Origin of the sequence: Pseudarthrobacter sp. NPDC092439 (assembly GCF_044754945.1) — a bacterium.
Lineage (GTDB): Bacteria > Actinomycetota > Actinomycetes > Actinomycetales > Micrococcaceae > Arthrobacter.
In genome coordinates this window covers 1-55,986 of sequence record NZ_JBIVQB010000002.1, presented here as the reverse complement: position 1 = coordinate 55,986, position 55,986 = coordinate 1, and the positions used below count along the sequence as shown (strand labels likewise).

General features: G+C 63.9%; 58 protein-coding genes and 2 pseudogenes. 33 read left to right on the top strand and 27 right to left on the bottom strand.

The annotated features are described in order from the left end of the window. Window positions 1-93 precede the first annotated feature (93 nt). The 12 genes from rplN to map all read left to right on the top strand — a co-directional run bounded on the left by rplN (window position 94) and on the right by map (window position 7,243). Complete coding sequence (gene rplN, locus ACIQCM_RS04975; RefSeq protein WP_009358299.1) at window positions 94-462, top strand: 50S ribosomal protein L14; 369 nt, start codon at window positions 94-96, stop codon at window positions 460-462. Window positions 463-465: 3 nt separating this feature from the next. Then, complete coding sequence (rplX, locus tag ACIQCM_RS04970; protein WP_400604401.1) at window positions 466-828, top strand: 50S ribosomal protein L24; 363 nt, start codon at window positions 466-468, stop codon at window positions 826-828. Continuing rightward, the gene (gene rplE / locus ACIQCM_RS04965) at window positions 828-1,409 is read left to right on the top strand and encodes a 50S ribosomal protein L5 (RefSeq protein WP_066277862.1); all 582 of its coding nucleotides are present in this window, start codon (window positions 828-830) and stop codon (window positions 1,407-1,409) included. Before rplX ends, rplE begins: the two co-directional genes overlap by 1 nt. A 79-nt stretch (window positions 1,410-1,488) precedes the next feature. Further along, on the top strand, window positions 1,489-1,887 hold the full coding sequence (rpsH, locus tag ACIQCM_RS04960) for a 30S ribosomal protein S8 (protein ID WP_079596674.1): 399 nt from the start codon (window positions 1,489-1,491) through the stop codon (window positions 1,885-1,887). Window positions 1,888-1,905: 18 nt separating this feature from the next. Further along, window positions 1,906-2,442: a 50S ribosomal protein L6 gene (rplF, locus tag ACIQCM_RS04955; protein WP_400604399.1), complete on the top strand. Its 537-nt coding sequence runs from the start codon at window positions 1,906-1,908 to the stop codon at window positions 2,440-2,442. Between the two features lie 2 nt (window positions 2,443-2,444). Then, window positions 2,445-2,828 (top strand): 50S ribosomal protein L18, encoded by a 384-nt coding sequence (rplR, locus tag ACIQCM_RS04950; protein ID WP_079596676.1) that lies wholly within the window; start codon window positions 2,445-2,447, stop codon window positions 2,826-2,828. Continuing rightward, the gene (rpsE, locus tag ACIQCM_RS04945; RefSeq protein WP_377214672.1) at window positions 2,825-3,547 is read left to right on the top strand and encodes a 30S ribosomal protein S5; all 723 of its coding nucleotides are present in this window, start codon (window positions 2,825-2,827) and stop codon (window positions 3,545-3,547) included. Before rplR ends, rpsE begins: the two co-directional genes overlap by 4 nt. A gap of 2 nt (window positions 3,548-3,549) precedes the next feature. Beyond that, complete coding sequence (rpmD, locus tag ACIQCM_RS04940; protein WP_377214673.1) at window positions 3,550-3,756, top strand: 50S ribosomal protein L30; 207 nt, start codon at window positions 3,550-3,552, stop codon at window positions 3,754-3,756. Then, window positions 3,757-4,242, top strand: coding sequence for a 50S ribosomal protein L15 (gene rplO, locus ACIQCM_RS04935; RefSeq protein ID WP_400604398.1), 486 nt, complete (start codon window positions 3,757-3,759; stop codon window positions 4,240-4,242). It abuts the gene before it with no gap. 217 nt (window positions 4,243-4,459) lie between these two features. Beyond that, window positions 4,460-5,770: a preprotein translocase subunit SecY gene (secY, locus tag ACIQCM_RS04930; RefSeq protein WP_400604396.1), complete on the top strand. Its 1,311-nt coding sequence runs from the start codon at window positions 4,460-4,462 to the stop codon at window positions 5,768-5,770. Between the two features lie 5 nt (window positions 5,771-5,775). After that, complete coding sequence (locus ACIQCM_RS04925) at window positions 5,776-6,345, top strand: adenylate kinase (RefSeq protein ID WP_400605428.1); 570 nt, start codon at window positions 5,776-5,778, stop codon at window positions 6,343-6,345. 70 nt (window positions 6,346-6,415) lie between these two features. Next, window positions 6,416-7,243: a type I methionyl aminopeptidase gene (gene map, locus ACIQCM_RS04920; protein ID WP_400604394.1), complete on the top strand. Its 828-nt coding sequence runs from the start codon at window positions 6,416-6,418 to the stop codon at window positions 7,241-7,243. Window positions 7,244-7,399: 156 nt separating this feature from the next. On the opposite strand, the pseudogene ACIQCM_RS04915 reads toward map, so the two are convergent. Beyond that, window positions 7,400-8,602: pseudogene (locus ACIQCM_RS04915) on the bottom strand (ABC transporter substrate-binding protein); the annotation flags it as partial. A 314-nt stretch (window positions 8,603-8,916) separates the two neighbouring features. Here ACIQCM_RS04915 and ACIQCM_RS04910 point away from each other — a divergent pair. The 8 genes from ACIQCM_RS04910 to ACIQCM_RS04875 all read left to right on the top strand — a co-directional run bounded on the left by ACIQCM_RS04910 (window position 8,917) and on the right by ACIQCM_RS04875 (window position 14,165). Continuing rightward, a complete protein-coding gene (locus ACIQCM_RS04910; protein ID WP_400604392.1) occupies window positions 8,917-9,858 on the top strand; it encodes a P1 family peptidase in 942 nt (313 codons plus the stop codon). Between the two features lie 172 nt (window positions 9,859-10,030). Then, entirely contained in the window at window positions 10,031-10,252 is a 222-nt protein-coding gene (gene infA, locus ACIQCM_RS04905; RefSeq protein WP_009358723.1) for a translation initiation factor IF-1, read from the top strand. Between the two features lie 70 nt (window positions 10,253-10,322). Further along, window positions 10,323-10,436: a 50S ribosomal protein L36 gene (rpmJ, locus tag ACIQCM_RS04900; RefSeq protein WP_009358722.1), complete on the top strand. Its 114-nt coding sequence runs from the start codon at window positions 10,323-10,325 to the stop codon at window positions 10,434-10,436. 184 nt (window positions 10,437-10,620) lie between these two features. Then, window positions 10,621-10,995: a 30S ribosomal protein S13 gene (gene rpsM / locus ACIQCM_RS04895; protein WP_003803743.1), complete on the top strand. Its 375-nt coding sequence runs from the start codon at window positions 10,621-10,623 to the stop codon at window positions 10,993-10,995. A gap of 57 nt (window positions 10,996-11,052) precedes the next feature. Further along, the gene (gene rpsK, locus ACIQCM_RS04890; protein WP_009358720.1) at window positions 11,053-11,454 is read left to right on the top strand and encodes a 30S ribosomal protein S11; all 402 of its coding nucleotides are present in this window, start codon (window positions 11,053-11,055) and stop codon (window positions 11,452-11,454) included. 131 nt (window positions 11,455-11,585) lie between these two features. Further along, window positions 11,586-12,596 carry a DNA-directed RNA polymerase subunit alpha gene (locus ACIQCM_RS04885; protein ID WP_377214681.1) on the top strand — a complete coding sequence of 337 codons (1,011 nt, stop codon included), beginning with the start codon at window positions 11,586-11,588 and terminating at the stop codon, window positions 12,594-12,596. 70 nt (window positions 12,597-12,666) lie between these two features. Further along, a complete protein-coding gene (rplQ, locus tag ACIQCM_RS04880) occupies window positions 12,667-13,242 on the top strand; it encodes a 50S ribosomal protein L17 (RefSeq protein WP_400604390.1) in 576 nt (191 codons plus the stop codon). A gap of 32 nt (window positions 13,243-13,274) precedes the next feature. After that, window positions 13,275-14,165 carry a tRNA pseudouridine synthase A gene (locus ACIQCM_RS04875; RefSeq protein WP_400604388.1) on the top strand — a complete coding sequence of 297 codons (891 nt, stop codon included), beginning with the start codon at window positions 13,275-13,277 and terminating at the stop codon, window positions 14,163-14,165. A 63-nt stretch (window positions 14,166-14,228) separates the two neighbouring features. Here the strand turns inward: ACIQCM_RS04875 and ACIQCM_RS04870 are convergent, their stop codons facing one another. Next, window positions 14,229-15,893 carry a sensor histidine kinase gene (locus ACIQCM_RS04870; protein ID WP_400604386.1) on the bottom strand — a complete coding sequence of 555 codons (1,665 nt, stop codon included), beginning with the start codon at window positions 15,891-15,893 and terminating at the stop codon, window positions 14,229-14,231. A 258-nt stretch (window positions 15,894-16,151) separates the two neighbouring features. Between ACIQCM_RS04870 and ACIQCM_RS04865 the strand changes: the two genes are divergently transcribed. Beyond that, window positions 16,152-16,922, top strand: a complete 771-nt coding sequence (locus ACIQCM_RS04865) for a response regulator transcription factor (RefSeq protein WP_400604384.1) — start codon at window positions 16,152-16,154, stop codon at window positions 16,920-16,922. A gap of 5 nt (window positions 16,923-16,927) precedes the next feature. On the opposite strand, the gene ACIQCM_RS04860 is transcribed toward ACIQCM_RS04865, so the two are convergent. From ACIQCM_RS04860 to ACIQCM_RS04770, 19 genes and pseudogenes are all read right to left on the bottom strand, one after another. Then, window positions 16,928-17,413, bottom strand: a complete 486-nt coding sequence (locus ACIQCM_RS04860; protein WP_400604383.1) for an Hpt domain-containing protein — start codon at window positions 17,411-17,413, stop codon at window positions 16,928-16,930. Between the two features lie 86 nt (window positions 17,414-17,499). Next, window positions 17,500-18,384 (bottom strand): type II secretion system F family protein, encoded by an 885-nt coding sequence (locus ACIQCM_RS04855; RefSeq protein ID WP_400604381.1) that lies wholly within the window; start codon window positions 18,382-18,384, stop codon window positions 17,500-17,502. A 7-nt stretch (window positions 18,385-18,391) separates the two neighbouring features. Beyond that, window positions 18,392-19,324: a type II secretion system F family protein gene (locus ACIQCM_RS04850; protein WP_400604379.1), complete on the bottom strand. Its 933-nt coding sequence runs from the start codon at window positions 19,322-19,324 to the stop codon at window positions 18,392-18,394. Window positions 19,325-19,334: 10 nt separating this feature from the next. Further along, window positions 19,335-20,849, bottom strand: a complete 1,515-nt coding sequence (locus ACIQCM_RS04845; RefSeq protein ID WP_400604378.1) for a CpaF family protein — start codon at window positions 20,847-20,849, stop codon at window positions 19,335-19,337. Then, entirely contained in the window at window positions 20,849-22,045 is a 1,197-nt protein-coding gene (locus tag ACIQCM_RS04840; protein WP_400604376.1) for a CpaE family protein, read from the bottom strand. The genes ACIQCM_RS04845 and ACIQCM_RS04840 overlap by 1 nt, the downstream gene beginning before the upstream one ends. Further along, window positions 22,042-22,797 (bottom strand): Flp pilus assembly protein CpaB, encoded by a 756-nt coding sequence (gene cpaB, locus ACIQCM_RS04835; RefSeq protein WP_400604375.1) that lies wholly within the window; start codon window positions 22,795-22,797, stop codon window positions 22,042-22,044. The genes ACIQCM_RS04840 and cpaB overlap by 4 nt, the downstream gene beginning before the upstream one ends. Window positions 22,798-22,833: 36 nt before the next feature. Continuing rightward, entirely contained in the window at window positions 22,834-23,868 is a 1,035-nt protein-coding gene (locus tag ACIQCM_RS04830) for a pilus assembly protein TadG-related protein (protein ID WP_400604373.1), read from the bottom strand. Further along, entirely contained in the window at window positions 23,856-24,254 is a 399-nt protein-coding gene (locus tag ACIQCM_RS04825) for a TadE/TadG family type IV pilus assembly protein (protein ID WP_400604371.1), read from the bottom strand. The genes ACIQCM_RS04830 and ACIQCM_RS04825 overlap by 13 nt, the downstream gene beginning before the upstream one ends. A 60-nt stretch (window positions 24,255-24,314) precedes the next feature. Beyond that, window positions 24,315-24,524, bottom strand: a complete 210-nt coding sequence (locus ACIQCM_RS04820) for a Flp family type IVb pilin (protein ID WP_400604369.1) — start codon at window positions 24,522-24,524, stop codon at window positions 24,315-24,317. A gap of 272 nt (window positions 24,525-24,796) precedes the next feature. Continuing rightward, window positions 24,797-25,675: a type II secretion system F family protein gene (locus ACIQCM_RS04815; protein ID WP_400604367.1), complete on the bottom strand. Its 879-nt coding sequence runs from the start codon at window positions 25,673-25,675 to the stop codon at window positions 24,797-24,799. A gap of 10 nt (window positions 25,676-25,685) precedes the next feature. After that, complete coding sequence (locus ACIQCM_RS04810; RefSeq protein WP_400604365.1) at window positions 25,686-26,483, bottom strand: type II secretion system F family protein; 798 nt, start codon at window positions 26,481-26,483, stop codon at window positions 25,686-25,688. A gap of 146 nt (window positions 26,484-26,629) precedes the next feature. Then, entirely contained in the window at window positions 26,630-28,069 is a 1,440-nt protein-coding gene (locus ACIQCM_RS04805) for a CpaF family protein (RefSeq protein WP_400604363.1), read from the bottom strand. Next, window positions 28,066-29,265, bottom strand: coding sequence for a CpaE family protein (locus tag ACIQCM_RS04800; RefSeq protein ID WP_400604362.1), 1,200 nt, complete (start codon window positions 29,263-29,265; stop codon window positions 28,066-28,068). The genes ACIQCM_RS04805 and ACIQCM_RS04800 overlap by 4 nt, the downstream gene beginning before the upstream one ends. After that, the gene (locus ACIQCM_RS04795) at window positions 29,265-30,047 is read right to left on the bottom strand and encodes a Flp pilus assembly protein CpaB (RefSeq protein ID WP_400604360.1); all 783 of its coding nucleotides are present in this window, start codon (window positions 30,045-30,047) and stop codon (window positions 29,265-29,267) included. Before ACIQCM_RS04795 ends, ACIQCM_RS04800 begins: the two co-directional genes overlap by 1 nt. Before the next feature lie 49 nt (window positions 30,048-30,096). Continuing rightward, the gene (locus ACIQCM_RS04790; protein ID WP_400633664.1) at window positions 30,097-30,912 is read right to left on the bottom strand and encodes a hypothetical protein; all 816 of its coding nucleotides are present in this window, start codon (window positions 30,910-30,912) and stop codon (window positions 30,097-30,099) included. 54 nt (window positions 30,913-30,966) lie between these two features. Then, window positions 30,967-31,149, bottom strand: a pseudogene (locus ACIQCM_RS04785) (pilus assembly protein TadG-related protein); the annotation flags it as partial. Next, window positions 31,137-31,544: a TadE/TadG family type IV pilus assembly protein gene (locus ACIQCM_RS04780; protein ID WP_400604356.1), complete on the bottom strand. Its 408-nt coding sequence runs from the start codon at window positions 31,542-31,544 to the stop codon at window positions 31,137-31,139. The pseudogene ACIQCM_RS04785 and the gene ACIQCM_RS04780, both read right to left, overlap by 13 nt. Window positions 31,545-31,653: 109 nt before the next feature. Then, the gene (locus ACIQCM_RS04775; protein WP_400604354.1) at window positions 31,654-31,845 is read right to left on the bottom strand and encodes a Flp family type IVb pilin; all 192 of its coding nucleotides are present in this window, start codon (window positions 31,843-31,845) and stop codon (window positions 31,654-31,656) included. Window positions 31,846-32,078: 233 nt separating this feature from the next. Then, window positions 32,079-32,774, bottom strand: coding sequence for a prepilin peptidase (locus ACIQCM_RS04770; RefSeq protein WP_400633656.1), 696 nt, complete (start codon window positions 32,772-32,774; stop codon window positions 32,079-32,081). Between the two features lie 265 nt (window positions 32,775-33,039). Here ACIQCM_RS04770 and rplM point away from each other — a divergent pair, with 265 nt between their 5' ends. From rplM to glmM, 3 genes are all read left to right on the top strand, one after another. After that, window positions 33,040-33,483: a 50S ribosomal protein L13 gene (gene rplM, locus ACIQCM_RS04765; protein ID WP_377214923.1), complete on the top strand. Its 444-nt coding sequence runs from the start codon at window positions 33,040-33,042 to the stop codon at window positions 33,481-33,483. Between the two features lie 39 nt (window positions 33,484-33,522). Continuing rightward, window positions 33,523-34,029, top strand: a complete 507-nt coding sequence (gene rpsI / locus ACIQCM_RS04760; protein WP_400604351.1) for a 30S ribosomal protein S9 — start codon at window positions 33,523-33,525, stop codon at window positions 34,027-34,029. Window positions 34,030-34,506: 477 nt separating this feature from the next. Beyond that, complete coding sequence (gene glmM / locus ACIQCM_RS04755) at window positions 34,507-35,868, top strand: phosphoglucosamine mutase (RefSeq protein ID WP_400604349.1); 1,362 nt, start codon at window positions 34,507-34,509, stop codon at window positions 35,866-35,868. Window positions 35,869-35,951: 83 nt separating this feature from the next. On the opposite strand, the gene mscL is transcribed toward glmM, so the two are convergent. From mscL to ACIQCM_RS04730, 5 genes are all read right to left on the bottom strand, one after another. Further along, window positions 35,952-36,356, bottom strand: coding sequence for a large conductance mechanosensitive channel protein MscL (gene mscL / locus ACIQCM_RS04750; protein ID WP_400604347.1), 405 nt, complete (start codon window positions 36,354-36,356; stop codon window positions 35,952-35,954). Window positions 36,357-36,365: 9 nt separating this feature from the next. Continuing rightward, a complete protein-coding gene (locus tag ACIQCM_RS04745; protein WP_400604345.1) occupies window positions 36,366-37,496 on the bottom strand; it encodes a glycosyltransferase family 87 protein in 1,131 nt (376 codons plus the stop codon). Between the two features lie 214 nt (window positions 37,497-37,710). Next, the gene (locus tag ACIQCM_RS04740; RefSeq protein ID WP_400604344.1) at window positions 37,711-38,544 is read right to left on the bottom strand and encodes a D-alanyl-D-alanine carboxypeptidase family protein; all 834 of its coding nucleotides are present in this window, start codon (window positions 38,542-38,544) and stop codon (window positions 37,711-37,713) included. A 5-nt stretch (window positions 38,545-38,549) separates the two neighbouring features. Continuing rightward, the gene (gene coaA, locus ACIQCM_RS04735; protein WP_400604342.1) at window positions 38,550-39,539 is read right to left on the bottom strand and encodes a type I pantothenate kinase; all 990 of its coding nucleotides are present in this window, start codon (window positions 39,537-39,539) and stop codon (window positions 38,550-38,552) included. A gap of 77 nt (window positions 39,540-39,616) precedes the next feature. After that, entirely contained in the window at window positions 39,617-40,450 is an 834-nt protein-coding gene (locus tag ACIQCM_RS04730; RefSeq protein ID WP_400604340.1) for a glycosyltransferase family 87 protein, read from the bottom strand. A 95-nt stretch (window positions 40,451-40,545) separates the two neighbouring features. On the opposite strand from ACIQCM_RS04730, the gene glmS reads away from it, so the two are divergent. From glmS to ACIQCM_RS04685, 9 genes are all read left to right on the top strand, one after another. Beyond that, entirely contained in the window at window positions 40,546-42,438 is a 1,893-nt protein-coding gene (gene glmS, locus ACIQCM_RS04725; RefSeq protein ID WP_400604338.1) for a glutamine--fructose-6-phosphate transaminase (isomerizing), read from the top strand. Window positions 42,439-42,523: 85 nt separating this feature from the next. After that, complete coding sequence (locus tag ACIQCM_RS04720) at window positions 42,524-43,954, top strand: hypothetical protein (RefSeq protein ID WP_400604336.1); 1,431 nt, start codon at window positions 42,524-42,526, stop codon at window positions 43,952-43,954. Window positions 43,955-44,004: 50 nt separating this feature from the next. Continuing rightward, on the top strand, window positions 44,005-44,352 hold the full coding sequence (locus ACIQCM_RS04715) for a holo-ACP synthase (protein ID WP_377214712.1): 348 nt from the start codon (window positions 44,005-44,007) through the stop codon (window positions 44,350-44,352). Window positions 44,353-44,374: 22 nt separating this feature from the next. Continuing rightward, window positions 44,375-45,946: an NAD(P)H-hydrate epimerase gene (locus ACIQCM_RS04710; protein ID WP_400604334.1), complete on the top strand. Its 1,572-nt coding sequence runs from the start codon at window positions 44,375-44,377 to the stop codon at window positions 45,944-45,946. Beyond that, entirely contained in the window at window positions 45,946-48,201 is a 2,256-nt protein-coding gene (gene glgX, locus ACIQCM_RS04705) for a glycogen debranching protein GlgX (protein ID WP_400604332.1), read from the top strand. Before ACIQCM_RS04710 ends, glgX begins: the two co-directional genes overlap by 1 nt. Beyond that, window positions 48,198-50,522 (top strand): malto-oligosyltrehalose synthase, encoded by a 2,325-nt coding sequence (treY, locus tag ACIQCM_RS04700; protein ID WP_400604330.1) that lies wholly within the window; start codon window positions 48,198-48,200, stop codon window positions 50,520-50,522. The genes glgX and treY overlap by 4 nt, the downstream gene beginning before the upstream one ends. After that, complete coding sequence (gene treZ, locus ACIQCM_RS04695) at window positions 50,519-52,300, top strand: malto-oligosyltrehalose trehalohydrolase (protein ID WP_400604328.1); 1,782 nt, start codon at window positions 50,519-50,521, stop codon at window positions 52,298-52,300. The genes treY and treZ overlap by 4 nt, the downstream gene beginning before the upstream one ends. A gap of 5 nt (window positions 52,301-52,305) precedes the next feature. Further along, window positions 52,306-53,346, top strand: a complete 1,041-nt coding sequence (gene mgrA / locus ACIQCM_RS04690; protein ID WP_400604326.1) for an L-glyceraldehyde 3-phosphate reductase — start codon at window positions 52,306-52,308, stop codon at window positions 53,344-53,346. 161 nt (window positions 53,347-53,507) lie between these two features. Then, on the top strand, window positions 53,508-54,593 hold the full coding sequence (locus ACIQCM_RS04685) for an inositol-3-phosphate synthase (RefSeq protein ID WP_400604324.1): 1,086 nt from the start codon (window positions 53,508-53,510) through the stop codon (window positions 54,591-54,593). A gap of 221 nt (window positions 54,594-54,814) precedes the next feature. Here ACIQCM_RS04685 and ACIQCM_RS04680 read toward each other — a convergent pair whose 3' ends face one another. Further along, window positions 54,815-55,768 (bottom strand): DUF559 domain-containing protein, encoded by a 954-nt coding sequence (locus ACIQCM_RS04680; RefSeq protein ID WP_400604322.1) that lies wholly within the window; start codon window positions 55,766-55,768, stop codon window positions 54,815-54,817. Window positions 55,769-55,986 lie beyond the last annotated feature (218 nt).

The following is a 55,986-nucleotide window of genomic DNA, read 5'->3' as shown; positions in this document are numbered from 1 at the left end:
GCAGGTCAAGAGACACCCCGATCAACCGTTCCGCAAGGCTCATTCCGTAGCAAGACCACGGCCTGAGAACCGGCGCGACGCAAGGAGTAAATAGTGATTCAGCAGGAGTCGCGGCTCAAGGTCGCCGACAACACGGGTGCTAAGGAAATCCTTACCATTCGCGTTCTCGGTGGATCCGGTCGTCGCTACGCAGGCATCGGTGACGTCATTGTCGCCACCGTCAAGGATGCAATCCCTGGCGGCAACGTAAAGAAGGGCGATGTTGTCAAGGCAGTCATCGTCCGTACCAAGAAGGAACGCCGCCGTGCGGATGGTTCCTACATCAAGTTTGACGAGAACGCAGCTGTGATCCTGAAGGGTGACGGTGACCCCCGCGGTACCCGTATCTTCGGACCGGTTGGTCGTGAACTCCGTGACAAGAAGTTCATGAAGATCGTTTCTCTGGCTCCGGAGGTGCTCTAGTCCATGGCTTCTAAGATCAAGAAGGGTGACCTCGTTCAGGTCATCACTGGCGCCAAGGCTGAGCGTGGCGGCGACCGCGGCAAGCAGGGCAAGGTCCTGCGCGTGTTCCCCGACACCAACCGCGTGCTGGTTGAAGGCATCAATCGCGTCACCAAGCACACCAAGGCCGGTCAGTCGCAGCGCGGCACCAACACCGGTGGCATCGAGGTCGTGGAGGCCCCGATCCACATCTCCAACGTGGCTCTGGTAGACCCGTCCACCAAGAAGCCCACCCGCGTTGGCTTCCGCATCGACACCGTTGAGCGCAACGGCAAGAAGCGCGAAGTCCGCATCCGCGTGGCCAAGAGCTCAGGGAAGGACATCTAATGACTGAGACTCTCGAGACTCCGGCAACGAAGATCGTTCCTCGTCTGAAGACCAAGTACGCCGAATCCATCAAGAGCACGCTCATTGAGGAATTCAAGTACGAAAACGTCAACCAGGTTCCGCGCCTCGTCAAGGTTGTTGTGAACATGGGTGTTGGAGATGCCGCCAAGGACTCCAAGCTGATCGACGGCGCTGTCCGCGACCTCACCCAGATCACCGGCCAGAAGCCGCAGGTAACCAAGGCCCGCAAGTCCATCGCCCAGTTCAAGCTGCGCGAAGGCATGCCCATCGGTGCACACGCAACCCTGCGTGGCGACCGCATGTGGGAATTCCTGGACCGCCTGGTCACCCTCGCCCTGCCCCGTATCCGGGACTTCCGCGGCCTGAGTGGCAAGCAGTTCGATGGCAACGGCAACTACACCTTCGGTCTGACCGAGCAGGTTATGTTCCACGAAATCGACCAGGACAAGATCGACCGCGTCCGCGGTATGGACATCACGGTTGTTACCACTGCCAAGACCGATGACGAAGGCCGCGCGCTGCTGAAGGCGCTTGGCTTCCCGTTCAAGGCCGAAGACTAATCCAACTACGTAAAAGGTCCGGCGGCGCTGCCTAAAGGCACTCCGCGGAAACCGTTACGAGGAAGGGCAAGAGCCCACCATGACAATGACAGATCCTGTCGCAGACATGCTTACGCGTCTGCGCAATGCAAACTCGGCATACCACGACACCGTGTCCATGCCGTACAGCAAGCTCAAGGCACGCGTTGCTGACATCCTGAAGGCAGAAGGCTTCATCGCCGGCTGGAAGGAAGAAGACGCTGAGGTTGGCAAGAAGCTGACCATCGAGCTCAAGTTCGGTCCGAACCGCGAGCGTTCCATCGCTGGCGTTCGCCGCATCTCCAAGCCGGGCCTGCGTGTTTACGCAAAGTCCACCAACCTGCCGCACGTGCTCGGTGGCCTGGGTGTCGCAATCCTGTCCACCTCTTCCGGCCTCCTGACTGACAAGCAGGCCGGCAAGAAGGGCGTGGGCGGCGAAGTCCTCGCGTACGTCTGGTAACGGGAAAGGAAGAGAATAATGTCACGTATTGGACGTCTCCCCATCACCGTTCCTGCCGGCGTTGAGGTCAAGGTTGACGGCTCTGTCGTCAGCGTCAAGGGTGCCAAGGGCGAGCTGAACCACACTGTGGCCAGCCCGATCGAAGTCACTCTGGAAGCAGACACCCTGACTGTCGCCCGCCCGAACGACGAGCGCGCCTCCCGTTCACTCCACGGCCTGACCCGCACCCTGATCTCCAACATGATCGAGGGCGTTACCAAGGGCTACGAGAAGAAGCTTGAAATCGTCGGTACCGGTTACCGCGTTCAGGCCAAGGGATCTGACCTTGAGTTCGCTCTGGGTTACAGCCACCCGGTCAGCGTCACCGCTCCGGACGGCATCACCTTTGCAGTTGAGGGTCCGACCAAGCTCTCTGTTTCAGGTATCAACAAGCAGCAGGTCGGCGAGGTTGCTGCCAACATTCGCAAGCTGCGGAAGCCGGACCCCTACAAGGGCAAGGGCATCCGTTACGCCGGCGAGGTCATCCGCCGCAAGGTCGGAAAGGCTGGTAAGTAACCATGGCCATCTCAATTAACAAGAAGCGTACGAACAAGAGCAAGTCTGCTTCGCGCAGCCGCCGCCAGCTTCGTATCCGTAAGCGCATCTCCGGTACGGCTGTACGTCCTCGTCTGGTCGTCAACCGCTCCGCACGCCACGTGTTCGTCCAGGTTGTTGATGACACCAAGGGCCTGACCGTAGCGAGCGCCTCCACCCTGGAAGCCGACCTTCGTGCATTCGACGGTGACAAGACTGCCAAGGCCAAGCGCGTTGGCGAGCTGGTTGCCGAGCGTGCCAAGGCTGCAGGTATCGAAGCTGTTGTCTTCGACCGTGGTGGCAACAAGTACCACGGCCGGATCGCCGCCGTCGCTGACGGTGCACGTGAAGGTGGGCTGTCGCTGTGACGGAAGCAAACAAGGAAAAGGACACTGTGTCTGCAGATCAGAAGGCGACTGAAGCCGTAGCTGCCGCTGAGACCACTGCCCCCGCAGCTGCTGACGACCGCCGTGGCGGCGCTCGTCGCGGCGAGCGTGGCGACCGTGGCCAGGGCCGCGGCGACCGTGGTGGCCGTGGCGGCCGCGACGGCGGCCGTGAAGCCGAGAAGAGCCAGTTCGTAGAGCGCGTTGTTACCATCAACCGCGTTTCCAAGGTGGTCAAGGGTGGTCGTCGCTTCAGCTTCACCGCCCTGGTCGTTGTTGGTGACGGTAACGGCATGGTAGGCGTGGGCTACGGCAAGGCCAAGGAAGTTCCCGCTGCAATCGCGAAGGGTGTTGAAGAGGCCAAGAAGTCCTTCTTCCGCGTTCCCCGCGTTGGCAACACCATCCCGCACCGCGTTCAGGGTGAGGCTGCTGCCGGCGTCGTAATGCTGCGTCCGGCTTCCGCCGGTACCGGTGTTATCGCCGGCGGTCCGGTCCGTGCAGTACTGGAGTGCGTGGGCATCCACGACATCCTCTCCAAGTCGCTCGGTTCCTCCAACGCCATCAACATCGTTCACGCGACCGTTGATGCCCTGAAGCGCCTCGAAGAGCCGGCAGCAGTGGCAGCACGCCGCGGCCTGCCGCTGGACGAGATTGCTCCCCAGGCGCTGGTGAAGGCTCTCCTGAACCCGAAGGCAGGTGCCTAGTTATGGCTAAGAACCTGGTCCCCTCCGACGTTCAGTTGGAGATCACTCAGATCAAGTCCGCCATTGGCGGCAAGCAGAACCAGCGCGAAACCCTGCGGTCCCTCGGCCTGAAGCGGATCGGACACACCGTTGTCCGCACCGCCGACGCCGTGACCGTTGGCATGCTCAACACGGTTCCGCACCTGGTAAAGGTAGAGGAGGCGAAGTAAATGGCAGAGAAGACTGCTGATAAGGCGCAGGCTGCTGAGAAGCAGAATGCCCTGAAGGTTCACCACCTGCGTCCCGCCCAGGGTGCCAAGACCGCCAAGACCCGTGTTGGTCGTGGTGAGGCTTCCAAGGGTAAGACCGCCGGTCGCGGTACCAAGGGTACGAAGGCCCGCTACCAGGTAAAGGCTGGCTTTGCCGGCGGCCAGCTGCCGCTGCACATGCGCCTGCCCAAGCTGCGCGGCTTCAAGAACCCGTTCCGGGTTGAGTTCCAGGTTGTAAACCTGGACAAGCTCAACGAGCTGTTCCCCGAAGGTGGCGCTGTCACCGTGGAGAACCTGGTCGAAAAGGGTGCCGTTCGCAAGAACCAGCCCGTCAAGGTGCTGGGCACCGGCGACATCACCGTCAAGGTTGACGTCACCGCCCACGCATTCTCGGCCAGCGCCGCTGAAAAGATCGCTGCTGCAGGCGGAAGCACCACCACCCTCTAGGGTGACGGGGCAACAGCCTGTATGTTGCACTCCCGGTAACCGGGCCTTCGGGTCCGGATACCGGGAGTTTTCCATTTCCGCCGGACGTATTTTCGCAGCCATCCGGCGCATCCTGGCCACCGCCGATTGTTCGCATCGCGCATGCAACGGTTAGACTCGGTTGTTGGGATTTATAGATCCCCATCACACCACTCTTCTTCACACCACAGGAGGACGCTTGCTTAGCGCATTTGGCCGGGCCTTTCGCACGCCTGATCTGCGACGCAAGTTGTTGTTCACGCTGGGAATCATCACCATCTTCCGCTTGGGCGCCTTCATTCCCTCGCCTGGTGTGGACTACCAGAATGTCCAGCAATGCTTGCAGAACGGTCAAACGGCAGGCGGGCTGTACCAGCTCGTAAACCTGTTCAGCGGCGGGGCCCTGCTCCAGGTGTCGATCTTCGCCCTGGGCATCATGCCGTACATCACGGCCAGCATCATCGTGCAGCTGCTCCGGGTGGTCATTCCCCGGTTCCAGGAACTGTACGAAGAGGGCGCTGCAGGACAGTCCAAGCTCACCCAGTACACGCGCTACCTCACCATTGCCCTGGGCCTGCTGAACGCAACCACGCTGGTGTCCCTGGCGCGGTCGGGGCAGCTCCTGCCGGGCTGTGCGCTGCCGATCATCCCCAATGACAGCGTGGTCACCACCATCCTGATCATCATCACGCTGACCGCAGGGACCGGCCTGATCATGTGGATGGGCGAGCTCGTCACGGAGAAGGGCGTGGGCAACGGTATGTCCCTGCTCATCTTCACCTCCATTGCAGCCACCTTCCCCACCTCCCTGGGCGCCATCTGGACCTCACAGGGTCCGGGGACGTTCTTCATCGTCCTGGGCATCGGCCTGCTGACGGTGGCACTGGTGGTCTTCGTTGAGCAGTCGCAGCGCCGTGTGCCTGTCCAGTACGCCAAGCGTATGATCGGGCGCCGCACGGTGGGCGGAACCAGCACCTACATCCCGATCAAGGTCAACATGGCCGGCGTTATCCCGGTCATCTTCGCCTCTTCCATGCTGTACCTGCCGGGTCTCATCTCCCAGTTCAACCAGCCGCAGGCAGGCGAGCAGCTCCAGCCGTGGGTGGAATGGATCAACAACAACCTGGTCCGCGGTGACCAACCGATCTACATGGTTCTGTACTTCGCCATGATCGTGTTCTTTACCTACTTCTACGTCGCGATCACCTTCAACCCTGAAGAGGTCTCGGACAACATGAAGAAGTACGGCGGTTTCATTCCGGGTATCCGCGCCGGGAAACCGACTGCTGACTACCTGCAGTACGTGCTCTCCCGGATCACGCTCCCCGGCGCCCTCTACCTGGGCTTCGTGGCGCTGATTCCGCTGGTGGCACTGGTGCTGATCAACGCCAACCAGAACTTCCCGTTCGGTGGCACCTCGATCCTGATCATGGTGGGCGTTGGTCTGGAAACCGTCAAGCAGATTGATGCGCAGCTACAACAACGTCACTACGAAGGGCTTTTGCGATGACGAGAATGCTGATTATTGGACCTCCCGGCTCCGGAAAGGGAACGCAGGCGGAACGGATTTCGAAGCGCCTCGGCGTTGTGCCGATTTCCACCGGCGATATCTTCCGGGCCAACGTCAAGGGTGAAACCCCGCTTGGCATCGAGGCCAAGAAATACATGGACGCCGGCGACTTCGTACCGGACAGCGTGACCAACAAAATGGTCCGCGACCGCCTGGGCGAGTCCGACGTCGAAAACGGCTTCCTTCTGGACGGCTACCCCCGGACCACCGCGCAGGTGGACTACCTGGACCAGATCCTCGCCGAGGGGCAGGAGAAACTGGACGTCGTCCTGCAGCTCACTGCCGACGACGAGGAACTGGTGAGCCGGCTCCTGGGCCGCGCCAAGGAAACGGGCCGGAGCGACGACAATGAGGCCGTCATCCGCCACCGCCTTGACCTGTACCACGAGCAGACCGAGGCCGTTGTGGCCAAGTACGCCGAACGCGGCATCCTGACCCAGGTCGACGGCATCGGCGCCATCGACGAAGTGACGGACCGCGTCATGCAGGCCATCAAGGCAGCGCAGGCTGCCTGATCCAGGCCACAGGACATTGAGGCTCCTCCCCGGACACGGGAGGAGCCTCAGCCATTTGAAAGGACACACCATGGCGTTTGGCCAGCCCCGCATCGAGTACAAGACCAACGAGCAAATGCGCACCATGCACGAAGCCGGACTGGTGCTGAGCCGCGCCCTGGACGCTGCTGTGGAGGCCGCGGTGCCGGGCGTCACCACCAAGCACCTGGACGACGTCTTCGCCGCCGTCCTCAACGAGGCGGGCGCGAAGTCCAACTTCCTCGGTTACCACGGATTCCCCGCCACGATCTGCACTTCCGTCAACGAGGAAGTGGTGCACGGCATCCCGGGCAGCCGGGTCCTGGCGGACGGCGACATCATCTCCATCGACGGCGGCGCGGTCATCAACGGCTGGCACTCCGACTCGGCGCGGACCGTTATCGTCGGCACGGCCAGGCCCGAGGACCAGCGGCTTTCGGACGTCACGCATGCCGCAATGTGGCGTGGGATCGCCGCGCTGGCCACCGGTACCCACGTTGGTGACATCGGCGCCGCCATCGACGACTACGTCTCCTCGGTCCCGGGCAAACCGCTGGGCATCCTCGAGGACTACGTGGGTCACGGCATCGGCTCCGAAATGCACATGGCACCGGACGTCCTGAATTACCGCACCAGCCACCGCGGCCCCAAGATCAAGCCCGGCCTCTGCCTGGCAATTGAGCCCATGCTGGTGCTCGGCGGCATCGAAACGGCCGTCCTGGAGGACGACTGGACCGTGGTCACCACGGACGGCAAGCGTTCCTGCCAGTGGGAGCACTCCGTTGCAGTCCACGAAAAGGGCATCTGGGTGCTTTCAGCGCCCGACGGCGGTGCGGAGCACCTGGTGCCCCTCGGCGTCACCCCGGTACCGATCCCGTAAGCTCCGCGCCGCTTGTCGATGCCCGCTACGGTTTCGGACTTCCGCCCCTCGATCCCGGGGTGCGGAAGTCCGAAACCGTAGCGGACGTCCGGATCTGAATAATCCCTGGCGGCCACCCACTACGGTGGCGGCCAGGGATTTTGCGTATCAGGAGGACTAGGCCTTCAGCTTGGGCTTGACGTCCTTGGTGTACAGGCCTTCGAGCGTAGTCTTCAGTTCGGTCATGGTCGCTTTGACATCGGCCTTCTGGGTCAGGATCTTGGCCGCTGCCTTGGCCATCTCCTGGTCTGCGCCGGGGAGGAAGGCGCGGGCGTTGTCCTGGACCCGGGTGACGGCCAGCTGGTCCATGGCGGTCTTGATCTGCGGCGTCTTGGCCAGGACCGCGGTCATATCGGCTGACGTGCGGTGGGCATGTAACCGGTAGCCGCAGAGAACTCAGCGGTGTTCTCCGGCTCCGTCACGAACTGCAGGAACATGGCAGCCGCCAACTGCTCCTCGCGGGTCACGCCACTGGGTATCCCCAGGCCGGCACCGCCCGTGGGGCAGACCTCCGTCTTGGCCTTGGAGCCGCCCGGCAGGAATCCCACGCCCACGTTGAAGGACGCGGATTTGAGGATGCCGATCAGCGATCCAGTGGAGGACACGGTGGCGGAAGCGAGGCCGGCCGCGAAGTCATCCGCGGAGTCCTTGGACGAGACCCCGGCCCAGCTGTCCTTGTAGACCGAGTCCTGGACTTCCTGGAGGGCGGCAACGGATTCCGCCGAATCGCAGGTGATGTCCCAGTCCTTACCACGCGCCTCCTTCGCCCCAGAGATTGTTCTGCAGCGTCCAGCCGGCGTAGCCCGCGAGGGCCGGGTGCATGAACGCGTATTGCGCACCGGAGGCGGCCTTGAGTTTGGGCGCCCACTCGGCGAATTCCTGCCAGGTCGCCGGCGCCCTGTCCGGCAGGCCTGCGGCCTTGAAGTGGTCCCTGTTGTAGTAGAAGAGCGGGGTGGAACGGCCGTAGGGCAGCGCCCACTGCTTGCCGTCGTACTTGTAGTCGTTGACCAGTGACGTACGGAAATCGTCCAAAGGGACGTTCAGTTGGCTGATGAGCGAGTCCAGCGGAATGATGCTGTCGTTCAGGTAGTAGCGGAACCACCAGACGTCTGAGAGGACCACCAGTGCGGGCAGGCCTGATTTCGCCGCCTGTGCCGTCTGGAACTTCTGGGCGATTTCCTCGTAGTTGGCTCCTGCGGTCACGAGGTTGACCTTCATGTCCGGGTATTTCTCCTGGAACTTCGAGATCATGGCCTTTTCTACGTCCTGCGACTTACCGGGGTGGTTGGACCAGAAGTCGATAGCCGCTGCCGGCTTGACTCGGGCCCGGCGCGGCGGCGGCCGGCGACGGCGGTGCGGCGGTGCTGGTCCCCGACAGGTGAACAGTCATGGATCTCTCACAAGATGGGCGTGGTTTCAGGCAAGCGGGAGGGGGAGTCGGTTCTCACCTCATCACATCCGTTGGCCCCCCAAGCGGGGATTCCGGCCTCTTTTCCGACTATTGGCTGAGCCTTCCCCCGGCGTTCACGGCCTGTTCTGCCTTCCTTCCCGACCGGGCAGCGCCAGGTGCCGTTTCCGGGCCTCAAGAGGACACGTAGCGCTACTCATTTGAAGCGCGGGTGGACAATAGGCCCATGCGAGCTTCAGGTTCCATCACCGACGTACCGGGAATCCGGGTGGGCAACGAGCAGAAAACCGGGGACGGCTGGCTGACTGGCGTGACCGTGATCCTGCCTCCGCCCGGCACCGTGGGTTCCGTGGACGTCCGGGGCGGCGGGCCGGCCACCCACGAGACCGACGCCCTGGATCCCACCACCACGGTCCGCCAGGTGGACGCCGTCGTTCTCACCGGCGGCAGCGCCTATGGCCTCGCCACCGCGGCCGGAGCGCAGCGCTGGTGCGAGGAGCACGGCCGAGGCTTCGCCGTTCCCGGGGGAGTGGTCCCGATCGTCCCGGCGGCCGCGATCTTCGACCTGGGCCGGGGCGGGGACTTCTCAGCGCGCCCGACGCCGGAGATGGGCTATGCGGCCATCGTTGCCGCAGCGGCGCAGGAGGAAGGGCGCGAGGTTGCCCGCGGCAACGTCGGCGCAGGGACCGGGGCCCTCATCGGCCGGGGCAAGTTCAAAGGGGGCCTCGGCATGGCCTCGGCCACGTTGGAGGACGGGATCATCGTCGGGGCACTTGCAGTCGTGAATGCCCTTGGCCTGCCGTTCAGAACGACCACCTTGCAGCCTGACCCTGGCCACGGCGCCCCGCTCAACACCACCCTTGTTGTCGTCGCTACCAATGCCGTGCTGGACGTCGCCGAGTGCAAGAGAACGGCTTCTGCATCCCATGCCGGGCTCGCGAGGGCATTGAATCCGTCCCATACACTCGCCGACGGGGACACCGTCTTCTGCCTCGCCACTGGCGGGGTGGCACTGGGCGGCAGCGACGAAGCTGTCCGGCGTATTGGCATGATCACCCTGCAAAGTGCGGCAGCCGACGTCGTGCGTTCGGCGGTGCTGGACGGGGTGGCGCGGGCAGAAGCCGTAGGCACCCCCGCGGGAGAATATGGTGTGTACCGCACTGTTTAGGTTATGATTGCCAATTTCTCATTTTCGGCCGGACAGGGTAGTGTTGTCTGTTGGTTGTCTGGACCGCCGCGCCCTTTTGGGCTTCGGAGCCGGCAACCGATCCAACAAAAACGTTCGTGGCCATGCCCGGTGCAATCCGGCGGGGCTGCGGCAACAACAGTTAGCGGAGGGTATGGCCAAGAAGGACGGGGTCATTGAGATCGAAGGCGTTGTGACTGAGGCGCTGCCTAACGCGATGTTTCGCGTTGAGCTCACCAACAAGCACATCGTCCTGGCACACATCTCTGGAAAGATGCGTCAGCACTACATTCGAATCCTTCCGGAGGACCGCGTAGTGGTGGAGCTGAGCCCGTACGACCTCACCCGTGGTCGTATCGTCTACCGCTACAAGTAAATTGCTGGGCGGCACCAGCGCAAGCCGGCCGCTGCTCCAGCTGACCAACTGTTACACGCAAAGGAATGCCATGAAGGTCAAGCCGAGCGTCAAGCAGATCTGCGAAAAGTGCAAAGTGATCCGCCGTAATGGCCGGGTCATGGTGATCTGCGAGAACCCGCGCCACAAGCAGCGCCAGGGCTAATTTCCTTCCCTGAAGGAAATCCTGGGTTGCTAACCCACGCAAGTAAATAAAGGCAGCACAAGCTGATCTGGAACACCAAGCTCTAACGAGTCCGGACAGCTAACCCCCGGTCGGAGGCTGGGGCCGTACGGAACGTGCGGGTGTACTGCCTACGACCTCCGGTTTATCAAGGAGTACTGCCACTATGGCTCGTCTCGCTGGCGTAGACATTCCCCGCGAAAAGCGGCTGGAAATTGCGCTTACTTACATCTACGGCGTGGGCAAGACCCGTGCACACGAAACCCTGGCTGCCACTGGCATCAGCGCTGACGTCCGCGTTAAGGACCTCACCGATGCACAGCTGGTTGAGCTGCGTGACTACATTGAAGGCAACTACAAGGTTGAGGGTGACCTTCGCCGCGAAGTAGCAGCCGACATCCGCCGCAAGGTTGAAATCGGAAGCTACGAAGGCCTGCGCCACCGCAAGGGCCTGCCCGTACGCGGTCAGCGTACGAAGACCAACGCACGTACCCGCAAGGGCCCGAAGCGTACCGTCGCCGGCAAGAAGAAGGCCCGTTAAAATCCCGTCCGGGATTTTTGACGGAGCTTTCCCCAATAACTTTCTGTAGGAGAAAAAATGCCCCCGAAGACTCGTGGCGCGGTTCGCAAGCCGCGTAAGAAGGACAAGAAGAATATCGCGCTGGGCCAGGCGCACATCAAGAGCACGTTCAACAACACCATCGTTTCCATCACGGACCCGACCGGTGCTGTTATCTCCTGGGCTTCCTCAGGTGAGGTTGGCTTCAAGGGCTCGCGTAAGTCCACCCCCTTCGCGGCCCAGATGGCTGCCGAAGCTGCTGCAAAGCGTGCCCAGGAGCACGGCATGCGCAAGGTTGACGTATTCGTCAAGGGACCGGGCTCCGGCCGCGAGACCGCTATCCGTTCGCTGCAGGCCGCTGGCCTCGAGGTTGGCTCCATCCAGGACGTCACCCCCGCAGCCCACAACGGCTGCCGTCCGCCCAAGCGCCGCCGCGTCTAAGGTTTCCAGCGCTGCTTGAGCTTGCCCGGACCAGCGATGGACCGGGCAAGCCCAGCGCGTTAAGTCTTCAGACCGAATTTCCACCACCTGTGTTGCGTCATATAGCGGATGCTCGCCGAAAGGAAACCTAAGTGCTCATTGCACAGCGCCCCACCCTCTCCGAAGAGGTCGTCTCCGAAAACCGCTCGCGTTTCATCATTGAACCGCTGGAACCGGGCTTCGGCTACACCCTTGGAAACTCCCTCCGCCGTACCCTGCTCTCGTCCATCCCCGGTGCCGCTGTAACCAGCATCCGGATCGATGGCGTGCTGCACGAGTTCACCACTGTTCCGGGTGTCAAGGAAGATGTCACTGAGATCATCCTGAACATCAAGAGCCTGTCGGTTTCCTCCGAGCACGATGAGCCGGTTGTTGCCTACCTGCGCAAGCAGGGCCCCGGAGTCGTCACCGCCGCGGACATCGCTCCGCCGGCCGGCGTCGAATTCCACAACCCGGATCTGCACATTGCCACGCTGAACTCGAAGGGCAAGTTCGAACTCGAACTGACCATCGAGCGCGGCCGCGGCTACGTTTCGGCAGCTCAGAACAAGTCCGGCGATGCAGAGATCGGCCGTATCCCGGTCGACTCCATCTACTCGCCGGTGCTGAAGGTTACTTTCCGCGTGGAAGCAACCCGTGTTGAGCAGCGCACCGACTTCGACAAGCTGATTGTCGACGTCGAGACCAAGCCGGCCATTGCCCCGCGCGATGCCGTAGCTTCCGCAGGCACCACCCTGGTGGAACTGTTCGGTCTGGCCCGTGAGCTGAACACCGCAGCTGAAGGTATCGAGATCGGCCCCTCGCCCACCGACGCTGCCCTGGCAGCCGACATGGCACTGCCGATCGAGGATCTGGACCTCACCGTCCGGTCCTACAACTGCCTCAAGCGTGAGGGCATCCACACCGTGGGTGAACTCGTTGCCCGCTCCGAGGCTGACCTGATGGACATCCGTAACTTCGGTGCGAAGTCCATTGACGAGGTCAAGGCAAAGCTGGTTGAACTGGGCCTGTCCCTCAAGGACTCGCCTCCCGGTTTTGACCTCGCAGCACGCGCCGCAGCAATCGAAGAGGACGACGCCGCCTTCGGCGACGACGAACTCTAAACCAGATCCTGGCCGGCGGGCAGCACCACGGTGTGCAGCCCACACGGCTTCCATATGAGGAGAAACAATTATGCCTACCCCCACTAAGGGTCCGCGCCTCGGAGGCGGCCCGGCTCACGAGCGCCTCATGCTCGCGAACCTGGCAGCAGCACTGTTCGAGCACAAGCGGATCACCACCACTGTGACCAAGGCCAAGCGCCTGAAGCCGTACGCAGAGCGCCTGGTAACCTTCGCCAAGCGTGGCGACCTGGCTTCCCGCCGCCGCGTTCTCGGCCTGATCAGCAACAAGGGCGTTGTCCACGAGCTGTTCACCGACATCGCACAGGCAGTGGAGAACCGCGACGGCGGTTACACCCGCATCACCAAGATCGGCAACCGCAAGGGCGACAACGCTCCCATGGCTGTCATCGAACTGGTTCTCGAGCCGGTTTCCGCCAAGCAGGCCGTCGTTGCTGAGGCGACCCAGGCTGCTGCCAAGGCTGCTCCGGCCGCCGAGGAAGCTCCCGAGGCTGAAGCCGTAGAGACCGAAGCCGCTGAAGCTCCGGCCGCCGAAGAAGCTGCTGCTGAAGAAACTGCAACCGAAGAGGCTCCGGCCGCTGAGGAAGCACCCGAGGCACCCGCTGCCGAGGAAAAGGACGCGAAGTAATTCGCTGATATTCTTCGCATAGACTTGGGTCTATGAACGACCAAAAACCCGCGGCCCCCGTTTTGGGGGGCGGCGGGTTTTTGCGTATCCGCCTTGATCTTTCGTACGACGGCGGCCCCTTCAACGGGTGGGCCCTGCAGCCCGGGCTGCGGACCGTGCAAGGCGTCCTCGAGGAGGCGTTGGAGCTTCTGGTGCGCCGCCCTGTGCGGGTCACCGTCGCCGGCCGAACGGATGCCGGCGTGCACGCCCGCGGCCAGGTGGTCCATCTGGACCTCAGCGAAGACGAGTGGCTGGGACTGCCGCGCGGGCACGAACTGGATCCCGCCGTCGCGCTTCTCCGCCGGATCCGCGGGGCCTTGAGCCGTATCCTGGGGGACCTCACCGGTGCCGTGGAGGTGCACAGCGCGGCGCCGGCCCCGGCGGGCTTTGATGCGCGCTTCTCCGCGCTGTGGCGGCGCTACAGCTACCGGATCGCGGACGGACCTGCGCTGTGGGATCCGCTGGAGCGCTACTTCACGCTGTGGCATAAGAATCCGCTGGACGTGTCACTGCTCAACGAGGGCGGGGCCAAGCTGCTGGGCCTGCAGAACTTCCTGTCCTTCTGCAAGCCCCGGGAGGGTGCCACCACAGTCCGGGAGCTGCAGCGATTCGAGTTCCGCCGCGGCGAGGACGGCGTGATCGTGGCTACGGTCCAGGCGGATGCCTTCTGCCACAACATGGTGCGGGCGCTGATCGGCTCCGCACTCTACGTGGGTGAGGGGGTGGAGGAGCCAGGCTGGCTCTATGAACGGCTTCTGGCGCAAAAAAGGGATGCGAAGTCCGTCCTGGCGGCCCCGCACCCGCTCGTGCTGGAGGAAGTGGCGTACCCGTCGGACGGCGAACTCCTTGCCCGCGCCGAGCTCACCCGGGCGCTGCGCGCGTAAGCCTCGATTGCTCCATACTTGCCGTTTAGAGGGTTCAAAGCGGCATTTACGGAGCAATCGATTTTAGAAGGACGGCGGCGGGCCGTCGGCGGGTAGCGTCAGGGTGAAGGTGCTGCCTTGGCCCTCGCCGCTCTGGCAGGTGATGGTGCCCCCGTGGCGTTCCACGATCATCTTGGTAATGGAGAGCCCAAGGCCTGCCCCGGAGATCGAGGACTTCCGCGCCGTCTCCGTCCGGAAGAACCGTTTGAACACCTTGGCGGCGTCCTCGGTGCTCATGCCCATTCCCGTGTCGCTGACGCTGAGCCGAATCCATTCGTCACTGGCCCAGGCGCTGATGCTGACCTGGCCGCCGCCGGGGGAGTACTTGATGGCGTTCGAGACCAGGTTGTCGAGCGCCTGTCCGATTCGAAGCGGATCCGCGTAGGCCCATAGCGGGGAGGGGACGTCCGCGGTGAGCCTGATGTTTGCACGTTCCGCCTGGGTGCGGGCCGACCCCACGCTGGTCTCCACGAGGCTGGCCAGGTCAGTGCGCTTCGGGTGCACGTTCAGGGCCGCCGACGCCGATGCGGTGAGGTCGGATACGAGGGCAAGCAGCCGCTCGGAATTCCGCTGCACTACTGTCAGGCGCTGGACCAGTTCGCGGGGAAGACTGGGATCCTCAAGGATCAAATCCATATTGCCGAGAATCGAATTCAGCGGGCTCCGGAATTCGTGGGAAACGTTGGAGACCAGTTCCTCGTTCGCGGCCAAGGCTTCGACGAGGCTTGTCACGTCGCTGTAAACAACGACGGCGCCGTTGGGATGGCCCTCCCCGGACAGCAGGGGCCGGGCAGCGGTTGAGATGGCCCGCTGGTCGCTGTCCTCTCCGATCCAGACCAGGTAGTCGGCAAAGGACTCACCGTCCACGGCGCGCTGCACCGGGTGTTTTTCCGGAGGCAGGGGAGTGCGCTTGTCCAGGGCGTAGATTGCCTGGCGTTCCTGGTTCGCAGTGCCTTCGCCCTGCGCCACCAGTTCATGGAACAGCCGCTGCCGGTCGTTGGTCAGCAGGTGCCGGCCTTGGGGATCCACAGCGATGATTCCGACGTCGGTAGCGTCCAAAACGGTCTGAAGCAGCCGCTCGCGTTTGTTGCTGGCGTCCAGGAGTTCGCGCAACTCCTTGTCCTTCTGGGCGAGTTCGCGTTGCTGCATCCGCAGGTTGACGCTGGCGAAGCGGATGGCCAGGGACACGGCCAGCATCATGAGCGGAAAGAGGATGACGGTGGTGACATCCGTGGCGGTATGGGCGGGCCACTTCTGGGCCAGCGTAGGCAGCATGATAAGCAGTGGACCCACAAAACTGAGGACCAGGCTGGTGCGGGTGAGCATTCCAGAGGCGGAGAGCCAGATGACGGGGAAGACCACCAGCACGGCCAATCCGGGAAGGAGGGGTGCCGCTCCGTTGCGGAGAAGTCCGATGGCCACGAAATCGAGGACGGGGATAATCAAGTACGGGCGGAGGTTTATCTTCTCCCAAGGAACCAGGAAACTTGCAAGCAGCAGCGCTACATGCAGGGCCACCCCCGCCATGTAGAAGGGGCTCGACAGCAACGTTGGCCACGCGAAAGGCGTAGCCACCGCGAGTGCAGCCACAATCAGCGTCAGCGGCAGCTGGCACAGAGTGGTCTGCCCGCGGGGTCCTAAGTCGCGGAAGAACCGGCCAGGCCCGCGTTGGAAAAACGACTCAGCCATGAACGCGGTTCAAGCCCCGCACATAGCCTTGCCCACAACAAACTTCCGCGCGCGGCGGTTCCACGATCCCCATCTTCACCAAGCCCCATCTTCTCGGTTCGTATTACACATTTACTGTCATGGTAATTGACTTTTTCTAATCAATCTTCCCTCAGATGTCATCAGCCGGGCTTACTAGTAGCGTATAAAGAGTTAGAGCGGCATGTCACCGGCGCTGGGCTGGTGGGGGGACATGTTTGCCTTGCACGGGGATAGCAGATGGATGATCTAGGTGTAGCTGTAGTAATCGAGGACGATGCGGATGTCCGCAATCTCCTCGAAGGGGTATTGAGCCAAGCGGGCTTTGAGGTCCATACGGCACCGGATGGCAAAGCAGGCGTCGAGGTGGTCCGCGAAAAGCAAGCCCATGTAGTTACGCTTGACGTTGGCCTTCCGGACATTGACGGATTTGAGGTTTTGCGCCGCATCCGGCATTTCAGTGATGCCTACGTGGTCATGCTGACGGGCAGGACTGAGGAACCCGATTTGCTGTCGGCCCTCAATGCCGGTGCGGATGATTACATTGCCAAGCCGTTCCGCCCGCGGGAACTCCGGGCGCGGGTGGCCGCGATGCTGCGCAGGCCACGCCATGGCGTCAGCAAGCCCGCCGCCGCTCCCGCGCCACCGGTTCCGGCGCCCCGGGAAGACCCGGCCGTGTTCCGGCACAACGGACTGGTACTCAACTACCGGACGCGGACTGTCGAAGTGCAGGGAGAGCCCCTGAACCTGACCCGGAGCGAATTCGACCTTCTCCACGTGCTGCTGCGCGGCCGCGGGGCAGTGTGCAGCAGGGCAGACCTGGTCCGGGCGGTCCGTGGCGAGTTCTACGACCAGGACACGTATATCAGCGAGGCGGACGAACGGGCGGTCGAGGTGCACGTGGGAAACTTGCGGCGCAAGCTGAAAGAGAACCAGCATTCACCGCGCTGGCTGCAGACCGTTCGTGGCGTCGGCTATCGGCTGGCGCCGGCCAGGCAGGAAACCACGTAGCCCCTTCAGGTGTGTTCCAGATCCTGTCCGCCGGCCGCGATGTAGGTGGACTGCAGTTCGGAGACCGTCTGGCTGCCGTCAACGGCAACGCGCTCCATCAGCAGGCGGCCCTGACCGAAATCGCCTTGCCGCACCACGTTTTCGAGAAGCTCGGCCAGCTTGGACAGCCGCTCCCCGCCCAGCATGGCAGAGGTGATCTTCAGGCTGATGGCGGCGTCCAGGCAGGCTGCGACGTCCTGGCGCTCCACGGCGGCGGCGAGCCGCGTGTACCGCTGGTCCCACATGTCCGCGTAGTCCTGCGCGAAACGCTTGGCCAGGGCCGGCCCGGCGAGTTCTGCTTCAAGGTCCTCCAGGACCGCAGCATTAACCAGCGGCAACAGAACCACCGCCTCCAGAGACAGTGCGGGTTCCGCAACCGGCGGCACCCACGACGGGAAAGCGGCAGCTGTGCTGCTCTCCTCGCTGGTGGTGCCGGGATCTGGACTGTACATGTTTCAAGGCTACTTCCTGCTGTTCTCTTGAGGTGGTGAATTCGGGTGATCCTGTGGAAACCTTGAGGGTTGCCGTGGTTTGTGGCTCACTGCCCGCTGAACGTGATGACGGTGTTGACCACCGCCGGGCCCAGGATGGCAATGAAGAGCACTGGAAAGATGAAGAACAGCAGCGGAAAGAGGATCATGACCGGCAGCTTCATGGCCTTTTCCTCCGCGCGCTGGCGCCGTTTGACGCGCATCACCTTCGCCTGGACGCGGAGGACCTGGCTGATGGCAATGCCGTAGGTATCGGCCTGGATGACAGCCTGCACAAAACTGCGAAGTTCGGGGATGTTGGTGCGGTCCGCCAGGGCCTGATACGACTCCCGGCGGCTGCGGCCCACCTGCATGTCCTGCAGCGTGCGCACCAGTTCTTCGGCCAGCGGGCCCTTGCCGTTGGCTCCGGCGCGGGCCATCGCACCCTCGAACCCGAGGCCGGCTTCAACGGAAATCAGCATCTGGTCCAAGGTATTGGCCAACTCCAGCTGCATGATTTTCTGCCGTTCCTGGCCTTTGCTGTAGAGCAGGAGGTCGGGGATGAAGTAGCCCAGCACCACCACGAACAAGCCAGCGAGTTTCATCAATGGTGTTGCGCCCATCGACGTCAGATACAGCCCCAGGACGGCGCCAACGACACCCAGCCCCAGCTTGGATCCCAGGACCTTCCCCAGCGGCATGGAGGCGGGCCGACCCGCCAGCGAGAGCAGCCGGTCCAGGAAAGCGACGTACGACGGCGGAGTCACGCGCCGTCCGAGTGATTCCAGGAGCCCGGGGGAGCCGGAAGCCTCCACGGCCACGGGCGCGGCGCCGCGGGCCAGCAGCTCGCTGGCTGCGGCACGGCCCTGCTTGTCCACAGTGAGCAGGGACCAGGTCAGGCCGCCCAGCGGGACGCAGACCAGGAGGACGGAGAGGAGAACAACGATGCTCATGGCTTCCTCAGAACTTCAGGTCGATGATCTTGCGCATCCACAGCGCACCGATGGTCATCAGGACAAAGGACGCCCCGATCAGTCCCCAGCCCAAGGGGTGGGTGAAAAGGGAGTTCATATAGCCCGGGCTGATGCTTAGGAGCATGCCCACGATGCCGAAGGGCATGGCAATGAGGATGTACGCGGAGAACTTTCCCTCGGCCGCCAGCGCTTTAATATGTCCCTTGATTTCAGCCCGTTCGCGGATGGTTTCTCCCACCTGGTCCAGCACGTCGGCGAGGTTTCCGCCTACCTCGCGGTTGATCTGAATGGCTTGGGAAATCCAGACGAAATCGTCGTTTTTCATGCGCTCGGCCGTATCGTTCAAGGCGGAAAGCAGGTCGCGCCCCAGACTGGTTTCGGTGATGACCCGGCGCATTTCCTCCGAGGTGGGTTTTTGCGACTCGGTGGCCGCGGCGTCTATCGCACGCAGGATACTGTGGCCGGCCCGAAGGCCCCCGGAGAGGAGCTGCAGCGTATCGCCCAGCTGGCCGTCGAACGCGGTGCGGCGTTTGCCGGCGAGGAATCCCAGGACGGCCTTACCCACGAAGGGGGCAGTCAACGCCAGCAGAAGGCCCACCAGCGGGCCCACCGTCACCAGTCCCACCACCATGCCGACGGCGGCGCCGATGCCCACAAGGACGAAGAATTCAGATTGGCTCAGCCGCAGCCCGGCTTCTTCCAGGTCGGCCTTGGTGAAGGCCTTGACCGTGCGTCCCGCCAGGGCACGCTCAAGCGCCCTGACGGCAGCACCGGCGAATCGGGTCAGGGAGGACGGTGGCTCCGTTTCAAACGGACGACGGCGGTCCAAGGGCACCGCGGGCGTGCCGGGCAGGAGCACGGCGACGCCCAGGAACACTACGGCCAGCAGGACGGTGACGGTTCCGATGGCGAGGATCATCGTGGCACCGTCACCTTCCGCCCGAAGGCTGCGGCGCGGCGAAAACTTCTGGTGAGAGGTGGATGCCCATGTCTTCGAACCGGTCGATGAAGCGCGGGCGAATGCCGGTGGCCACAGGCTTGCCGAGGAACCGGCCGTGTGCGTCCACCCCGGCAGAGTAATCGAAGACGAAGGCGTCCTGGAGGGTCACGATGTCTCCTTCCATGCCCTGGACTTCGGTGACATGGGTGATGCGCCGGGAGCCGTCACGGAGACGGGAAATCTGCACCACAAGGTTTACTGCAGAGGCGATCTGCTCGCGGATGGCGCGCAGCGGCAGGTCCATGCCGGCCATGAGCACCAGGGTCTCGAGACGGGCGACGGCGTCACGGGGCGAGTTGGAGTGCACTGTGGAGAGCGAACCGTCGTGGCCGGTGTTCATGGCCTGGAGCATGTCCAGCGACTCTCCGCCACGGACCTCACCCACCACGATCCGGTCAGGACGCATACGGAGCGAGTTTCGGAGCAGTTCGCGGATGGTCACCTCGCCTTTGCCTTCGGTGTTCGGCGGGCGGCTTTCCAGCCGGACAACGTGTTCCTGCTGGATTTGCAGTTCCACGGCGTCTTCGATCGTCACGATGCGTTCGTCGTTCGGCAGGAACGATGAGAGCACGTTCAGCAGGGTGGTTTTGCCCGTCCCGGTACCGCCCGAGACGATGATGTTGAGCTTTGCCTTGACACAGGCGTTGAGCAACTCCGCCATTTCCGGTGTGAGCGTGCCGAAATCAATCAGGTTCTGGACTGTCAGCGGAACCTTGCTGAACTTACGGATGGTCAGCGAAGAGCCCCCCACCGCCAGAGGCGGGATGACCGCATTGACACGGGAACCGTCCTCGAGGCGGGCATCCACCAGCGGGGAAGACTCGTCGATGCGGCGGCCTACCTTGGAGACGATGCGCTCGATGACCTTGCGCAGGTGTTCTTCCGAGCTGAAACGGGAATCGGACAGCGTGAGCTTGCCCTTGCGCTCCACGTAGATCTGGTCCATCCGGTTGACCATGATTTCGGAGACATCCGGATCGTCCAGCAGGCGCTGGAGCGGACCGTAGCCAAGGACGTCGTCAGCAACGTCCTGGACCAGGCGGGTGCGCTCATCCGGCGTCAGGGGAACCTGTTCGGCATCGATGATGCGGATCAGCTCTTCTTTGGCGGAGGTGCGAAGCTCATGCTCGGTAACCGTCGCGTCGTTGAACCGTGTTCCCATCCGTTCGAAAAGAGCGGTGGCCGCGCGAAGTTTCATGGCTGCGAAAACGTCCACCGGCTGGGCCTTCGGCACTGCCTGACCGCCGGCGTCGGGCGTTGAAGCTACTGGTTTGGGCGCGGCTGGTGCCGTTACGGCGGCAGGGCGCCGGGGCTCGCGGGGACGATCCCGGGCAGGTGAAGGGGCGACGACAGCGGCCGGACGCGGCGCAGCCAGCACAGCGGCCGAGCTGCCGGAGTCCTGGCTGCGGCCCTGGGCCGCGTTGATCCGTTCAGAGAGCTTCATCAGATGACCACCCTTCGGTGCAGTTTGCGCTGTGCCTGGGTACGCCACGCCGGGTTGAAACGCTCGGCCAGGTGGCGGAGGCTCTTGACGGCGGGATCCCGCTTGGATTCCTGGAGGACGGGGACGCCCCGGTTGGTTGACAGGGCGACGGCCTTGGAGCGCGGGACGCTGACGTCAACGGGCGCGCCGATGGTGGATTCGACGTCCTGGATGCTGAGCCCGGACTTGGCGTCCGCCATGTTCAGGACAACGTGCCGTGATTCGGGCATGATGTCGAGCTGGCGCAGTACTTCCAGCCCGGAACGCAGGCCACGGAGGCTGGGGATGTCCATCGCGCTCACCCATACGGCGTCGGTGCACTGTTCCATCGCTGCCAGACCGATTTCCTGCATGCCTGGCGCGGTGTCCACCACCACGTACTGGAACTCCTGGGAGAGCTGCTCGAGCAGGCGGGAAACGTGCTCGGGGGTGATGTGGTCCGCGTCCACGGGGTTTGGCGGGGCGCACAGGGCGTAGATTCCCGCCGGATGCACGGTGAGGAACGCCTTCAGCACCAGGGAATCCTGGCTCGCCGCCGGTGTGACAGCGTCCGTGACGGTGTGCTCGGGGTCGAGGTAGAGGCCGGAAGCGACGTCGCCGAACTGGAGGTCGAGGTCAACAATCACCACGCTCATGGGCGCGATCTTGCCGAGCCCGATGGCGATGTTGGTGGCGATGGTGGTTTTGCCAACGCCGCCTTTGGGGGAGAAGACACCAATGACCAGGCCTTTGCCGCCATTCTCCGCCGGAAGGTCGTCATGGTTCCGGTGCCGGGTTGCGAACGATTGGCAGGCACGTTCCAGCAGCACGCGGATTTCGGCTGCGTCTGCCTGGGGGCTGAGGATGTCGCGGATGCCGGCGCGCATGGCGTGGAGCAGCAACGTCGGTTCAACGTCGCTGACCAGTACCAGGCTGAGCTCGGGCTGCTGCACATCGAAGACTTTTGCGAAGCGCAGGGCTTCCTCGTAGGCCACGTCCGGGCCGATGATCAGGACTTCAGGCCGTTCCTGGTCCAGGAGGGCAAACAGTTCGGCCGGGCCGGCGGGGAGGATATCCGAGGCGATGGTCTGGACGCTGCCGCGCAGCCCATGGTCGACAGCGGCGTGCAGCTTCTGGTCGAACTCAACGCTGGGCGAGAGCAGGACGAAGCGGCTCACTTGTAGATCACTTCCTTGCGTTCGATACGGGGCCCGTTGTCCTTGGCATTCAGCGGTTCCTTGGTGAGCCAGAGCCTGCCGAACTCGGACGCGAAGACGATCTTGTTGGCGTCGATGTCGTTGACGGCGACCGTAAGCATCAGGGAGCCCTCCGGGAGAGTGGTGTCCTGGGGGTTGGTTCCGTCTTCGGACTCTTCCTTTGCCGCGGCCTGCGGGGCGCGCTGGACGGCGGTGACGAGGACTTTCCGCAGCGTCAGCTGGGTAGATTCGTCCTTTTCGTTGGCCTTGTCCGCGCCGGCGTCGAAGACCATCGCTATGCCCACGTGGTCACCGACACTGATGCGGCCGCCGACAACACGCTGCGGTTCGAGCTGGAAGGAGACTTCCTGCATACCTGCAGGGACAGTTGCGGCGCCGCTGTCCTTGGCGTCCTCCGGTGCCACCAGGCGCTCGGCGAGCAGCTGTTCGCCCGGGATCAGGTCCACGGCGGCTACCGTGCCGGCTTTGTCGTCAAGGTTGGAAAGCGCCGAGGCGGATTTGCCTGCCGCCGGTACAGTTTCCGTGGCCAGCGAGGCTGTCATTTCCTCGACCGGGGTTCCTGCGGGGATGGCGGTCTTCACTACCAGTACTTCCACCGGCTGTGTGCCGGCGAGTGCGCGCTGGTCGGCACCCTGTGCATACATGACGATGAGGATGGCCCCCACGAGCGCCAAGGCAACGGCGGCCGTTCCGGCGAGCATGCGAGACTTCACGGTCAACTCCTGATAAAAGGTTCTTGTTCTGGGGATTTAGAGGACGGGACGTGCAATGGTGGCGCCGTACTCGTCCACGGGGCCTAAGGTGTAGCCGTCGTCCAGTGAGGTGTACTTGACGAATTTGCCGATGATCCCACGGCATTCTCCGCGGCACTCGTTGGCTAAGGTGACACCCGGTGCCGAGCCGGCACGGTTTTGGAAGGTGTTGGGGGCGACGCTGTCACCGCTGAATTTCCAGCCCGTGACTTCGAACGCTGCGAACGCGACCAGGCTGTAGACGGCGCCGTTACCGGTACCGGTGACCTTGTTGAAGATCGGCAGAAGAACGGTCACTTTGCGTCCCGCAGTGATTTCACTGACCCATTTGTTGAGCGTGTCGCTGCAGTTGGCGGGTGCGTTGTTGCCGGGATCGCTGCCGCCCTCGCTGACGGCCAGGTCGATGGAACCACCGCACTTGCCGGGGTCCTGGACCAGCCAGCCGAAGCCGCCTTCTACAGCTGCGCCTGAAGGACCGTAGTTGCAGTCGGCGTTCGTGTTTTTGCCATGATCCTGGAGGCGCTGCAATTCGCCGTCGATCTTGTCCTTTACCTGGCATACGGAAAAGGCGAGGGGAAACGCCGTGCGGCCGGCACGGGCGCTGCCCCACACAGCGGAGCCACGGGCACCGACTTCTTTTGTGGGTATGCCGAGGACGTTCGCAAAGAACAGCGTCACTGAGTTTTCAGCTCCACCAGGTTCCTTGGCCGCCGTGGTCACGGAGACTTTGCGTGCTGCTTTATCCAGCTGGATGGAGTACACCTTGCTCATCCCGTCCAAGGCATTATTGTTGGCCAGATCGCCAGCGAGCGTGGACGTGGTGGAGCACTGGGTGCCGGTGGAATCCCGGGCACATTTTTGGGCGAGGGCGATGGCGGAAGCATCGGCGCCGTTCTGGAGCTGGGCGCGCTCTGAATAAATGACACCAACATCCACCGCGATGGCCACGAACCCCAGGAGGCTGGCCAGGAGGAGGGCGACGATGACACTGACCGCTCCGCGTTCAGGGTTATGGTCCACTATCCGCCGCACAGCATGACTCCTTTTCCTTTGAGGGGGAAGGGCCCCGCGATTCCGGTGATAGTGGACAGGTTGTAGTTGATGGTGAGTGTTACCTGGTTGCCGGTGCTGCAGACCTCCGTGCTCAACGTGATGTCCGAGGTGGGGATGGAGGTGCTCACGGGGGCCGCCGCATTTTTCGCGGCTGTCCTGGCGGCGGCAGGATCGTTGGAGATTGCCATGACCCGGACGCCGTCCCGGGCCGCGTTAGTGAGGGTGATCTGGGCGTTATACGCCCGTCCAAATTCGATGGTTCCGAGGACCAACAGCAAGAGGAGGGGCAACAGGAGTGCGAATTCGACAGCGGCTGCACCGCGTTCGGAACCGCTCTTCACCTGTTGCTCCTCCTCTTGCGTCATTTGTCTTGCCCTGGACCTGGGGCCGTCGGCGGATACTTCAGGGCGCCAACGCTGAGAACGCTAGCTGGCGGCGGGGGCAGGAAGCTTGCCGTTGACGCTGTCGAACATCGCGTCGAGGTTGGTACCGAGCAGGCTGACTGCGACGATGATGACGACGGCGATGAGGCCGACCATGATGCCGTATTCAACGGCCGTGGCGCCCTTTTCGTCGCGGAGGCGGTTCTGCAGCTTGAAGCCGAGGGTCTGGAGGGTTGCGATGAGAGAAAGCATTTTTTACTCCTGAGCGAGTCTGGGTGGTGGCTGGTCCGTCACCAGCTCTAAAACGAAGTTAGCAAGCAAAAAAGCCCTCGAGCCGGGATCTTGGGACTTCCTGCGCAAAGGCTTTTCGAGGTGGGCGAATCCTGCGTTTTCCCTGCGTACGACCTGCGTTTTCCAGTGGATTTACGCGCCTGAACACACCAACGGACCCCCTCGGTTCTGGGTGCCGAGGGGGTCCGGTCTATGGGGCGACGCCTGGAAGAGGGCGTGCGACAGGAAGAAATCTAGAGAAGCGTGTCCATGATGTTGATGACGGCCGGTCCCAGCAGAACGATGAAAAGCACCGGGAAAATGAACGTTAGCAACGGGAACAACACTTTGACCGGAAGTTTCATTGCTTTCTCTTCCGCCCGCTGCCGGCGCCTGACCCTGGACTGCTTAGCCTGCGTTCGGAGGACCTTCGCCAATCCGATGCCGTATTTGTCAGCCTGGACAACGGCACGTACAAAACTCCGCAATTCGGAAACAGATGACCGGTCAGCCATGGCCTGGTAAGCCTCCTGACGCGGGCGGCCCACCTGCATGTCCTGGAGGGTGCGGGTTAATTCCTGGGCGAGCGGTCCTTCGCCGTACTGACCCGCCCTGGCCATGGCTGCCTCAAAACCCAAGCCGGCCTCAACTGAGATCAGCATCTGGTCCAATGCATTGGGCAATTCCAGTTGGATGGCCTGCTGCCGTTTGATCCCCTTGTTGTAGACCAGCAGGTCGGGAACAAAGAATGCGAGGACAGTGATGAACAGCCCGATCGCAACATTCTGTACGGTCGGCGAATTGCGGAAAGCCAATATGGCCAGCACCGCTCCTGCGAGCGCAAGCAGGGGTTTGGCGACTATCAGTTTTTCCAGCGGCATGGCAGCGGGCCGGCCAGCCAAGGCGAGCCATCGGTCCAGCTTTGCTTCGTAACTGCCAGGCACAAGGCGTTTGGCAACGCCGAGCAAAGGCATGGATCTTGACACCGATGCTTGCCCGCCGGCCGAAAATCCGTGCCCGAGATTCGATTGGACTGCCAGGGCACCGGCTCGATCCAAGGTGGCTAACACCCAGACGAAGTAGGCGAGCGGGAGAATGACTGCGGCAATGATCAGCCAGGCGACGGGAGTCATGACAATCCTCCTAGAACTTGATCTTGACGGTGCGGCTCATCCAGACTCCGCCGATGATGAACATGACCACGCTCACGGCGACCATCATGTTTCCGATGGGTTCCTCTACAAAGACCCGCATGTAGCCAGGGTTGATGAAGGACAACATCACAGCGACCGCCGCAGGCATGGCCATGAGAACGATCGCGGACATTTTGCCCTCCGCGCTTAGTGAGCGGACCTGGCCCTTTATTTCGCTGCGCTCCCGGATAGTTCCTGCCACCTGCTCGAGCACCTCCGCGAGGTCCCCACCCACCTCGCGGTTAATTTGAATCGCTTGGCCGACCCATCGGAAGTCCTCACTGTCCATGCGTTCCGCGGTCTCTTCCAGCGCCTGGCCGAGGTCCTTTCCGATCCGGGTTTCATTAACGATCCGGCGAAGTTCTTCTGACGTGGGAGCCTCCGATTCCAATCCGGCTGCTTCAAGCGAACGCATGACGCTATGGCCGGCCCGCAGGCCGCCAATGAGCATTTGGATAGTGTCAACGAGCTGCGCCTCAAACTTGCCCTGGCGTCTGTCCGTCTTGATGGTGAGGACGGCGCGTGTCAGGAAGGGAGCCGCGACGGCGAGAAGGATACCCAAAACCGGGTTGGTCAAGAGCGCCCCGATGAAACCCAGCAGCACGGAAGCCACTCCTACCAGCACCGTGAAGTCCGCGGGACCGAGTTTGACGCCGGCGTTGTAGAGCAAATCCCTGCTAAAGGGTCCGCCGGACTTTCCCAGGGCTTTGTCTACGCCGTCCACCAATGTGTGTGAAACCTTGCCCAACGAGGATTCTTCCCGGCCACCGTCGGGGCGCCGCCGGGACAAAGGAATCGAACCGTGTCCCGGCCTGATGACGACAAAAAGCAACAGGAGTACGGCTCCGAAGCAGAGCAATACGGCCGTCACGAGAACAAAGGGGGCCTCCATGGTTACCGCCGCCCATACGGCTGCATGTCTGCCCCGAACACGGCGGGTGAGACGGAAATGCCAAGCTCAGCGAACCGGTCCAGAAAGCGTGGGCGGATGCCGGTCGACACAGGTTTGCCCAGGAAGCGGCCCTGGGGGTCCATGCCGGCCGAGTAATCGAACAGGAACACATCCTGAAGGGTGACGATGTCGCCCTCCATCCCCTGGACTTCGGTGACGTGGGTGACCCGCCTGCTGCCGTCCCGGAGCCGGGTGACTTGGATGATGAGGTCAACTGCGGAAGCAACCTGTTCCCGAATGGCCCGGAGCGGGAGATCCATGCCGGCCATGAGCACCAGCGTCTCCAGGCGCGCGATCGCGTCCCGTGGCGAGTTCGCATGGACGGTCGACAGAGAACCGTCATGTCCCGTGTTCATCGCCTGCAGCATGTCCAGTGACTCGCCGCCGCGCACTTCACCCACAATGATCCGGTCGGGACGCATGCGGAGTGAGTTCCGGACCAGGTCCCGGATGTTGATGGCACCCTTGCCCTCAATGTTGGGCGGGCGGCTCTCAAGCCGGACTACGTGCTCCTGTTGGAGCTGCAGCTCTACAGCGTCCTCAATGGTGACAATGCGGTCATCCTCCGGAATGAAGGAGGAAAGTACGTTAAGCAGTGTGGTCTTGCCGGTTCCGGTACCGCCCGAAACGATCACGTTGAGACGCGCCTTAACGCAGGCGTTGAGCAGTTCGGCGATCTCCACCGTCAGCGAACCCCAATCGATCAGGTTGCGCACAGTCAAGGGGACATGGCTGAACTTGCGGATAGTGAGCGACGGGCCGTTGACCGCCAGGGGCGGGATGATGGCGTTAACGCGCGATCCATCCGCTAACCTGGCGTCGACCAAGGGTGAGGACTCATCGATTCGCCGCCCGACCTGCGAGACGATGCGCTCGATGACCTTCCGAAGGTGGTCGTCAGAGCTGAACTGCGCGCCGGTCAGCTGCAGGTGCCCGCCGCGTTCAATATAGATCTGATCGTGTCGGTTGACCATGATTTCCGTGACGGACGGGTCCTCGAGCATGCGTTGGAGAGGACCGAGACCCATGACTTCGTCGGCTATCTCGCGGATGAGCCGACGGCGCTCCTCTGGCGTCAGCGGTACCTGCTCCTCGTCGATAACTGTCGATAGCTCCTCAACAGCGGATGCACGCAGTTCGTCCTCGGAGGCGGATGAGTCACCGAACCGGGTACCCATTCGCTCGAAGAGTGCGAGGGCTGCGCGTTGCTTGAGGCCAGCCAAGGCATCCACTGCCTGCGGAGGGGCCGTCAGCGGACGGCGAACCGCCGCGTCCGGGAAGGAAGGGGCGGTGGGTGTCGTTGCGACTGACGCGTCGCCGGGCTCCACCGCTTCCTTGGCAGCGGATTCCGTGTTTCGGGAAAGACGCTCTGAGAGTCTCATGAGACAACCACCCTTCGGTGCAGCTTGTTGTGGGAAGAGGAAACCCATGCCGGGTCGAAACGGTCCACCAGCTTCCGAAGGCCCTTGGCGGCCGAGTCTCTGGCGGTTCCTTGCAGGACCGGGACGCCACGGTTGGTAGAAAACGGCAGCGTCCTTGAGCGGGGAACGACAGCGTCGATGGGAACCCCTATAGTCGCCTCGACGTCCTGGACCGACAGGCCACTCTTTCGGTCCGCAAAATTGAGGACGGTATGGCGTCCCTGGGGAACGAGCTGCAGCTCCTTCAAGACGCCGAAGCACTTGCGCAGGCCGCGCACGCTGGGGACATCCATTCCGCACACCCACACGCCGTCCGTAGCCTGTTCCAACGTTGCAAGGACGTGCTCTCCCAGACCGGGTGCAGTGTCCACCACCACGTACTTGAACTCGCTTGCCAGCTGATTGATGAGCCGGCTTACGTGGTCCGCGGTGATGTAATCCGATTCCGCCGGGGTCCGCGGTGCGCAAAGGGCGTAGATCCCGGCCGGATGCACGGTCAGGAACGCTTTGAGCACCATTGAATCTTGGGAAGCTGAGCCGTGGACTGCCTCGGTGATGCAGTGTTCGGGCTCCAAGAGCAGCCCTGAGGCGACGTCGCCGAACTGGAGGTCGAGGTCCACGATGACGACCCCCATGGGCGCGACTTTGCCGAGTCCGATAGCCAGGTTGGTTGCGACCGTCGTTTTGCCGACGCCACCCTTGGGGGACATGACGGCAATAACGCGCCCCCGCTCCTGGCCGGGCTCGGCCGCGGGAGCCATCCCCCTGCGCCGGCTCGCGGATGCCAGACATGCTCGCTCGAGCAGCACCCTGAGGTCATTGACCACGATGTCCGGGGTCACTACGTCCCTGATTCCGGAATGCATTGCCCGCAGAACGAGGTCAGGCGAGGGATCCGCCACGAGGAGCAGACTCACTTCCGGGTACTGAAGGTCGAACACCGTAGCGAGCTTTAGCGCGTCGTCCGGGGTCACCCCGGGTCCAAGGATCAAGACTTCCGGCTGCGCACCGGTGAGTTGCCGGAAGACGTCATCTGGCCCGCCAGCGAGAACGTCAGGTGTCAGCGTCTGCAGTTCGCCGTGGAGGGCTCCAGCAATGGCCTGGCGGACGCGCCCTTCAAAATCGCGGACTGCCGTGATGGCTACGAACCTGCTCATCAGTACAGCCCACCGAAAGTAGTGACCGGAGTCTTGCTCTTAGTGCTGGTATCCGTCTGCTTCGCCAACCAGATGGTTCCGAACTCGGCACCGAACACCAATTTGACAGCCTGTGCGTCGGTTCTGGCCAAAGTAACGAAGGCTGACCCGTTAGGCATCTCGACGCCGGTCTGCGCGGCACCGTCCTCATCCTTGGCCCCGGCCTTCTTAGTGTCCGGGGCTGCCTTTTGAACCGCAGTTACCAGGACGTCGTGGAAGAGCAGGCCCGTGGATTGCTTCCAGCCTTGGACTTCAGCCGGTACCCGCCCGTTCGCCGGCATCTCTTCGTCGGACGTGAACGATGTATAGACGGTGACTTTGTCGCCGGCTTCCAGGCGGCCACCAAGGATACGCTCCGGGGCAAGGAGCAAGGTGACTTCCTCGAGTCCGTCAGGTACCGGAACGGTTCCCGGGACAAGTTCCTTTGGATCGACAAGGCGGGATGCGAGGAGTTGTTCCCCCGGTTCAAGGGGAACGCTGGTTACTCTGCCTGTTTGGTCTGCGAGCCCTTCCAACGCACCATCCGGAACGGCAGAGCGAGGAACGGGGGCGACTTCAACGTACTTGTTGAGTTCTTCCGCTTTGGTTCCAGCGGGAACGGATTCCTTGACGATGAGCACATTGACGGGCTCAAGCCCTTGAGCTGCCCTGTTGTCGGCGCCCTGCACATAAACCACAAGCAGCACGGTTCCAATGACGGCCAATACCAGAGCCGCTATGCCTCCCAGTAGGCGTGATTTCACTTGATTACTCCTCTGCTTTCATCCTTGATCGGAGCGGAGTGGGCCATGCCTACTCCGAGAGCCAAACTGCGGTTGCGCCGTAGTTCGGTGCTTCACCGCTCGTTGCGAGCCCCTCATCGAGGGACACATAGCGGGTAAAGAAGCCCTGAATGCCGCGGCAGTTGCCGTTGCACGAGGGTGCGGCAGGATCCAAGCTGGTGAGAGAAGGGCCTCCACCGAACTTGTAGCCGGTAACCTGGAAGGCGATAAAGCCCGTCAATCCGTAGGTTGCGTGCTGTCCCGTTCCAGTTGCACTGCTGAAGATGGGAACCAGGATCGGTTCATCCATCAGCGAGGCGAGAATGGCTGTGCAGTCGCTCGGGAAGTCGTTGCCGGGATCGTTCCCGACCTCGGATGCCGCGATATCGATGTCTGCCGAGCAGCCGGTGTCCCGGTCCAGCCAGCCGAAACCCCCCTCGGCATAGCCGTTTTGAGGGACGCAGCCTGGGTAGTCCGGAGTGTTCTCGTCATATCGCAGCAGGATGTGCGTGGGAATCGGGTCGCCTGTGAAGCTTCCTGTTGACTCGAGTTCGGCGAGTTGGCTGGGGGAGAGATACTGCTCGAAGACGCATTGGCTTATGGTCCAGGGAAGCGTCGTTGCGGCGGAGGGAGCACCCCAGGACGCCACCGCTGCTGCATGGATGACGCTCGTGTCGTTCCCCAGAACCCTGGCAAAGTACAGTGCGAAGCTGTCGTCAGTGGAGCCTGCAGCTTGCGCGTTGGTTTCCACTCGTACGGAGGTGGCAGAAGGCTGGGTCACGGAAAAGACCCCGCTTGAGCCGTCATTGGCATTGTCGTCCGCAAGGCGGTTGGCGGGATTCGTCATTGCGGCCGGGCAACTAAGCCCTTGTGCGCAGTCCCCGGCGATCGCCAGGGCCGTAGCGTCAGCCCCCGTTTGAAGCTGTGTCTTCTCGGCATACATGGCCCCGACGTCCACCGCGAGTGCGGCGAAACCTAACAGCACAACCATCGAAAAAGCTACGACAACGGCGGCAGCGCCGCGTTCGCTGTCAGTTCCGCCGTGAAGTACTCCTTGCCCGGAATTCCCTCTCAGCCGCCGCATCTCATCACTCCTATTCCGGTCAGTGTCATGGGGAAGAAGCCCGGTGACCCGAACCAGCCGGAGTCGAGGAATCCGGACATGGACGAGAGGGTCACACTGGTCGTGACTTCGACGTTGTTTCCGTCCGAACAACTGCCAGCGTTGTCTGTCACGTTGACGCCCAGCCCATCCAGCGAGGGAGCGGCGCCCAAGGCGGTTCCCTCGACGTCAAGCGAGTCGTCGTCATAGTGGATCGCAGCATGCCGGGCACCTTCCCGGGCAGCCTGAGTCAAGGAGTTCTGAATGTTGAATACCCGGCCGAATTCCATGGTGCCGATGAGAATCAAAAGAAGCAGCGGAAGCAGAACTGCCATCTCAACGGCTACTGCGCCGCGTTCTTTCTGTTTCGGGTTCACACCGTCCCCCAGGACTTGTACCGCCGGCTGATGGCCGGACTGATGGACAAATAGCCGAAGTGGTTCTGGCGGGCTTGGATCCATTGCCAGAACCACTTCGTTTGAGTGCTTAGAGGGAGTCGTTGACCTCGCCGAACAGCGTGTTGATGCCGGTACCGAGGACGGCGGCGCCGACAGCGACGATCACGGCGATGAGGGCAACCATCAGGCCGTACTCCACCATCGTTGCCCCCTTTTCGGAAGCCAGGCGGTCCTTGATGCCGGCGATAAAAGCGGTCATGGAGACCATGAGAGAAGTCATTTTAATGTCCTTAAATTCGGTGAAATGAATTGATTGAATTTCAACGAATTACCAGCTACCCCATTCAATCCCAGCGGCTGGCCTTCGCTAAGACGAGATTGTCATTTGGGGTTATGGGCAACAATGCGTAGTGGTACTCGACTTTTTGGGCGCGCAAAATTGACCGCTACTTGGAAGGTGAGGGTGAGTACTCAGGTAGAGCGGCCGGGCGGGCCGCGCGACTGTGCGCCTGGCTATCTCAAGATGAGTGCGACGGCGGCTGCAGCGGCCAGCATTGAGGGGCCGTGGGCCACCTCTGCGCCCTTGCCCCGCCGCCTGAAGCTGACGAGAATCAGCGTTGCCAGAGCATTCAGGATGAAGCCAAGAAGCCCGCCATAGAGTAGGTGGTTCCAGCCCAAGTAGCCCATGTAAAGTCCCAACGGGCCGGCCAGCTTCACGTCCCCCATGCCGAGCCCGGCAGGGGATATGAGAGCCAAAACCAAGTAACCCGCGAACAGGATTATCGCGCCAAACAGACCCCTCAGCGGTCCGCCGGCATTTCCAGTAGCGATCCAGGGAAGTATCAGGAGAAATGCGCCTCCCGTTAGCAGTGACAGAACTAACGGATTTGGCAATAGGTGCTGCATAAGATCAATGTGCGCCAGCTGGGTGCCCAAAACGGCAAGAAAGAGGAATGCTGGCAGGTCGGGCGCCGGCCCAAACCGAAACGCAAAGGCGGCGCAGGTGGCGCCGGTGAGGGCCGCCGTCGTGACTCTTGAAGACAGCGGGGGCAAGCCGCCAAGGCCGGGGAGTGTCCTGGCTATAAGCAGTTCCGCTAGGGGTGAGAGTACGAGGCCAAGGAGGGCAGCGCCCGCAAGAAGGAACCATAGTGAAGCTTCCCCGCTCGGCGTCACTGTCACTGCATCCCCCGCACTCATCAGGCCGGCCACGGTCCGGGCGGCGTCCAGTAGCCCCCATTTTGACCCCGAACCCCCTGACGCGCTAATCTTGGTAGTCGTTGTGCGTGTCCTATTCCGATGGTGCGTGCCCGCTTGAGAATCCAGTTGCAGGATGACTACTCGACGTGCACATTCGGAACCACAGGATGACTGGTTACATGGAGCCCTCACCTCTGTTCCGGTAGCGCGCAGACAGTAGGTGCACGAGCTAGTGACACCTAAACAAGAACGCCAGAACAAGAACGAGGCAAACACCGTGCGTACGTACACCCCGAAGCCCGGCGATATCAACCGCCAGTGGCACGTCATTGACGCCACAGACGTTGTCCTTGGCCGTCTTGCAAGCCAGACCGCAATCCTGCTGCGCGGCAAGCACAAGGCCACCTATGCATCCCACATGGACATGGGCGACTTCGTCATCATCATCAACGCTGAAAAGGTTGCCCTCACCGGCGCCAAGCTGGAGCAGAAGCGCGCATACCGCCACTCCGGCTACCCGGGCGGCCTGACCTCCGTCAACTACGCGGAACTGCTGGAAACCAACCCGGTCCGCGCCGTGGAGAAGGCCATCAAGGGCATGCTCCCCAAGAACTCCCTGGCTGCACAGCAGCTGGGCAAGCTGAAGGTGTACCGCGGTGCTGAGCACCCCCACGCCGCGCAGCAGCCCAAGACTTTCGAAATCACCCAGGTCGCCCAGTAGTCCTGGCCACCAAACAACTTACTTAATACAAGGAGAATCGTGGCTCAGAACGAAGAACTGACCACCGAAGCCAATGAGGCTGAGGAAAACCTGACCAGCTACACCTCTGAAAGCTCGGCTGCTGAAGCTGCGCCCAAGAAGGAGCGCCCGGCCCTGACTGTTGCCGGTGCAGCAGTTGGCCGTCGCAAGGAAGCCGTTGCACGCGTTCGCGTTGTGCCGGGCTCCGGCAAGTGGACCATCAACGGCCGCGAGCTGGCGAACTACTTCCCGAACAAGCTGCACCAGCAGGACGTCAACGAGCCCTTCAAGATCCTCGATCTCGAAGGCGCCTACGACGTCATCGCCCGCATCCACGGTGGCGGAATCTCCGGCCAGGCCGGTGCACTGCGCCTCGGCATCGCCCGTTCGCTGAACGAGATCGACGTCGAGAACAACCGCGCCACCCTGAAGAAGGCCGGTTACCTCTCCCGCGACGCCCGCGTCATCGAGCGCAAGAAGGCCGGTCTCAAGAAGGCCCGCAAGGCACAGCAGTACTCCAAGCGCTAAACCCGCTTGCACAGAAGCCCGTCCCGCCTTTCGGCGGGGCGGGCTTCTGCCGTTTAACCCTGGCTTCCAGGCGCCCTTGTCGACGTTTGTTGACTCGGATATTGTGACAGCTGACCAGCCACTTCGAGTGGGTAGGGGTCGATCTGTACTAAACAGGCGATCAAGTGTGGATGTGAGCCGCGCGACTTCTTTTACAGGAATTCGCTGTGGCGCCGTGCACCAAACTTACTTTCAGAGATCAGCGTTCAGCGGGACGTTCCCTTCGGGCAATCCGAGCTTTGGGCGACCCGCGGAGGCGTGAGACTTCGATTTACCCGTGCCACGCGTGCAAGGGCTGGCATCTCACATCCAAACGAGTCGGCGGAAAATGGAAAGAATTCCAGCCCGCAGTGGGTTAGCGCAGCGCTCAGATCCTAGTCCAGCCCTGCCTGACCTGCCGTTTCGAAGCGGAGCATCCACATCCTCTAGACTTAGCCGGTGTCTAGATTATTTGGAACAGATGGTGTCCGGGGCCTGGCGAACGGACTGTTGACAGCGGAGCTGGCGATGAAGCTGGCCCAATCGGCCGCCGTCGTGCTTGGCCACGACCGGTCCGCCAACGGATCCCGGCCCCGCGCGGTCGTCGCGCGGGACCCGCGTGCGAGTGGTGAATTCATCGCAGCAGCCGTGGAAGCCGGTCTTTCCAGCTCGGGTGTGGACGTCTACGACGCTGGCGTTCTGCCCACCCCCGCTGCCGCCTACCTCGTTGCAGACCTGGATGCGGACTTCGGCGTCATGATCTCTGCCTCGCACAACCCGGCGCCGGACAACGGCATCAAGTTCTTCGCCCGGGGCGGCCAGAAACTGCCCGATGACGTGGAAGACGCCATCGAAGCGCAGATGGCCAGTGACGCCCCACGCCCCGTCGGCGCCGACGTCGGCCGCATCCAGCGCTTCTCCGACGCCGAAGACCGCTACATTGTCCACCTGCTCGGTACTCTGCCGCACCGCCTGGACGGCCTGAAAGTTGTCCTCGACTGCGCCCACGGTGCTGCCAGCGGCTGCTCGCCCCAACTGTTCAAGGACGCCGGCGCGGACGTCTTCGTCATCGGCGCAGAGCCGGACGGCCTGAACATCAACGACGGCGTCGGATCCACCCACCTGGGGCCCCTGAAAGCCGCCGTGGTTGAGCGCGGCGCCGACCTCGGTATCGCGCACGACGGAGACGCAGACCGCTGCCTGGCCGTGGACCATGAAGGCAACGAGGTTGACGGCGACCAGATCATGGCGATCCTGGCCCTGGCTTTGAAGGCCTCCGGCAAGCTGAAGGACGACGTCCTCGTGGCCACCGTCATGAGCAACCTGGGGCTCAAGATCGCGCTCAAGGAAGCCGGCATCAGTATCCGGGAGACGGCTGTCGGCGACCGCTACGTGCTTGAAGGCATGCGCGAAGGCGGATTCAACCTGGGCGGCGAGCAGTCCGGGCACGTAATTTTCGCTGACCATGCAACTACGGGGGACGGACTCCTGACCGGCCTCCAGTTGGCGGCCCAGGTTGCCCTGACAGGGCGTTCCTTGAAGGAATTGGCCACTGTGATGACCAAGCTTCCGCAGGTGCTGATCAACGTCAAGGGCGTAGACCGCGGCCGCGTGGGCAGCAGCGACGGCCTGGCCGCGGCAGTGAAGGCCGCGGAAGCGCAACTCGGCGACACCGGACGTGTCCTCCTGCGGCCGTCCGGGACCGAGCCGGTAGTCCGCGTCATGGTCGAAGCCGGGGATGAGGCCACCGCCCAGTCCATCGCTGAAAGCCTGGCGCAGGTAGTCCGGACAGAGCTGGCTTTGGAACTGGTCAGCGACTGACCACGCAGCAAGGCGATCGGTGATTTGAACAACTGGGGCCCGCTTCCATCCTGGAAGCGGGCCCTTAGTTTGTTCAGGGCGGGCTAAAGGTTCCGGCTCCGCAGGGAATCGCGGATCTCCGTGAGCAGTGCAATCTGCGGGTCCTCAGCAGACTCCTCCTTCACGTCGTGCTTGATGCCCAGCCGGCGGTTGCGGAATTCGATCATGTGGTTCATCGGGACGACAACCACGAAGTAGATGGCGGCCGAGATCAGGAGAAAATTGACGATGGCGGTCAGCAGCACGCCGAACTCTACGGCGTTGCCGTTGAAGTCCACCCTGGCGAAACTGTCAAAGTTGGGGGAGCCCACGAGGCCCGCGATCAGCGGCATGAGGACTTTGTTCACTAGGGCCGTGACGACGCTGCCAAAGGCGGTGCCGATCACGACCGCGACGGCAAGGTCCACGACGTTGCCCTTCATGATGAAATTCTTGAATCCAGTCAGCATGTCCCAAACTTATCGGAGACCTGCAGGCCCCCGTGACGCTAAGGCGCGCAGGCTGGTTACCCAGATCATGGCAAGGGGGAGTGCGGACCATGGCGCGTCCAGCGCAGAAAGCCATGGTGCCGTCCCGGCCGCCGCGTGGAGGGGCGCCACCAGCCACATGAGGACAAACGCCATCAGGATGGCGACGCGGAGCCCCGGTCCGGGCCGCCGGTCCAGGAGGAAGACGGCCACGGGAATGAACAGAACGGCGTCATAGGTGGCCAGATGGGGCGAGAACGCCAGGCTCGTCGCAAGGGTTGCGATCAGGACAGTGGTTGTGTCCGCGGTTTTTCCGTGGCGCGCCAGAACTGCGAGCAGCACGGCGGCGCCGATTGGCAGGGATATGAGCGTCAGAACGGGTGCGGCGGCCTGGCCCCACTCCGCCGGCAGCAAGGATTGCAGGAGGGAAGGCAGCCCCGTCATCTTCCAGGCCTGGCCTTCCTGCACCTCTGCCATATAGAGCGGGCTCGCCAGTGCTGCGCTCCACTGCCGGATGCCTGCGACGCCGACGAGCGCCACGGACGCGGCTGCAATGGCGCCGACCGTCAGCGTGAAAGCCGCCAGCGCCTTGAAGCTGCGGACTGCCAGCAACACCAGCGGAACCACCAGGACAAGTTGGGGCTTGGTGAAACCCAGCCCCAGAACTGCGCCTGCCCAGCCGGGGCAGCCGTGGGCGAAGAGCCGAACGCCGACGAGCCAGACGGCCAGCACGAACGCCGAATCCTGCCCGCTGCCCAACGCCTCGAAGGTAGGCGGAGCTGCCAATGCACACAGCAGGAGTGTTTTCCAGCGGTGCTGGACGAGACGCGGTGCCAGGAACCTCAGGCTGAGAAAGCACCACCACAGCAGTGCCGCATTGAGGAAGAACCACAGGACGCCGCTGAGGTTATAGGGAATCAACGCCAGCGGCGCGTAGAGCGCGGCGACCACCGGCAGTGACACAAACCAGGCGAGCGGCACCTCATCCCCCAGCTGCCTGCCCTGGAGGTCTGACTGAACGGCCGGGTCGTACAGGTTGTCCGCCCCGTCCAGCAGCAACCGGCCGCCGGTCCAATGAGCCAGGTAGTCCGGGAGGAATGCGCCTTGGTTACCGGGGTCCATTACCCGGGCCAGGCTGCCGGCCAGGAGACCCGCTGCCCCAGCAATAAGCAGCAGAATCGGGTAGACCCGCAAACGCTCCGGGGTGATCAAAGCATCAATGCGCAGCACGGCGCGCTGGAGCGGGCGCGTTCGATGACCTGTTTCGAGCCCCCTTGGTTTCCCCACCATAGAAAGGGACACTACAGGATCAGGACCTCCGCGGGAGGTTAGCCTCTTAGGCGTACCCCGGCGCTGCGCCGACCCCGAAGTACTCCTCCAGCGTGTGCACGCCTTTTTTCGCCATGTCGGAGGCCGCCTCCACCCCGACGAACCGGAGATGCCATGGTTCGTAGTAGTACCCGGTGATGGTGTGGAACATCCACGGGTAGCGGACCACAAACCCGAATCGGTGCCCGTTTGCCTTCGCCCACACGGCGGCCGGCTGGTCCGCGAAGCAAGGCTGGAAGCCGCAGGCCCCACCGCCGTCCGCAATATCGAAGGCCCAGCCCGTCTGGTGTTCCGAGTACCCGGGGCGTGCGCTGGCCGTGTCCGCATCAGCCTGGCCGCGCGCCGCCACATAGCCGTTATAGGTTGCCGTCTGCGCCGCGAAGGAGCGGTACCCGCTCGCCAGGACCAGGGCGATGCCGTCCGCAGCGGCTGCAGCGAACATCGCTTCCGCGGCCGCCGCCGTCGTACTGTTCAGCAGTGCAGCCTCGCCGGACGCGGTGCTGGCGACGGCCGGGCGAACCAGGTCTGCCGGCGCAAAATCAGCAGGTGCGAGCGGACGGTGCTTATTGACGACCAGCCAGGGACTTGTGGGGTCGGTTAGGGAAAAGCGGCGATGCGGGGACGCTGCTTTGGTCGGCCGTGGAGCGGAGCTGGCAGTTACGGTGGCCGGCGCCGCCGTCGGGCCCGCCGGCGGTGAAGGTGGGGCAGAAGGGGCGGACGACGACGGCGTCCCCGCCATTGGCGCCTCCGGCGTGCAGGCTGCCAGTACGGTCAGCCCGGCGCCGGCTGCGAGTAAGCGAGTGAAGGTGCGGCGCGAAGGCGAGCCGCAGTCCTGGCACATGTGTGTTAAACCTTGCGCAGAAGCATCCGGCGGATCGAGTGGTCCGCCTCCTTGGTGAGCACCAGCTGTGCCCTGCCCCGAGTGGGAAGCACGTTCTCCTCGAGGTTGGGCTCGTTGATGCGCTTCCAGATGTCCCGGGCCGTCCTCTCCGCCTCTTCATCGGAGAGGGTGGCGTAACGGTGGAAATAGGACTCCGGCTGCGCGAAGGCGGTGCTCTGAAGCTTGCGGAACCGCTCCACGTACCACTCTTCGATGTAGGAGGTCTTGGCATCGACGTAGATGGAGAAATCGAAGAAGTCGCTCAGCGCCAGGCCCTGCCTGCCATCGTGCCGCGGACGGGCCGGGGCCAGCACGTTCAGGCCTTCCACGATCAGCACGTCCGGGCGGCGCACCACTACTTCCTTCCCCGGCACGATGTCGTAGGTGACATGCGAGTACCAGGGCGCACGGACCTCTTCGGCGCCGCCTTTGATCGCGCTGACGAAACGCAGGAGGGCCCGGCGGTCATAGGACTCGGGGAATCCTTTGCGTTCCAGGAGCTGCCTCCGCTGCAGTTCCGCAAGCGGGTACAGGAAGCCGTCCGTGGTGATCAGCTCTACATTGGGAGTTCCCGGCCAGCGCCGCAGCATTTCCCGCAGCACGCGCGCAATGGTGGACTTGCCGACGGCCACCGACCCTGCCACGCCGATCACGAACGGTGTTCGCTGGGTCTGCTCGCCCAGGAAGGTGGTGGTTGCAGCGTGGAGTTGGCCGGCGGCTTCAACGTAGAGGTGCAGGAGCCGGGACAGGGGAAGGTAGACCTCGCGGATCTCCTTCATGTCCAGGGGATCGCCGAGGCCGCGCAGGCGGACAATGTCCTCTTCATTGAGGGGCTGTTCCATCTGGGCGGCGAGCCGCGACCAGGTCTGCCGGTCCAGCTCGACGAACGGGGACACACCCTCGCCGTTGGCCTCGTTGCGTTGCAAAGTCACCCTAGAGATTCTGCCCCGCTCCATGCGCATAGCGAAATGCAGGGTCAGCGGTGTGCAACCCGGTTCTCCAGGACGGATGGGTCAGCATGCCGGTTCCGTGCTCACGGCAGTTCATTGGGATGGGGTACGGCCTGCACTCGCCTGCTCTCGCCTTGAGCAGAACGCATTCGTGGAATTGCTGCCAGCAATGTCAATGATCCGAGCCAGAACACAGGTGTGCACAACAGCATGGAAACGGGGATGCACCAGCGCTTATTCTTTCGGGCGGCCCAAACCAACAAAGCCAGGCCCAGTGGGATGCGGACTATGGCCGGCGGCATGAAAGGCGAGCCGATCGCTCCGGTGGAATCGCTGAGATGGTTTAGAAGGAACTGCGCCCACTCCTGCCAAAGTGAGGGCGCCAACGCCACTGACAGGCCCGTGATGACGGCCATCCCGAGCAAAAAGCGGGAAAGATTTCTCCACTCGCCCCGGACCAGGAACCAGACCGGCCCGACGGTAGGAGAGATCTTGGTGAGGGCAACGAAGGCCCAGCTTTCAGGCCGTGCGAATCCAACAACCGCTACGACGGCCATCAGAATGAATATGTTCCCGGAGACAATCTCGGGGAGTCCTGCCAGCCACAGGGGAAGCCCCCACTTCCAGCCCATAGGCTTCAGTAGCCAGGCAAGACCCACGGCGATCGCCACGGTGAAGACAGACACAAAAAATGGCCACGGAAGTTGGGCCAATGGCCAGATCATCTGCGCGAACGCCGGGCTGTAGAGGTAGGCATCAGGGGTCCCCGGGGCCGTGGTGTACATCGGCCCGCGCCAGGCCAGCCAGTAGGCATGCGCGTCGACGCCAACGCCCCGTGCCCTGACGGAAAGGGCGGCGTAAATCGCGCAGACAATTCCCAATATCCAGGCGGAATCACGAAGCAGACGGTCGCGCATTGCATGAACCTATCACCGCTTCGAGCGTCCGGCCTGCCTGTGCCGCAGGACACGTCGGTTTAGAACTCGCGCCGCCAGCCGATACTCTTGAGCCTATGTGTGGAATCGTGGGATACGTGGGCCGTTCCGTTGACGGCGTGGTTTCTGGTCACAGTGCGCTGGATGTTGTGCTTGAGGGCCTGCGGCGCCTGGAGTACCGGGGTTATGACTCTGCCGGCGTGGCCGTAGTGGCCGGAGGCTCCATCGAGTCCCGGAAGAAGTCCGGCAAGCTGGCCAACCTGGTCGCTGAACTGGAGGCGCGCCCGCTGCCCGAAGCGCGGACCGGAATCGGCCACACGCGCTGGGCAACCCACGGCGGGCCCACGGACCGCAACGCGCACCCCCACCTGTCCGACGGGGGCAAGCTTGCCGTGATCCACAACGGCATCATCGAAAATTTCGCCGAGCTCAAGCAGGAGCTGCTGTCCAAGGGCGTCACGTTCCTCTCTGAGACTGACACTGAGGTCGCGGCCGCCCTGCTGGGCGACATCTTCCGCAACAAGCTGGGCGGCGACACCGCCAACGGAGGCCTTACCCGTGCCATGGAGCTGGCCTGCCAGCGGCTCGAAGGCGCCTTCACCCTCCTGGCGGTCCACGCGGACCAGCCGGACGTAGTGGTGGCTGCTCGCCGCAATTCCCCGCTGGTGGTTGGCCTGGGCGACGGAGAGAACTTCCTGGGCTCGGATGTCTCCGGGTTCATCGATTACACCCGCCGTGCGGTGGAGCTGGGCCAGGACCAGATTGTGACCATCACCGCTGACACGGTGGACATCACGGACTTCTACGGCAATCCTGCCCAGGGCAAGGAATACCACGTGGACTGGGACCCGGCCTCGGCTGAGAAGGGCGGCTTCTCCTCCTTCATGGAGAAGGAGATCCACGACCAGCCCGATGCCGTGGCGCAGACCCTCCTGGGCCGTTCCGACATCAACGGCAAGCTGACACTGGATGAGCTGCGCATCGATCCGGAGCTGCTGAAGCAGGTCAACAAGATCATCGTGCTGGCCTGCGGCACCGCCGCCTACGCCGGCACCGTGGCCAAGTACGCCATCGAGAACTGGTGCCGGATCCCCACCGAGGTGGAGCTGGCGCATGAGTTCCGCTACCGCGACCCGATCGTGGACTCCAACACCCTGGTGGTCTCCATCAGCCAGTCCGGCGAGACCATGGACACCCTCATGGCGGTCCGCTACGCCCGCGAACAGGGCGCCAAGACCATCTCCATCTGCAACACCAACGGCTCCACCATCCCGCGTGAGTCCGACGCCGTGCTGTACACCCACGCCGGTCCGGAAATCGCAGTGGCCTCGACCAAGGCGTTCCTGGCGCAGATCACGGCCGCATACCTGCTCGGCCTGTATTTGGCACAGCTGCGCGGGAATATCTTCTCGGGCCAGATCAAGGACGTCCTGGCAGACCTGGGCAAGATCCCGGCGAAGATCCAGACCATCCTTGACGGTGCCGGTCCTCTCCGCGAACTGGCCCGCAGTATGGCGGACGAGCAGTCCGTCCTGTTCCTGGGCCGCCACGTAGGCTACCCGGTGGCGCTCGAGGGTGCTTTGAAGCTGAAGGAAATCGCCTATATCCACGCCGAGGGCTTCGCCGCCGGCGAGCTCAAGCACGGCCCCATCGCCCTGATCGACGAAGGCCAGCCGGTGTTCGTGGTGGTCCCGTCCCCGCGCGGCCGCGACTCCCTGCACGCCAAGGTGGTCTCCAACATCCAGGAAGTCCGCGCCCGCGGCGCCCGCACCCTGGTCATCGCCGAGGAAGGCGACGAAGCCGTCCAGGCCTACGCCGAGCACGTCTTCTACGTGCCGGAGACGCCCACGCTCCTGATGCCGCTGCTCACCACGGTCCCGCTGCAGATCTTCGCCGCGGAACTCGCCGCAGCCAAGGGCTACGACGTGGACCAGCCGCGCAACCTCGCCAAGAGTGTCACCGTCGAGTAGCTGCGCGCCGGCTTGAGCAAGACTTGAGCCAAAAATAAACTGATCCAGCACAACCCAGGGCCCTGCGGTCGCTACCGTAGGGCTCATGGGGGAGGCCCGGATCAACACTCGTGGGAGCGGCAGCAGCCGGACCGCTGGCCGCGAATTGAGGGCGCGCCTGGGGCCCTGGTTTCTCGCGTGGCTGGCTTTTCTGCCGTACGCCATAATCCGGTCTGAGAACCTCGCCGAATCGGACACATTCTGGCAGGTTCGTACCGGCTTGTGGACGATGGCGGAAGGTCGTCTTCCCCTCGTGGATCCCTTCTCATGGACGGCTGCGGGGAAGCCCTGGACGCTGAACTCCTGGGCGTTTAATGTTCTGGTCGGCCTTGGGTATGAAGCGGCGGGCCTGGCGGGTGTGGCTTTCATCGCGGCCTGCCTGGTCGCGGCGATTGGCGGCTTGGTTCTCTATCTGGCCCGCGAGCTGGGCGCGGCCCCGCTGCCGTCCGCCGTCGTTCTCTTGGCCGGAGCACCGCTGTTGATGCTTTACCTGTCGGCGCGGCCCCAGCTTGTTGATTATCTGGCAGTGCTCGCGCTTGCTGTTTTGCTGCGGAGGTTGCTCGATGGGCACAGGCCCGGGTGGCTGCTGCTGGCCGTCGGTGTTCTCACGGTCCTCTGGGTCAATCTGCATGCAGCTGCCCTGCTCGGCGTGGCAATCGCTGGTACCAGTGGCTTGTTGGCCCTTCTGGGGACGCGGACGCGTAGGCAGGCCGGGTGGCTTTTCGCTGCCGCTCTGGTAATTTCCGTCAGTGCCGTGGTCACCCCCTACGGAACCGGACTGCTGGTCCAGACGGTGCAGGTCAAGGCGGAGTCAGCAGACATCACGGAGTGGCAGCCCCTCAATCCGGCGGATCCTCTGCAGCTCGTCTTGTTTGCCATTGGCCTGGCCGGACTGGCTTTTGCCGCCAGGCGGCGTGATCCGGTCCTTTGTGGAGCCCTGGCTATCAGCGCAGCCGGATCAGTAGCGGCCATGCGCATCCTTCCGATCCTGGTGTTGCTGGCATTACCGGTTATGGCGTCCGCAATGTCCCGTGGTGCTGTCCTGCGTTATCTCGACAGCCGGCGCAGAATGATTTCCACGGGCGCGGTTGCTCTGCTCACTTTTGTCATCGGCAGTGCGATCATCAACCTTCCTCACTTCGGCCGGCCGGATCCCGCGCTTTTTCCCGCCGCGGCGGTTAAGGCCATTCCCTCCGGCTGCACCTTGTTCAATGACTACCATCTGGGCGGACTGGTCATACTGCAGAGGCCGGATGTCGCTGTTTCCATCGATTCGCGGAACGACCTGTATGGGGCCGAAGCGGTCAGGCAGTCGGCGCGGGTGGCCAGCGGCCGCGGTGAGCTTGATCAGGAATTTGCTGCGGCACACTGTGTGCTGGTGCACCCTCATGGAGGGCTGGCGCAACGGTTGCGGAACAGCTCCGACTGGATCGTGACGGCGACCGAACCCGCTGCAGTCTTGTTTGTTCGTCGCTGAGTCGTCGCTGTGGCGGCCTCCGCCAGAACCGTCACCGTAGAATAAGCCGCATGATCGTAGGCATTGGCGTAGACGTTGTAGACATCGAGCGGTTCGGCCGGCAGCTGGAGCGGACCCCTGGCCTGCGGGACCGGCTGTTCGTTCCGGCGGAGAGGGACCTGCACACCCGGTCCCTGGCTGCCCGGTTCGCCGCCAAGGAAGCTGTGGCCAAAGTCCTGGGCGCCCCGGCCGGCATGAACTGGCAGGACTGCTGGATCGGCCTGGACGAGAACGGGCCCACCCTCCAGGTCAAGGGCACGGTACTGGCGGTGGCCGAGGCCAAGGGCGTGAAGCGCTGGCACCTGTCCATGAGCCACGACGGCGGGATTGCCACCGCGATGGTTGTGGCTGAACGCTAAGCCCACACAGGGGTCCGGCACCATGATCAGCGCCTACACCGGAACGCAGGTCCGGGCGGCCGAGGAACCATTCCTGGCCGCCGGGCTGGGCGACGTCCTCATGCGGCGCGCCGCCCACGGCCTCGCCGCCGGCATCGTCACCGAACTCCGAGGCCGCGGGAGCCGTCTTTATGGTGCCCGGGTGGCGGTACTCACCGGTAAAGGCAACAACGGCGGTGACGGACTTTACGCCGCGGCTTTCCTCGCGGCGAGGGGGACGCGGACGACGGCGATACTCACCTCCGACGGTGCCCACACCGATGCCTTGGCCGCCTTCGAACGCGCCGGCGGACGGGTGTACCGGCTGGCGCCGGAAACGCTGCCGGAGCTCGCTGCCGAAGCCGCGGGCGCCGACGTCGTCATCGATGCCATGCTGGGGACCGGTGCCCGTGGCGGCCTGCGGGGGAACGCTGCTGAGCTGGTCACCGCTTTGGCGGGGGCAAACCGGCGGGGGTTCGTGGCAGCCTGCGACCTGCCCAGCGGGGTGGACGCGGACACCGGCGAAGCAGCCGGCCCTGTCCTGCCCGCCGACCTGACCGTCACCTTCGGCGCCGCCAAAGCCGGCCTGCTGGCCGACCCCGGTGCTGACTATGCAGGCAGGGTGCAGGTGGTGCCCATCGGCATCGAAGAGCACCTGCCCGGCCCTTCCGTGCGCCGGCTGGAACCTGCCGACCTCGGCACGCTGCTGCCCAGGCCCGCCCGGCGTGCCCACAAATACTCCCGTGGCGTGCTCGGCGTAGTGGCCGGCTCCGCAGACTATCCCGGCGCCGCAGTCCTGGCCTGCCGCGGCGCCCTGTCCGCCGGCGCAGGAATGGTTCGATACCTCGGACCTCCCGCCGTGGCGGACCTGGTCCGACAGTCCTGCCCGGAAGTCGTCTGCAGCACGGGATCGGTCGCCGGGAACCGGGTCCAGGCCTGGCTCGTGGGCTCCGGGATGGGGCCGGGCGATCACGAACAGCTCGCACGGGCCCGCGACGCCGTCGCCTCCGGCCTGCCTGTTGTGGCCGACGCCGGTGCGCTGCCGGCGCTGCCGGACGTCCTCGCGCCGCAGGTGGTGCTGACCCCGCACGCCGGTGAACTGGCCGCACTGCTGACGCGCCTCGGCGCGGACACCGGCCGTGACGGAGTGGAGGCGGGGACGCTCGCCGCCGTCCGCCGCGCCGCCGGCCTCACCGAGGCGACGGTCCTGCTCAAAGGTGCCACCACCCTCGTCGCCTCACCCTTCCAGGACGTCTACAGCCAGTCGGACGGCACGCCGTGGCTCGCCACGGCCGGCAGCGGGGACGTGCTGGCCGGCGTCATCGGTGCGCTCCTCGCCCAGGCGGGGTCCGACGTCGGGCGCTTCCGTGAGGCGGGCATCGATCCGGACGAGCGCTGGGCCGCTATAGCCGCACTCGGGACGTCGCTGCACGGGCTGGCAGGGAGGTCGGCGACGGAGGCGCGCTCGGGCGGACCGATCACTGCTGGCGTAATTGCCGACGCAATACCCGACGCCTGGGGTAAAGTCAGCATGCTTAGTAGCTTTGGCGTCGCCGAACAACATAGAGGAGCATGATGGAAGTCTGGCCTGGATCGGCTTATCCCCTGGGTGCCACGTACAACGGAACGGGCACGAACTTCGCACTGTTCAGCGAACGCGCCGAGAAAGTGGAACTCTGCCTCTTCGACGATGACCTCGTGGAAACCCGCATCACCCTGGACGAGGTGGACGGGTACGTGTGGCATTGCTACATCCCCCAGATCCAGCCGGGGCAGAAGTACGGCTACCGCGTGCACGGACCGTACGATCCGGCGTCGGGAAACCGGTTCAACCCCAACAAGCTCCTGCTGGACCCCTACGCCAAGGCCGTCCATGGCCAGGTGGACTGGGATCCCGCCCTCTTTACCTACAACCTCGGCGAGCCGGATTCCGTCAACAATGCGGACTCTGCCAAGCACATGATGCTCGGCGTGGTCATCAACCCCTACTTCGACTGGGAGGGCGACCAGAACCTCAGGATCCCCTACCACCGGTCTGTCATCTACGAGGCACACGTCAAGGGCCTCACCCAGCTTCACCCCGAAGTCCCCGAGGAACAGCGCGGCACGTATGCCGGCGTGGCGCACCCTGCGGTGATTTCGCACCTGCAGAAGCTGGGAGTCACCGCGATCGAGCTCATGCCGGTGCACCAGTTCGTCAACGATGGGACCCTGCAGGACAAGGGACTGAACAACTACTGGGGCTACAACACCATCGGCTTCTTCGCCCCGCAAAACACGTACAGCTCCACCGGGGACACCGGCCAGCAGGTGCAGGACTTCAAGGCCATGGTCCGTTCGCTCCACAAGGCGGGCATAGAGGTGATCCTGGACGTGGTGTACAACCACACCGCAGAGGGCAACCACCTGGGCCCCACGCTGTCCTTCAAGGGCATCGACAACGCCGCCTATTACCGCCTCATGGACGGCGACGAAAAGCACTACATGGACTACACGGGCACGGGCAACTCCCTTAACGTCCGGCACCCGCATTCCCTGCAGCTCATCATGGACTCCCTGCGCTACTGGGTCACCGAGATGCACGTGGACGGTTTCCGCTTCGACCTCGCGTCCACCCTGGCCCGCGAGTTCTACGACGTGGACAAGCTTTCCACCTTCTTCGAACTCATCCAGCAGGACCCGGTTGTCTCCCAGGTCAAGCTCATCGCCGAGCCCTGGGACGTGGGCCCGGGCGGCTACCAGGTGGGCAACTTCCCGCCGCAGTGGACCGAGTGGAACGGCAAGTACCGCGACACGGTCCGCGACTTCTGGCGCGGCGAACCCGCTACCCTTGGCGAATTTGCCTCCCGCATCACCGGCTCAGCGGACCTGTACGAACACTCGGGACGGCGTCCCGTGGCATCCATCAACTTCGTCACCGCACACGACGGCTTCACCCTGGCGGACCTGGTGTCCTACAACGAGAAACACAATGAGGCGAACGGCGAGGGCAACAACGACGGCGAGTCCCACAACCGGTCCTGGAACTGCGGCGCGGAAGGGCCTACTGACGATCCGGCGGTCCTTTCGCTCCGGGCCCGCCAGCAGCGGAACTTCATCGCCTCGCTGCTCCTGTCCCAGGGCGTTCCGATGCTGCTGCACGGCGACGAGATGGGCCGGACCCAGCAGGGCAACAACAACGGCTACTGCCAGGACTCCGAGCTGACCTGGATCAACTGGGACAGCATCGACCAGCCGTTGGTGGAGTTCACCGCTGCAGTCAACGCCCTGCGGGCAAAGCATCCGACGTTCCGCCGCAGCCGGTTCTTCGACGGCCGGCCCGTGCTCCGGGGCGAAGGCGAGCGGTTGCCGGACATCGTCTGGCTTGACCCGTCCGGTGAAACCATGAAACCGGAGGCATGGGACAGCGGATTCGGCCGCTCTGTGGGTGTGTTCCTCAACGGTGACGGCATCCAGGGCAAGGACAGCCGCGGCCGCCGGATCACCGACGTGAACTTCCTGCTGTACTTCAACGCCCACGACGACACGGTCAAGTTCACCCTTCCGGCCGACGAATTCGCCCCCGCCTGGGATGTCATCATCGATACGGCCGGGCACAACGCGGACACTGCACCCGTGCCCGCCGGCGAGCCCCTGCCTGTCGAGGCGAAATCCTTGGTGGTGCTGCGTGCGCATACCGTGGAGGAGGTGGAGCCGGACCACTCCGTCGCCGCCTCACTGGCTGCGCTGTCCCAGACGTCCACCAGCGAAAACGAATCCCTCAGCGCACCGGTCGTCGCTGAACCGGGCAAGACCACCAAGGTGGGCGCGCGAAAGGCGGATTCCAAGTGAGGGTGCCGGCATCCACCTACCGGCTCCAGATCCGCCGCGGCTTCACGCTCTTCGACGCCGCGGACACGGTTCCGTATTTGAAGTCGCTGGGGGCGGATTGGGTCTACCTCTCACCGATCCTCACCGCGGAGCAGGGCTCGGACCACGGCTACGACGTGACCGACCCGTCCGCGGTGGACCCGGAACGCGGTGGGCCCGAGGGCCTGCTGGCGCTGTCCCGCGCGGCACGCGAACACGGGATGGGCGTCCTGGTGGACATTGTCCCGAACCACGTGGGCGTTGCTTCGCCGCCGCAGAACCCCTGGTGGTGGTCCCTGCTGCGGGAGGGGCGGGAGTCACCGTACGCTGACGCGTTCGACGTCGACTGGGACCTTGCCGGCGGACGGATCCGGCTGCCTGTGCTCGGCTCCGATGACGACCTGGACAAGCTGGACGTGGTGGACGGCGAGCTCCGCTACTACGACCACCGCTTCCCGATCGCCCCCGGCACGTACACCGAGGGCGATTCACCCCGGGACGTGCACAACCGCCAGCATTATGAGCTGATGAACTGGCGCCGGGCCGACTCCGAGCTGAATTACCGCCGCTTCTTCGCCGTGACCACGCTGGCCGGGATCCGGGTGGAGGATCCCCAAGTCTTCGAGGAGGCCCATGCGGAGGTGGGACGCTGGTTCCGCGAGGGCCTCGTTGACGGGCTCCGCGTGGACCACCCGGACGGGCTCGCAGATCCCGCCGGCTACCTGCGCTGGCTTAAGGACCTCACCGGCGGCGCGTACGTGCTGGTGGAGAAGATCCTGGAACCGGGGGAATCCCTGCCTGGCGAGTTCGCCACAGAAGGCACCACCGGCTACGACGCGCTCGCGGACGTGGACCGGGTGTTCGTGGACCCGGCGGGGGAGGCCGCCCTGGATGCGCTGGACGCTTCGCTGCGCGGAACTTCCGGGCCTGCCGATTACGCGGAGATGATCCGGGGCACCAAGCGCATGATAGCGGACGGCATCCTCCGCGCCGAGGTCCTGCGCCTGGCCCGCCTGGTGCCGGAATCGCACGGCCTCGCCATCGACGACGCCGCGGATGCCATCGCCGAGATCATCGCCTCCTTCCCGGTGTACCGGACCTACCTGCCCACGGGTGCGGAGGTCCTCAAAGAGGCGTGCGAATCCGCAGCCGCGCACCGGCCGGACCTGGAGGTGGCCGTGGGAACCCTCCTGCCGCTCCTGCTGGACCCCGCCAACCCCATCGCGGTGCGGTTCCAGCAGACCTCCGGCATGGTCATGGCCAAGGGCGTGGAGGACACCGCGTTCTACCGCTACACCCGGCTGGGTACGCTCACCGAAGTGGGTGCCGAACCCACCGAATTCGCCGTGTCCACGGACGAGTTCCACGAGCGGATGGGCAGGCGCCTGGCGGAACTGCCGCTGTCCATGACCACGCTGTCCACTCACGACACCAAGCGCAGCGAGGACGCCCGGGCCCGGATTTCCGTCATCGCGGAACTGCCGGACGAATGGGCCGGCACGCTCGCTTCCCTGCGTGAGCTCGCCCCGGTTCCCGACGGACCGTACGAGAACCTGCTCTGGCAGGCCGTCATCGGCGCCTGGCCCGCGAGCCGGGAACGGCTCCAGGGCTATGCCCAAAAGGCAGCGCGCGAGGCCGGCAACTCCACCACCTGGACTAATCCGGACGAGGACTTCGAGTCCCGCGTCAGGGCCGCCGTGGACGCAGCGTTCGACGACGAGCGGGTCACCAAGGTGGTGGAGGACTTCGTGGCGCGCATCGACGCCTACGCCGCCTCCAACTCGCTGGCCGCCAAGCTCGTCCAGCTGACCATGCCGGGGGTCCCCGATGTGTACCAGGGCAGCGAATTCTGGGAACGGTCCCTGACGGACCCGGACAACCGGCGGCCGGTGGACTTTGCGGTCCGGCAGGCGGAGCTGGAGAAGCTCGACGGCGGGACGTTGCCTGCGTCCGGCACGGAACCTGCCAAGCTCCTGGTCACCTCGCGGGCACTTCGGGTGCGCAGGGACCGGCCGGAGCTGTTCCAGGGTTACGCCCCCGTGCGTGCCACCGGAGCCGCCGCCGGGCACCTGCTCGGATTCTCCCGGGGCGACGGAGCGCCCGGGGCGGTGACCCTGGCTACCCGGCTCCCGGCGGGGCTGGAAGAGGCGGGCGGGTGGCGGGACACCGCCGTCGTACTTCCCGCTGTGATGCGTGACGAACTGACCGGTGCCGTGCACGGGCCCGGCACCGTTAGCGTGGCGGACGTGCTGGGTACCTACCCGGTGGCGCTGCTGGTGCCGGTGGAGGGGGAACAAGGATGACCGTGGAAAACAGCGGGCCAGGGCGTTTCGACGTGTGGGCGCCGGAGGCTTCGTCTGTCGTGTTGCTGGCCGGCGGCCGGGAATACCCGATGACGCGCACGGAGTCTGCACCCGGCGCGGAGGGGTGGTGGACCGCCGCCGACGCCCCTGCGCAGGGCGAACTGGACTACGGCTACCTGCTGGACGGCGACAGCCACCCGCTGCCGGACCCGCGGTCCCGCCGCGTTCCGTCCGGCGTCCACGGCCTGTCCCGGACCTTCGACCCGGCCGACCACGCCTGGCAGGACTCCGGCTGGCGCGGCAAGGACCTGCAGGGCTCGGTGATCTACGAACTCCACGTGGGTACCTTCACGCCTGCGGGCACGCTCGACGCCGCTGCCGAAAAGCTGGGCTACCTGGCGGACCTGGGCGTTGACTTCGTGGAGCTCCTCCCGGTGAACGGCTTCAACGGTACGCACAACTGGGGCTACGACGGCGTGCAGTGGTACGCGGTTCACGAAGGCTACGGCGGACCCGCGGCGTACCAGCGCTTCGTGGACGCCGCGCACGCTGCCGGGCTGGGCGTTATCCAGGATGTGGTCTACAACCACCTGGGCCCCAGCGGCAACTACCTTCCCCGGTTCGGGCCGTACCTGAAGCAGGGCGATGCCAACACCTGGGGCGACTCGGTGAACCTGGACGGTCCCGGCTCCGACGTGGTCCGCGAATACATCCTTGACAACGCCGCGCTGTGGCTGCGCGACTACCACGTGGACGGGCTGCGGCTGGACGCGGTGCATGCGCTGCGGGACGAGCGGGCCGTGCACATCCTCGAGGACCTGGGCGTGCTGGGCGATGCCGTGGCCGCGGAAACAGGGCTGCCCAAGACGCTCATCGCCGAATCGGACCTGAACAACCCGCGCCTGCTCTACCCGCGGGACGCCAACGGCTACGGGCTGGCGGGGCAGTGGAGCGACGACTTCCACCATGCGGTCCACGTGAACGTCAGCGGCGAAACCACCGGGTATTACGCCGATTTCGACTCCCTGGGCGTGCTGGCCAAGGTCCTGCGGGACGGATTCCTGCACGACGGCAGCTACTCCAGCTTCCGCGGCCGACACCACGGGCGGCCCATCAACACTTCCCTGGTGCATCCGGCAGCGCTGGTGGTCTGCAGCCAGAACCACGACCAGATCGGCAACCGCGCCACGGGGGACCGGCTCTCGCAGTCGCTGTCCTACGGGCAGCTCGCCGTTGCCGCGGTGCTCACCCTCACCTCGCCGTTCACCCCCATGCTGTTCATGGGAGAGGAATACGGGGCCACCACCCCCTGGCAGTTCTTCACCTCCCATCCGGAGCCGGAGCTCGGACGGGCTACCGCGGAAGGGCGTATCCGGGAGTTTGAGCGCATGGGGTGGGATCCCGCCGTCGTACCCGATCCCCAGGATCCGGAGACGTTCCGCCGGTCCAGGCTGGACTGGTCAGAGGCGGAGACCGGCGACCACGCGCGGCTGCTGGAGCTCTACCGCTCCCTGACCGCCTTGCGGCGGCAGCATCCTGACCTTGCCGGCGGCGGGTTTGCGGAGACCGAGGTGACGTACGACGACGACGCGCACTGGCTGCGGTTCAGGCGCGGGAGCGTTGAGGTGCTGCTGAATTTCTCCGATGCGAAGACCAGGCTGGACGGCGCGGAAGGCCAGGTCCTCCTTGCTACCGACGCCGGTTCGGGGCTGGATGGCGACACCGCCGAACTGGCGCCGTGGAGTGCCGTGATCGTCACCACAAACCTGACAGGATAGAACGTATGACTTATTCAGCAGCGGACAACCGCTACGATTCCATGCCCTACCGCCGCGTCGGGCGCAGCGGGCTGCGCCTCCCGGCCATCTCGCTGGGCCTGTGGCACAACTTCGGCGATGACATGCCCTTTGAGGTCCAGCGCGACATCCTGCGCCGCGCCTTCGACCTCGGCGTGAACCACTTCGACCTGGCCAACAACTACGGGCCGCCGGCGGGCTCCGCGGAAACCAGCTTCGGCCGGCACCTGCGGGACGACTTCAAGCAGTACCGGGATGAACTGGTTATCTCCACCAAGGCCGGCTACCTCATGTGGCCAGGACCCTACGGGGAGTGGGGATCCCGGAAGTACCTCCTGTCCAGCCTGGACCAGTCGCTGCAGCGCATGGGCCTGGACTACGTGGACATCTTCTACAGCCACCGGCCGGATCCGGAGACGCCCATGGAGGAAACCATGGGCGCCCTGGACCAGGCGGTCCGGTCCGGCAAGGCCCTCTACGCGGGCATCTCGTCCTACACGCCCCAGCAGACGCTGGAGGCCGCCCGGATCCTGAAAGAGCTCGGCACACCACTGCTGATCCACCAGCCCAGCTACTCCATGCTGAACCGCTGGACCGAGGACGGCACGCCCAACCTGTACGAAGCACTGGACCAGGTGGGCGCAGGCTCCATTGCCTTCTCCCCGCTCGCCCAGGGCATGCTCACGGACCGCTACCTCAACGGCATTCCCGCTGACTCGCGGGCCGCGAAGGGCCGGTCCCTGGCCCAGGACTCCATCACGGAAGAGAAGCTGAACCGGGTACGCGGGCTGAGCCGCATCGCGGAAGGCCGTGGCCAGTCACTGGCGCAGATGGCCATCGCCTGGATCCTGCGGGACCAGCCCAAGGGTTCCCCGGTGACCTCGGCCCTGGTGGGTGCCTCCAGCGTCCGACAGCTCGAGGACTCGGTATCGGCCATCAATAACCTCTCCTTCACCGCACAAGAGCTGACAGCGATCGACGAGTTCGCGGTGGAGTCCGACATCAACCTCTGGAAGCAGCCGGTCTGACCGCTTGCTGATGTTACGGAGTGGGGCCGGGGAACAATCCCCGGCCCCACTCAGTTGGGTAGTATGAAAAGGCGCCGCGCGGCGCCGTGCCGGCCGGCCGCCGTCGTACTTAATTCCTCGGCAGGATCCGGCGGGCTGACGTTTGTCCTCAAAGGAGTTCCGTGTCTTCACATCCGATTCGTGTTGCTATCGTCGGCGTAGGAAACTGTGCCGCTTCGCTGGTCCAGGGCGTCCACTACTACCGGGACGCAGACCCCAAGGCCACGATTCCGGGCCTGATGCACGTTGAGTTTGGCCAGTACCATGTAGGGGACGTTGAGTTCGTCGCCGCGTTCGACGTCGACGGCAAGAAGGTCGGCGTTGACCTTGCAGATGCCATTCTCGCCAGCGAAAACAACACCATCAAGATCGCGGACGTGCCACCCACCGGCGTCACTGTCCAGCGCGGCCACACCCTGGACGGCCTTGGCAAGTACTACCTCGAGACCATCGAGGAATCCACCGAAGAGCCCGTGGACGTGGTTCAGGCACTCAAGGACGCCAAGGTCGACGTCATGGTGTGCTACCTGCCCGTCGGTTCCCAGGATGCTGCCGAGTTTTACGCCCAGGCAGCCATCGACGCCGGCGTTGCGTTCGTCAACGCCCTGCCCGTGTTCATCGCCGGCACCAAGGAGTGGGCCGACAAGTTCACTGCCGCCGGTGTGCCGATCGTTGGCGACGACATCAAGAGCCAGATCGGTGCCACCATCACGCACCGGGTCATGGCCAAGCTATTCGAAGACCGCGGCGTCACGCTGGACCGTACCTACCAGCTGAATGTCGGCGGCAACATGGACTTCAAGAACATGCTGGAGCGGGACCGCCTTGAGTCCAAGAAGATCTCCAAGACGCAGGCCGTGACCTCCAACGTCGAAGCCGAACTTGCTGCGAAGGACGTCCACATCGGACCGTCTGACTACGTCCAGTGGCTCGATGACCGCAAGTGGGCCTTCGTCCGCCTGGAAGGCCGCAACTTCGGTGACGCCCCCGTGTCGCTGGAATACAAGCTGGAGGTCTGGGATTCCCCGAACTCCGCGGGCGTGATCATCGACGCCATCCGCGCCGCCAAAATCGGCCTGGACCGCGGCATCGGCGGCCCGCTGCTCTCGGCGTCAAGCTACTTCATGAAGTCCCCGCCGGAGCAGTTCAACGATGACCTTGCCCGCGAAAAGGTGGAGGCCTTCATCCGCGGCGACCTGGAACGCTAACCCCCTGCACGCTCTCTCACATAATGTGGGTTTTCCTGTGACGCTCTCTCATTCCGTGGGGGAGCGTCACGGGTTTAAGTCCGAAATCTCGCCGTGTGCGCCTGCCGGCGACGCTCTCTCACTTAGTGCCGGTTTTTGGGCGACGCTCTCTCATTTAGTGCCGGTTTTTGGGCGACGCTCTCTCACTTAGTGCCGGTTTTCTGGCGACGCTCTCTCACCCGCTAACCGGCGAAGCCCGTTGCCTGGGGATGGTCGAGCCGGCGCTTACGCAGGGCCCGCTTGATTCTTGACACTGCACCGTCGAAATTGTCCGCGAGATCGTCCTTGCCGACAACCAGCACGGTCCATCCCGCCGCTTCAAAGCTTTTATCCCGTCGGCGATCGCTGAGCATCTGTTCGGCACCGAGGTGGTGTCCGCCGTCGTACTGGATTGCGATCCGGCGGTGACGGTAACCCATATCGGCCGATGGCGATACGGCATCCCCAGCGCGCAAAAGCACTTGGAGTTCGGGTTCAGGCAGTCCGGCATCGGCAATGGCCAGGCGCAGGAACGATTCAGGCGCTGAGTCGGCACCCACGCGCATGAGATCGAGCGCTTCCCGGGCCCGCACGACGCCCTGCAGGTTCGGATGGCGGCCCACCAGCTCACGAAGCCCGGTGATCGTGTCATAGGGGCGTGTTCTTCCTTCGAACTCCAGCCGAGGGACGCGGATGAGTTCGTCGCCCATCGCCACCAGATCACGGAGGGGCAAGGTTCGAGCCATATCGAGCCAGGTCCGCGAGCGTGTGCTCAGGCGGATACCGTCTACCCCTTCGATTTCGTTGTCCATTGTGAGGATGGTGTGGCCCAGCACCCCCTTCCGGCGGACGGATGGCAGCGAACGGGGTTTGCTCAGGTGAAGCTCCGTGGAATCGGCAAGCCAGGGCGGCAGGATCTGGCACCGAAGCCTGGCGGCGGTGACATGCGAGATCCATGCTCCCGGCGAGGCCTGCGACAGCGCCCGGGCGGCGCCCTCCAGATCAAAATTCCACGCGGCGGGCCGATAAAGCCCGCGGCCAACGCTGATCACATCTTTCCGGCGAAGCCGGTTCAAGGTGACGCCGGCGGTCCGGGCTGAGTCGAAAGTAAAGGGGGCTGTGGCTAACGCCCCGGGTAAAACGTCCTGCTTCCGCATGCTGGCATTGTGCCCTGAAACGGCGCGAGCCTGCAGAAGTTATCCACAGGCGGACCGATCGATTTAGCGAGGTGAGAGAGGGTCTCCGGGAAAGCTGCGTTAGGTGAGAGAGGGTCTCCGGGGAAGCTGCGTTAGGTGAGAGAGGGTCTCCGGGGAAGCTGCGTTAGGTGAGAGAGGGTCTCCGGGGAAGCTGCGTTAGGTGAGAGAGGGTCTCCGGG

Bases quoted from the DNA above. Each gene is read 5' to 3' on its own strand.
- rplX (WP_400604401.1), top strand. From the start codon at position 466: ATGGCTTCTAAGATCAAGAAGGGTGACCTCGTTCAGGTCATCACTGGC.
- rplE (WP_066277862.1), top strand. From the start codon at position 828: ATGACTGAGACTCTCGAGACTCCGGCAACGAAGATCGTTCCTCGTCTG.
- rpsH (WP_079596674.1), top strand. From the start codon at position 1,489: ATGACAATGACAGATCCTGTCGCAGACATGCTTACGCGTCTGCGCAAT.
- rplF (WP_400604399.1), top strand. From the start codon at position 1,906: ATGTCACGTATTGGACGTCTCCCCATCACCGTTCCTGCCGGCGTTGAG.
- rplR (WP_079596676.1), top strand. From the start codon at position 2,445: ATGGCCATCTCAATTAACAAGAAGCGTACGAACAAGAGCAAGTCTGCT.
- rpmD (WP_377214673.1), top strand. From the start codon at position 3,550: ATGGCTAAGAACCTGGTCCCCTCCGACGTTCAGTTGGAGATCACTCAG.
- rplO (WP_400604398.1), top strand. From the start codon at position 3,757: ATGGCAGAGAAGACTGCTGATAAGGCGCAGGCTGCTGAGAAGCAGAAT.
- ACIQCM_RS04925 (WP_400605428.1), top strand. From the start codon at position 5,776: ATGCTGATTATTGGACCTCCCGGCTCCGGAAAGGGAACGCAGGCGGAA.
- map (WP_400604394.1), top strand. From the start codon at position 6,416: ATGGCGTTTGGCCAGCCCCGCATCGAGTACAAGACCAACGAGCAAATG.
- ACIQCM_RS04910 (WP_400604392.1), top strand. From the start codon at position 8,917: ATGCGAGCTTCAGGTTCCATCACCGACGTACCGGGAATCCGGGTGGGC.
- infA (WP_009358723.1), top strand. From the start codon at position 10,031: ATGGCCAAGAAGGACGGGGTCATTGAGATCGAAGGCGTTGTGACTGAG.
- rpmJ (WP_009358722.1), top strand. From the start codon at position 10,323: ATGAAGGTCAAGCCGAGCGTCAAGCAGATCTGCGAAAAGTGCAAAGTG.
- rpsM (WP_003803743.1), top strand. From the start codon at position 10,621: ATGGCTCGTCTCGCTGGCGTAGACATTCCCCGCGAAAAGCGGCTGGAA.
- rpsK (WP_009358720.1), top strand. From the start codon at position 11,053: ATGCCCCCGAAGACTCGTGGCGCGGTTCGCAAGCCGCGTAAGAAGGAC.
- rplQ (WP_400604390.1), top strand. From the start codon at position 12,667: ATGCCTACCCCCACTAAGGGTCCGCGCCTCGGAGGCGGCCCGGCTCAC.
- ACIQCM_RS04875 (WP_400604388.1), top strand. From the start codon at position 13,275: ATGAACGACCAAAAACCCGCGGCCCCCGTTTTGGGGGGCGGCGGGTTT.
- ACIQCM_RS04870 (WP_400604386.1), bottom strand. From the start codon at position 15,893: ATGGCTGAGTCGTTTTTCCAACGCGGGCCTGGCCGGTTCTTCCGCGAC.
- ACIQCM_RS04865 (WP_400604384.1), top strand. From the start codon at position 16,152: ATGGATGATCTAGGTGTAGCTGTAGTAATCGAGGACGATGCGGATGTC.
- ACIQCM_RS04860 (WP_400604383.1), bottom strand. From the start codon at position 17,413: ATGTACAGTCCAGATCCCGGCACCACCAGCGAGGAGAGCAGCACAGCT.
- ACIQCM_RS04855 (WP_400604381.1), bottom strand. From the start codon at position 18,384: ATGAGCATCGTTGTTCTCCTCTCCGTCCTCCTGGTCTGCGTCCCGCTG.
- ACIQCM_RS04850 (WP_400604379.1), bottom strand. From the start codon at position 19,324: ATGATCCTCGCCATCGGAACCGTCACCGTCCTGCTGGCCGTAGTGTTC.
- ACIQCM_RS04845 (WP_400604378.1), bottom strand. From the start codon at position 20,849: ATGAAGCTCTCTGAACGGATCAACGCGGCCCAGGGCCGCAGCCAGGAC.
- ACIQCM_RS04825 (WP_400604371.1), bottom strand. From the start codon at position 24,254: ATGACGCAAGAGGAGGAGCAACAGGTGAAGAGCGGTTCCGAACGCGGT.
- ACIQCM_RS04820 (WP_400604369.1), bottom strand. From the start codon at position 24,524: ATGCTTTCTCTCATCGCAACCCTCCAGACCCTCGGCTTCAAGCTGCAG.
- ACIQCM_RS04815 (WP_400604367.1), bottom strand. From the start codon at position 25,675: ATGACTCCCGTCGCCTGGCTGATCATTGCCGCAGTCATTCTCCCGCTC.
- ACIQCM_RS04805 (WP_400604363.1), bottom strand. From the start codon at position 28,069: ATGAGACTCTCAGAGCGTCTTTCCCGAAACACGGAATCCGCTGCCAAG.
- ACIQCM_RS04800 (WP_400604362.1), bottom strand. From the start codon at position 29,265: ATGAGCAGGTTCGTAGCCATCACGGCAGTCCGCGATTTTGAAGGGCGC.
- ACIQCM_RS04790 (WP_400633664.1), bottom strand. From the start codon at position 30,912: ATGACGAATCCCGCCAACCGCCTTGCGGACGACAATGCCAATGACGGC.
- ACIQCM_RS04775 (WP_400604354.1), bottom strand. From the start codon at position 31,845: ATGACTTCTCTCATGGTCTCCATGACCGCTTTTATCGCCGGCATCAAG.
- mscL (WP_400604347.1), bottom strand. From the start codon at position 36,356: ATGCTGACTGGATTCAAGAATTTCATCATGAAGGGCAACGTCGTGGAC.
- ACIQCM_RS04745 (WP_400604345.1), bottom strand. From the start codon at position 37,496: ATGGACCCCGGTAACCAAGGCGCATTCCTCCCGGACTACCTGGCTCAT.
- ACIQCM_RS04740 (WP_400604344.1), bottom strand. From the start codon at position 38,544: ATGTGCCAGGACTGCGGCTCGCCTTCGCGCCGCACCTTCACTCGCTTA.
- coaA (WP_400604342.1), bottom strand. From the start codon at position 39,539: ATGGAGCGGGGCAGAATCTCTAGGGTGACTTTGCAACGCAACGAGGCC.
- ACIQCM_RS04730 (WP_400604340.1), bottom strand. From the start codon at position 40,450: ATGCGCGACCGTCTGCTTCGTGATTCCGCCTGGATATTGGGAATTGTC.
- glmS (WP_400604338.1), top strand. From the start codon at position 40,546: ATGTGTGGAATCGTGGGATACGTGGGCCGTTCCGTTGACGGCGTGGTT.
- ACIQCM_RS04720 (WP_400604336.1), top strand. From the start codon at position 42,524: ATGGGGGAGGCCCGGATCAACACTCGTGGGAGCGGCAGCAGCCGGACC.
- ACIQCM_RS04715 (WP_377214712.1), top strand. From the start codon at position 44,005: ATGATCGTAGGCATTGGCGTAGACGTTGTAGACATCGAGCGGTTCGGC.
- ACIQCM_RS04710 (WP_400604334.1), top strand. From the start codon at position 44,375: ATGATCAGCGCCTACACCGGAACGCAGGTCCGGGCGGCCGAGGAACCA.
- glgX (WP_400604332.1), top strand. From the start codon at position 45,946: ATGGAAGTCTGGCCTGGATCGGCTTATCCCCTGGGTGCCACGTACAAC.
- treZ (WP_400604328.1), top strand. From the start codon at position 50,519: ATGACCGTGGAAAACAGCGGGCCAGGGCGTTTCGACGTGTGGGCGCCG.
- mgrA (WP_400604326.1), top strand. From the start codon at position 52,306: ATGACTTATTCAGCAGCGGACAACCGCTACGATTCCATGCCCTACCGC.
- ACIQCM_RS04680 (WP_400604322.1), bottom strand. From the start codon at position 55,768: ATGCGGAAGCAGGACGTTTTACCCGGGGCGTTAGCCACAGCCCCCTTT.